53 protein-coding genes and 1 pseudogene (2 of these 54 running past the window's edge) are annotated in these 57,032 nt (G+C 68.0%); 22 read left to right on the top strand and 32 right to left on the bottom strand.

Translation table 11 applies throughout. From position 1 onward, the window contains the following. The 5 genes from C0J29_RS13745 to cydC all read left to right on the top strand — a co-directional run. Positions 1-524: the 3' portion of an HdeD family acid-resistance protein gene (locus tag C0J29_RS13745; protein WP_120792657.1), read on the top strand. 58 nt of this gene lie to the left of the window's left edge; 524 of the gene's 582 nt are visible here — the last part of the coding sequence; its start codon lies beyond the left edge, outside the window; its stop codon occupies positions 522-524. Positions 525-608: 84 nt separating this feature from the next. Beyond that, positions 609-2,078: a cytochrome ubiquinol oxidase subunit I gene (locus tag C0J29_RS13740; protein WP_120792656.1), complete on the top strand. Its 1,470-nt coding sequence runs from the start codon at positions 609-611 to the stop codon at positions 2,076-2,078. A 23-nt stretch (positions 2,079-2,101) separates the two neighbouring features. Beyond that, on the top strand, positions 2,102-3,142 hold the full coding sequence (cydB, locus tag C0J29_RS13735; protein WP_120792655.1) for a cytochrome d ubiquinol oxidase subunit II: 1,041 nt from the start codon (positions 2,102-2,104) through the stop codon (positions 3,140-3,142). A gap of 56 nt (positions 3,143-3,198) precedes the next feature. Then, a complete protein-coding gene (gene cydD, locus C0J29_RS13730; RefSeq protein ID WP_120792654.1) occupies positions 3,199-4,809 on the top strand; it encodes a thiol reductant ABC exporter subunit CydD in 1,611 nt (536 codons plus the stop codon). Continuing rightward, entirely contained in the window at positions 4,796-6,439 is a 1,644-nt protein-coding gene (cydC, locus tag C0J29_RS13725; protein ID WP_120792653.1) for a thiol reductant ABC exporter subunit CydC, read from the top strand. The genes cydD and cydC overlap by 14 nt, the downstream gene beginning before the upstream one ends. Here the strand turns inward: cydC and C0J29_RS13720 are convergent. After that, positions 6,414-7,808 carry a bifunctional lysylphosphatidylglycerol flippase/synthetase MprF gene (locus C0J29_RS13720; protein ID WP_120792652.1) on the bottom strand — a complete coding sequence of 465 codons (1,395 nt, stop codon included), beginning with the start codon at positions 7,806-7,808 and terminating at the stop codon, positions 6,414-6,416. The genes cydC and C0J29_RS13720 overlap by 26 nt on opposite strands. 73 nt (positions 7,809-7,881) lie before the next feature. Here C0J29_RS13720 and C0J29_RS13715 point away from each other — a divergent pair, with 73 nt between their 5' ends. Then, positions 7,882-8,373, top strand: a complete 492-nt coding sequence (locus tag C0J29_RS13715; protein ID WP_162951459.1) for an MTB12 family secreted protein — start codon at positions 7,882-7,884, stop codon at positions 8,371-8,373. Here the strand turns inward: C0J29_RS13715 and C0J29_RS13710 are convergent. From C0J29_RS13710 to pyk, 3 genes are read right to left on the bottom strand one after another with little or no spacing between them, the layout of a single operon-like run. Further along, positions 8,370-11,159 (bottom strand): TIR domain-containing protein, encoded by a 2,790-nt coding sequence (locus tag C0J29_RS13710; RefSeq protein WP_162951458.1) that lies wholly within the window; start codon positions 11,157-11,159, stop codon positions 8,370-8,372. The genes C0J29_RS13715 and C0J29_RS13710 overlap by 4 nt on opposite strands. A 2-nt stretch (positions 11,160-11,161) precedes the next feature. Then, entirely contained in the window at positions 11,162-12,028 is an 867-nt protein-coding gene (locus tag C0J29_RS13705) for an acyl-CoA thioesterase II (RefSeq protein ID WP_162951457.1), read from the bottom strand. A gap of 4 nt (positions 12,029-12,032) precedes the next feature. Continuing rightward, a complete protein-coding gene (gene pyk, locus C0J29_RS13700; protein WP_065042781.1) occupies positions 12,033-13,451 on the bottom strand; it encodes a pyruvate kinase in 1,419 nt (472 codons plus the stop codon). Positions 13,452-13,602: 151 nt separating this feature from the next. Between pyk and C0J29_RS13695 the strand changes: the two genes are divergently transcribed. Then, entirely contained in the window at positions 13,603-14,808 is a 1,206-nt protein-coding gene (locus C0J29_RS13695) for an IS30 family transposase (RefSeq protein ID WP_065048717.1), read from the top strand. Positions 14,809-14,890: 82 nt separating this feature from the next. Here the strand turns inward: C0J29_RS13695 and C0J29_RS13690 are convergent, their stop codons facing one another. The 8 genes from C0J29_RS13690 to C0J29_RS13655 all read right to left on the bottom strand — a co-directional run bounded on the left by C0J29_RS13690 (position 14,891) and on the right by C0J29_RS13655 (position 23,020). Then, positions 14,891-15,301 (bottom strand): DUF2752 domain-containing protein, encoded by a 411-nt coding sequence (locus C0J29_RS13690; protein WP_120792648.1) that lies wholly within the window; start codon positions 15,299-15,301, stop codon positions 14,891-14,893. Further along, positions 15,291-15,692 carry an NINE protein gene (locus tag C0J29_RS13685; protein ID WP_371872489.1) on the bottom strand — a complete coding sequence of 134 codons (402 nt, stop codon included), beginning with the start codon at positions 15,690-15,692 and terminating at the stop codon, positions 15,291-15,293. The genes C0J29_RS13690 and C0J29_RS13685 overlap by 11 nt, the downstream gene beginning before the upstream one ends. A 117-nt stretch (positions 15,693-15,809) precedes the next feature. After that, the gene (locus C0J29_RS13680) at positions 15,810-17,786 is read right to left on the bottom strand and encodes a prolipoprotein diacylglyceryl transferase (RefSeq protein WP_120792646.1); all 1,977 of its coding nucleotides are present in this window, start codon (positions 17,784-17,786) and stop codon (positions 15,810-15,812) included. Beyond that, positions 17,783-18,592 carry a tryptophan synthase subunit alpha gene (gene trpA, locus C0J29_RS13675; RefSeq protein WP_120792645.1) on the bottom strand — a complete coding sequence of 270 codons (810 nt, stop codon included), beginning with the start codon at positions 18,590-18,592 and terminating at the stop codon, positions 17,783-17,785. Before trpA ends, C0J29_RS13680 begins: the two co-directional genes overlap by 4 nt. After that, positions 18,589-19,845, bottom strand: coding sequence for a tryptophan synthase subunit beta (gene trpB, locus C0J29_RS13670; RefSeq protein ID WP_065042812.1), 1,257 nt, complete (start codon positions 19,843-19,845; stop codon positions 18,589-18,591). The genes trpA and trpB overlap by 4 nt, the downstream gene beginning before the upstream one ends. Before the next feature lie 35 nt (positions 19,846-19,880). Further along, positions 19,881-20,699 (bottom strand): indole-3-glycerol phosphate synthase TrpC, encoded by an 819-nt coding sequence (gene trpC, locus C0J29_RS13665; RefSeq protein WP_065042811.1) that lies wholly within the window; start codon positions 20,697-20,699, stop codon positions 19,881-19,883. 109 nt (positions 20,700-20,808) lie between these two features. Continuing rightward, positions 20,809-21,459: a TIGR02234 family membrane protein gene (locus C0J29_RS13660; RefSeq protein WP_120794716.1), complete on the bottom strand. Its 651-nt coding sequence runs from the start codon at positions 21,457-21,459 to the stop codon at positions 20,809-20,811. 22 nt (positions 21,460-21,481) lie between these two features. After that, the gene (locus C0J29_RS13655) at positions 21,482-23,020 is read right to left on the bottom strand and encodes an anthranilate synthase component I (RefSeq protein WP_120792644.1); all 1,539 of its coding nucleotides are present in this window, start codon (positions 23,018-23,020) and stop codon (positions 21,482-21,484) included. Between the two features lie 50 nt (positions 23,021-23,070). On the opposite strand from C0J29_RS13655, the gene C0J29_RS13650 reads away from it, so the two are divergent. Then, the gene (locus C0J29_RS13650; protein WP_120792643.1) at positions 23,071-23,526 is read left to right on the top strand and encodes a peroxiredoxin; all 456 of its coding nucleotides are present in this window, start codon (positions 23,071-23,073) and stop codon (positions 23,524-23,526) included. A 114-nt stretch (positions 23,527-23,640) separates the two neighbouring features. On the opposite strand, the gene C0J29_RS13645 is transcribed toward C0J29_RS13650, so the two are convergent. After that, positions 23,641-24,723, bottom strand: coding sequence for a calcium:cation antiporter (locus C0J29_RS13645; protein WP_120792642.1), 1,083 nt, complete (start codon positions 24,721-24,723; stop codon positions 23,641-23,643). A gap of 313 nt (positions 24,724-25,036) precedes the next feature. Between C0J29_RS13645 and C0J29_RS13640 the strand changes: the two genes are divergently transcribed. Continuing rightward, positions 25,037-26,536, top strand: a complete 1,500-nt coding sequence (locus C0J29_RS13640) for a serine/threonine-protein kinase (RefSeq protein ID WP_120792641.1) — start codon at positions 25,037-25,039, stop codon at positions 26,534-26,536. On the opposite strand, the gene hisI is transcribed toward C0J29_RS13640, so the two are convergent. From hisI to hisD, 8 genes are read right to left on the bottom strand one after another with little or no spacing between them, the layout of a single operon-like run. Further along, positions 26,533-26,880, bottom strand: coding sequence for a phosphoribosyl-AMP cyclohydrolase (gene hisI, locus C0J29_RS13635; protein WP_120792640.1), 348 nt, complete (start codon positions 26,878-26,880; stop codon positions 26,533-26,535). The genes C0J29_RS13640 and hisI overlap by 4 nt on opposite strands. Further along, positions 26,877-27,683 carry an imidazole glycerol phosphate synthase subunit HisF gene (gene hisF, locus C0J29_RS13630; RefSeq protein WP_065042715.1) on the bottom strand — a complete coding sequence of 269 codons (807 nt, stop codon included), beginning with the start codon at positions 27,681-27,683 and terminating at the stop codon, positions 26,877-26,879. The genes hisI and hisF overlap by 4 nt, the downstream gene beginning before the upstream one ends. A 1-nt stretch (position 27,684) precedes the next feature. Next, positions 27,685-28,485: an inositol monophosphatase family protein gene (locus C0J29_RS13625; RefSeq protein ID WP_065042714.1), complete on the bottom strand. Its 801-nt coding sequence runs from the start codon at positions 28,483-28,485 to the stop codon at positions 27,685-27,687. A 5-nt stretch (positions 28,486-28,490) separates the two neighbouring features. Continuing rightward, a complete protein-coding gene (gene priA / locus C0J29_RS13620; RefSeq protein WP_065042713.1) occupies positions 28,491-29,225 on the bottom strand; it encodes a bifunctional 1-(5-phosphoribosyl)-5-((5-phosphoribosylamino)methylideneamino)imidazole-4-carboxamide isomerase/phosphoribosylanthranilate isomerase PriA in 735 nt (244 codons plus the stop codon). Positions 29,226-29,227: 2 nt separating this feature from the next. After that, complete coding sequence (hisH, locus tag C0J29_RS13615; protein WP_120794715.1) at positions 29,228-29,848, bottom strand: imidazole glycerol phosphate synthase subunit HisH; 621 nt, start codon at positions 29,846-29,848, stop codon at positions 29,228-29,230. 8 nt (positions 29,849-29,856) lie between these two features. Further along, the gene (gene hisB / locus C0J29_RS13610) at positions 29,857-30,477 is read right to left on the bottom strand and encodes an imidazoleglycerol-phosphate dehydratase HisB (protein WP_065042711.1); all 621 of its coding nucleotides are present in this window, start codon (positions 30,475-30,477) and stop codon (positions 29,857-29,859) included. Then, positions 30,471-31,697, bottom strand: a complete 1,227-nt coding sequence (locus C0J29_RS13605) for a histidinol-phosphate transaminase (protein ID WP_065042710.1) — start codon at positions 31,695-31,697, stop codon at positions 30,471-30,473. Before C0J29_RS13605 ends, hisB begins: the two co-directional genes overlap by 7 nt. Next, positions 31,694-33,037, bottom strand: a complete 1,344-nt coding sequence (gene hisD, locus C0J29_RS13600; RefSeq protein WP_065042709.1) for a histidinol dehydrogenase — start codon at positions 33,035-33,037, stop codon at positions 31,694-31,696. The genes C0J29_RS13605 and hisD overlap by 4 nt, the downstream gene beginning before the upstream one ends. A 76-nt stretch (positions 33,038-33,113) precedes the next feature. Here hisD and C0J29_RS13595 point away from each other — a divergent pair, with 76 nt between their 5' ends. Continuing rightward, on the top strand, positions 33,114-33,536 hold the full coding sequence (locus C0J29_RS13595; RefSeq protein WP_065042708.1) for a nitroreductase family deazaflavin-dependent oxidoreductase: 423 nt from the start codon (positions 33,114-33,116) through the stop codon (positions 33,534-33,536). A gap of 82 nt (positions 33,537-33,618) precedes the next feature. Here the strand turns inward: C0J29_RS13595 and C0J29_RS13590 are convergent, their stop codons facing one another. Beyond that, positions 33,619-34,647, bottom strand: a complete 1,029-nt coding sequence (locus C0J29_RS13590; protein ID WP_065042707.1) for an alcohol dehydrogenase catalytic domain-containing protein — start codon at positions 34,645-34,647, stop codon at positions 33,619-33,621. Positions 34,648-34,687: 40 nt separating this feature from the next. On the opposite strand from C0J29_RS13590, the gene C0J29_RS13585 reads away from it, so the two are divergent. Together C0J29_RS13585 and C0J29_RS13580 are read left to right on the top strand one after the other, a co-directional pair. Then, entirely contained in the window at positions 34,688-35,254 is a 567-nt protein-coding gene (locus C0J29_RS13585) for a TetR/AcrR family transcriptional regulator (RefSeq protein ID WP_120792639.1), read from the top strand. A 9-nt stretch (positions 35,255-35,263) separates the two neighbouring features. Continuing rightward, a complete protein-coding gene (locus tag C0J29_RS13580) occupies positions 35,264-35,974 on the top strand; it encodes a trimeric intracellular cation channel family protein (protein ID WP_065042705.1) in 711 nt (236 codons plus the stop codon). Here the strand turns inward: C0J29_RS13580 and nadC are convergent, their stop codons facing one another. Genes nadC through nadA form a run of 3 tightly spaced genes read right to left on the bottom strand, consistent with a single transcriptional unit; the run spans position 35,975 to position 39,479 of the window. Then, positions 35,975-36,832 carry a carboxylating nicotinate-nucleotide diphosphorylase gene (gene nadC / locus C0J29_RS13575; RefSeq protein WP_065042704.1) on the bottom strand — a complete coding sequence of 286 codons (858 nt, stop codon included), beginning with the start codon at positions 36,830-36,832 and terminating at the stop codon, positions 35,975-35,977. Further along, positions 36,832-38,409: an L-aspartate oxidase gene (locus tag C0J29_RS13570; protein WP_065042703.1), complete on the bottom strand. Its 1,578-nt coding sequence runs from the start codon at positions 38,407-38,409 to the stop codon at positions 36,832-36,834. The genes nadC and C0J29_RS13570 overlap by 1 nt, the downstream gene beginning before the upstream one ends. Beyond that, positions 38,406-39,479 (bottom strand): quinolinate synthase NadA, encoded by a 1,074-nt coding sequence (nadA, locus tag C0J29_RS13565; RefSeq protein ID WP_065042702.1) that lies wholly within the window; start codon positions 39,477-39,479, stop codon positions 38,406-38,408. Before nadA ends, C0J29_RS13570 begins: the two co-directional genes overlap by 4 nt. Before the next feature lie 47 nt (positions 39,480-39,526). On the opposite strand from nadA, the gene C0J29_RS13560 reads away from it, so the two are divergent. Then, positions 39,527-40,231: an NUDIX hydrolase gene (locus C0J29_RS13560; protein WP_120792638.1), complete on the top strand. Its 705-nt coding sequence runs from the start codon at positions 39,527-39,529 to the stop codon at positions 40,229-40,231. A gap of 227 nt (positions 40,232-40,458) precedes the next feature. Further along, on the top strand, positions 40,459-41,799 hold the full coding sequence (locus C0J29_RS13555; RefSeq protein ID WP_065046452.1) for a lipase family protein: 1,341 nt from the start codon (positions 40,459-40,461) through the stop codon (positions 41,797-41,799). Between the two features lie 12 nt (positions 41,800-41,811). Here C0J29_RS13555 and C0J29_RS13550 read toward each other — a convergent pair whose 3' ends face one another. From C0J29_RS13550 to bioB, 3 genes are read right to left on the bottom strand one after another with little or no spacing between them, the layout of a single operon-like run. Next, positions 41,812-42,477, bottom strand: a complete 666-nt coding sequence (locus tag C0J29_RS13550) for a DUF2567 domain-containing protein (protein ID WP_065046454.1) — start codon at positions 42,475-42,477, stop codon at positions 41,812-41,814. An 18-nt stretch (positions 42,478-42,495) separates the two neighbouring features. Beyond that, positions 42,496-42,723 carry a biotin synthase auxiliary protein BsaP gene (gene bsaP, locus C0J29_RS13545; protein ID WP_065046456.1) on the bottom strand — a complete coding sequence of 76 codons (228 nt, stop codon included), beginning with the start codon at positions 42,721-42,723 and terminating at the stop codon, positions 42,496-42,498. Positions 42,724-42,733: 10 nt separating this feature from the next. After that, positions 42,734-43,780 (bottom strand): biotin synthase BioB, encoded by a 1,047-nt coding sequence (bioB, locus tag C0J29_RS13540; protein WP_065046458.1) that lies wholly within the window; start codon positions 43,778-43,780, stop codon positions 42,734-42,736. Positions 43,781-43,971: 191 nt separating this feature from the next. Between bioB and C0J29_RS32810 the strand changes: the two genes are divergently transcribed. The 4 genes from C0J29_RS32810 (at position 43,972) to C0J29_RS13525 (ending at position 47,781) form a co-directional block, all read left to right on the top strand. Next, positions 43,972-44,115, top strand: a complete 144-nt coding sequence (locus C0J29_RS32810; protein ID WP_162951350.1) for a hypothetical protein — start codon at positions 43,972-43,974, stop codon at positions 44,113-44,115. Positions 44,116-44,235: 120 nt separating this feature from the next. Next, a complete protein-coding gene (locus C0J29_RS13535; RefSeq protein WP_120794714.1) occupies positions 44,236-46,017 on the top strand; it encodes a hypothetical protein in 1,782 nt (593 codons plus the stop codon). Positions 46,018-46,021: 4 nt separating this feature from the next. Next, positions 46,022-46,423, top strand: coding sequence for a hypothetical protein (locus C0J29_RS13530; protein ID WP_120792637.1), 402 nt, complete (start codon positions 46,022-46,024; stop codon positions 46,421-46,423). Then, on the top strand, positions 46,420-47,781 hold the full coding sequence (locus C0J29_RS13525) for a hypothetical protein (protein WP_120792636.1): 1,362 nt from the start codon (positions 46,420-46,422) through the stop codon (positions 47,779-47,781). Before C0J29_RS13530 ends, C0J29_RS13525 begins: the two co-directional genes overlap by 4 nt. Here C0J29_RS13525 and C0J29_RS13520 read toward each other — a convergent pair. The 4 genes from C0J29_RS13520 to C0J29_RS13505 are packed head-to-tail and all read right to left on the bottom strand — an operon-like array spanning position 47,778 to position 51,432. Then, on the bottom strand, positions 47,778-48,296 hold the full coding sequence (locus C0J29_RS13520) for a 2'-5' RNA ligase family protein (RefSeq protein WP_120792635.1): 519 nt from the start codon (positions 48,294-48,296) through the stop codon (positions 47,778-47,780). The two genes, C0J29_RS13525 and C0J29_RS13520, sit on opposite strands and share 4 nt — an antisense overlap. Beyond that, complete coding sequence (bioD, locus tag C0J29_RS13515; RefSeq protein ID WP_162951456.1) at positions 48,296-48,970, bottom strand: dethiobiotin synthase; 675 nt, start codon at positions 48,968-48,970, stop codon at positions 48,296-48,298. Before bioD ends, C0J29_RS13520 begins: the two co-directional genes overlap by 1 nt. Next, positions 48,967-50,112 carry an 8-amino-7-oxononanoate synthase gene (locus C0J29_RS13510; RefSeq protein WP_120792633.1) on the bottom strand — a complete coding sequence of 382 codons (1,146 nt, stop codon included), beginning with the start codon at positions 50,110-50,112 and terminating at the stop codon, positions 48,967-48,969. Before C0J29_RS13510 ends, bioD begins: the two co-directional genes overlap by 4 nt. 6 nt (positions 50,113-50,118) lie before the next feature. Beyond that, positions 50,119-51,432 (bottom strand): adenosylmethionine--8-amino-7-oxononanoate transaminase, encoded by a 1,314-nt coding sequence (locus C0J29_RS13505; RefSeq protein ID WP_120792632.1) that lies wholly within the window; start codon positions 51,430-51,432, stop codon positions 50,119-50,121. A gap of 70 nt (positions 51,433-51,502) precedes the next feature. On the opposite strand from C0J29_RS13505, the gene C0J29_RS13500 reads away from it, so the two are divergent. The 4 genes and pseudogenes from C0J29_RS13500 to glgX all read left to right on the top strand — a co-directional run. Next, positions 51,503-51,910: a hypothetical protein gene (locus C0J29_RS13500; protein ID WP_176603629.1), complete on the top strand. Its 408-nt coding sequence runs from the start codon at positions 51,503-51,505 to the stop codon at positions 51,908-51,910. A gap of 324 nt (positions 51,911-52,234) precedes the next feature. Then, a pseudogene (gene ripD / locus C0J29_RS13495) lies at positions 52,235-52,912 on the top strand (NlpC/P60 family peptidoglycan-binding protein RipD); the annotation flags it as partial. Between the two features lie 282 nt (positions 52,913-53,194). Further along, positions 53,195-55,336 carry an acyltransferase family protein gene (locus tag C0J29_RS13490; RefSeq protein WP_120792630.1) on the top strand — a complete coding sequence of 714 codons (2,142 nt, stop codon included), beginning with the start codon at positions 53,195-53,197 and terminating at the stop codon, positions 55,334-55,336. A gap of 39 nt (positions 55,337-55,375) precedes the next feature. Further along, positions 55,376-57,032, top strand: the 5' portion of a protein-coding gene (gene glgX / locus C0J29_RS13485) for a glycogen debranching protein GlgX (RefSeq protein ID WP_120792629.1). The gene runs 539 nt beyond the window's last position; the window shows 1,657 of its 2,196 coding nt (coding positions 1-1,657); its start codon is at positions 55,376-55,378; its stop codon lies off the right edge, out of view.

The raw sequence follows: 57,032 nt of genomic DNA, 5'->3' as shown, positions 1-57,032 counted from the left end.
ATCTCTGGAAGACCACGCTGATTTCGGGCGTTTTGTCACTGGTCGTCGGTGTCGTGATCGTGGCGTGGCCCGGAATGTCCGTGCTGGTCGCCGCCGTTGCGTTCGGCGTCTACCTGCTGATCACCGGCGCCGCGCAGGTGGCGTTCGCGTTCGCGCTGCATGTATCTGCGGGCAGCCGCATCCTGCTTTTCATCAGCGGTGCCGCATCCCTGATTCTGGCCGTGCTGGCGTTCCGGCATTTCGGTAATGCCGTACTGCTGCTTGCCATTTGGATCGGAGTCGGCTTCATTTTCCGCGGCGTCGCGACGACGGTCTCAGCCATCAGCGATCCGGCGCTGCCCGGTCGTGGCTGGCAGATTTTCATCGGCGTGATCAGCCTGCTCGCCGGCATCGTGGTGATGGCTTCACCGTTCGAGTCGATCATCACGCTGGCTCTGGTCGTCGGCGTCTGGTGCATCGTCATCGGCGTTTTCGAGATCGTGTCCGCATTCGGTATCCGCAAGGCGTCCCAGAACCTCAGCTGACCAGTGCGCCCAAGGCACTGACGCTGGCGATGGCCAACCACAACTACTACACTCTGTCGTAGCTGCACCTTCGGGAGTAAACAGATGAACGTCGTCGACATATCGCGGTGGCAGTTCGGCATCACGACCGTCTACCACTTCATTTTCGTGCCGCTGACCATCGGCCTGGCCCCGCTGCTGGCGATCATGCAGACCGCGTGGGTGGCCACCGGCAACGTCGCCTGGTACCGGTTGACGAAGTTCTTCGGCAAGTTGTTCCTGATCAATTTCGCGATCGGGGTGGCGACCGGGATCGTGCAGGAATTCCAGTTCGGCATGAACTGGAGCGAGTATTCGCGGTTCGTCGGCGACGTCTTCGGCGCGCCGCTGGCCATGGAGGGCCTGCTCGCGTTCTTCTTCGAGTCGACCTTCCTGGGGCTGTGGATCTTCGGCTGGAGCCGGTTGCCGCGCCTGGTTCACCTGGCCTGCATCTGGATCGTCGCGATCTCGGTGAACGTGTCCGCATTCTTCATCATCTCCGCGAACTCGTTCATGCAGCATCCCGTTGGCGTGCACTACAACCCGCAGACCAGGCGGGCCGAGCTGAACAGCATCGTGGCGCTGCTCACCAACAACACCGGTCTGACGGCGTTCAGCCACACCGTCACCGGCGCGTTGCTGACCGCCGGTACATTCGTCGCCGCCGTCAGCGCGTGGTGGCTGGTCCGGTCACAGACCACCACCGTCGACCCGGGGACCCGGGCCATGTACCGGCCTGCCACCGCACTGGGCTGCTGGGTCGTCCTCTTGGCCACCGTCGGCCTGTTCTTCACCGGCGACCACCAGGGCAAGCTGATGTTCCAACAGCAGCCGATGAAGATGGCGTCCGCAGAGTCGTTGTGCGACAAGCAAACTGATCCGGACTTCTCGATCCTGACGGTCGGCCGGCAGAACAACTGCGACTCCCTGACCCGGGTCATCGAGGTGCCTTACGTTCTGCCCTTCCTCGCCGAGGGCAAGACCGAGGGCGTCACGCTCCGGGGCGTGCGCGACATCCAGCAGGACTATGTCCAGCGATTCGGGCCAAATGACTACCGGCCCAACCTCTTTGTCACCTACTGGTCGTTCCGCGCGATGATCGGGTTCCTGGCCATCCCGGTGTTGTTCGCCCTGATGGCGCTGTGGCTCACCCGGGGTGGACGGATCCCCAGCCAGCGTTGGTTCGCTTGGTTCGCGCTGCTCACCATCCCGACGCCGTTCCTGGCCAACATCTCCGGTTGGGTGTTCACCGAAATGGGCCGGCAGCCATGGATTGTGGCGCCGAACCCCACCGGAGACCAGAACGTGCACCTGACCGTCGCCGCCGGGGTCTCACACAACACCTTCGCCATGGTCGTCACCTCGCTGGCCACCTTCACGCTGGTCTACGCCGTGCTGGCGGTCATCTGGTTCTGGCTGCTCAAGCGCTACATCGTCGAAGGACCGCAGGAGCACGACGCCGAACCGGCCGCGCCGCCGCCGGAGGACCAGGACTCCGACCAAGAGCAAGTGAAAACCCTGTCCTTCGCCTACTGACTTAGCCCGAAAGGAGCTGACACATGAACCTGCAACAGTTGTGGTCCGGCCTCATCGCGGCGCTGTTCCTCGGCTTTTTCGTCCTCGAGGGCTTCGACTTCGGTGTGGGCATGCTGATGGAGCCCTTCGCGCGGGTAAGCAAGGGTGACCGGGAAGCACACCGGCGCGCGGCGCTGAACACCATCGGCCCGGTGTGGGACGGCAACGAGGTCTGGCTGATCACCGCCGGCGCAGCGATGTTCGCGGCGTTTCCGGGTTGGTACGCCACCGTGTTCTCGACGCTGTACCTGCCGCTGCTGGCGATTCTGTTCGGCATGATCCTGCGTGTCGTGTCGATCGAGTGGCGCGGCAAAGTCGACGACACGAAGTGGCGCGGCTGGGCCGACTTCGGTATAGCCATCGGATCATGGCTGCCCGCAATACTTTGGGGCACAGCCTTCGCGATTCTGGTGCGCGGCCTGCCGGTAGACGCCGACGGTCAGGTCAACCTGTCGATCACCGATGTGCTCAACCCCTACACGCTGCTCGGTGGCGTGGCCACCGCCTCGTTGTTCTTGTTCTACGGCGCGTTGTTCGTGGCGTTGAAGACAGCCGGCGACATCCGTGACGACGCGCACCGGTTCGCCCGCTGGTTCTCCCTGCCGGCGACCGCTTTGGTTGCGGGGTTCGGGGTTTGGACTCAGTTGAGCTATGGCAAGGACTGGACGTGGGCGGTGCTGGGCGTGGCGGTGGTCGCCCAGTTGGTCGCGGTGCTGCTGGCCTGGCGGCAGGCCTCCGACGGGTGGGCCTTCCTGTGCGCCCTGGTAGTGGTGGCGAGCGTGGTAGTGCTGCTGTTCGGTGCCCTGTTCCCCAACCTGGTGCCGTCAACTCTGGACAGCCAGTGGAACGTCACGATTTACAACGCCTCGTCGACGCCCTACACGCTCAAGATCATGACCTGGGTTGCCGCGATCATGACGCCGTTGACGGTGGTGTACCAGGGTTGGACGTATTGGGTTTTCCGGCAACGCATCTCGGCTGACGGCATACCGCCCTCGATCGGCCTGACCAGGCGCCCGTCCTGAGCGAGAAGAGCTCTCGGGCGCCGCTGGACCCACGACTGTGGCGGGCATCAGGCGCGCTGCGTCGCTTTCTGGCCGCGGAGGTGGCCTGCGGGGTGGTGATCAGCGGCTGCGCAATCGGTTCGGCGATCGTCCTGGGAGCCATGGTCGCGAGAGTGGCCACAGACCCTTCGGCACGCAACCTGCACAGCTGGCTCGGCCCGTTGTCGATCCTTTTCGCGCTGTGGGCTTTTCGTGCGGTCATCCATTGGCTGCAGGCACGGCTGGGGCAGCGGGGCGCCAGCGCGGTGATCGCCGACCTCAGTGGTCAGGTGTTGACCGCGGTGACCGCCCGTCAGCCCAGCGAACTGGCGGCACAGCGTGACGCCGCCGCGGTCGTGGTCACCCGCGGCCTGGACGGTCTGCGGCCCTACTTCACCGGGTATCTGCCCACGCTGCTGCTGGCTGCGATTCTGACGCCGGCCACCGTAGCCGTAATCGCGTGCTACGACCTGAAATCGACGCTGATCGTGGTGGTCACGCTGCCGCTGATACCGGTCTTCATGGTGCTCATCGGCTTGGCCACGGCGCAGCGATCCGCGTCCTCGCTGGCGGCCATGACCACCCTGCAATCCCGTCTGCTGGATCTGGTCGCCGGCATCCCCACCTTGCGTGCCCTGGGCCGCGCGTCGGGGCCCGAACATCGCATCGCCGAACTCAGTGCCGCCCACCGTCGATCGACGATGGCGACCCTGCGGATCGCGTTTCTGTCGGCGCTGGTGCTCGAACTGCTGGCCACCCTGGGCGTGGCACTGGTCGCGGTCGGCATCGGCCTGCGACTGGTGTTCGGCGAGATGAGCCTGACCGTCGGCCTGACCGTGCTGCTACTGGCACCGGACGTGTACTGGCCGCTGCGGCGCATCGGGGTGGAATACCATGCGGCGCAGGACGGTAGGGCTGCGGCCGATAAGGCCTTTGCGCTCATCGGTGAGCCGCCAACAGCAGCGGGGCAACGGTCGGTCACCGCGCGGGGTGCGCAGATCCGCATCGAAAACCTCAGTGTCGCCGGCCGGGACGGCTACGCCCCGCGAAATCTGACCGCGGTAATCGAACCGGGGCAGGTGACCGTTCTGACCGGACGCAACGGCGCCGGCAAGAGCACCACGCTGCAAGTGCTCGCCGGCCTGACCGTGCCGCACTCGGGCCGGGTCACCGTGGCCGGAGTCGACATCGGGGACCTGCAGCCCGCCCAATGGTGGCGCCAGGTCTCGTGGCTGGCCCAGCGACCGGTGCTGATACCGGGCACCGTCCGGGCCAACCTGGAGCTGTTCGGCGCGCTCAACGATCTTGATAACGCTTGCAGCGCCGCTGGATTCGATACAGTGCTGGCCGAGTTGCCGGCCGGCTTGGATACCGAACTGGGGCGTGGCGGTGTGGGGCTGTCGCTCGGGCAGCGCCAACGGCTGGGTCTGGCGCGGGCGCTGGGCTCGGCGGCGCTGGTGCTGTTGCTCGATGAGCCCACGGCGCACCTGGACTCCGAAACCGAGCAACGGGTGCTGGCGGCCGTGGTCGCGCGCGCCCGGGCGGGAGCGACGGTGGTGGTCGTCGGGCACCGAGAGCCGGTGGTAGCGATCGGCGACCGGGTCGTAGACGTGGTCGCCGGAAGTGAGGCGCGCTGTGCGCCGGTCTGATTCCCTCCTGAACATCGCAGACCTGTTGCGGCCCCGGATCCCCCGCCTTCTCGCCGCCATCGCGCTGGGCGTGCTGGCGCTGGGCAGCGCGCTCGCGCTGGCCGGAGTGTCGGCATGGCTGATCACCCGCGCCTCGCAGATGCCGCCGGTGCTGGACCTCTCCGTCGCGGTCGTCGCCGTGCGCGCCTTCGCGATTTCACGTGGCGTGCTGCGCTATTGCGAGCGACTCGTCACCCACGACGCGGCGCTACGGGCCGCCGGCACGGCGCGCGCGCAGATCTATCACCGATTGGCCACCGGACCGGTCGCTGGTGCTGTCCGGTTGCACAGCGGGGAGTTGGTCGCCCGAGTCGGCGCCGACGTCGACGCTCTGGCCGATGTGCTGGTGCGGGCCCTGGTACCGATCGGGGTTGCGATGGTGCTGTCGGTCGCGGCCGTCGTCGTCGTCGGCATCATCTCGCTGCCGGCCGCGGCGGTGCTGGCGACCTGCCTGCTGTTCGCGGGTGTGGTCGCGCCCTGGTTGGCCGGGCGAGCCGCGGCCACCCAGGAAGCGGTTGCCCGGCAGCATCATTCAGAGCGTGACACCGCAGCCATGCTGGCGCTCGAACATGCGCCCGAACTCCGCGTCGCGGGCGCATTGCCGAATCTGATCGCTGAATCGCAGCGCCAGCAACGGGATTGGGGCACCGCACTCGACTCCGCCGCCAGGCCGGCTGCCGTCGCCGAAGCCGTTCCGACCGCGGCGATCGGAGTGAGCGTCATCGGTGCGGTGGTGGCCGCTCTGGGGATGGCGCCCACCGCTGCCCCGACGACGCTGGCCGTGCTGATGTTGTTGCCGTTGTCGGCTTTTGAAGCGACGGGCGTGCTACCGGCCGCCGCCGTCCAACTGACCAGGTCGCGTATCGCGGCGCGTCGTCTGCTGGACTTGGCTCCACCCGTCACCGAAACCGGCGCGGAAAAGGTCTCGCCGCCGCGACTGCTGGGACGGCTGTATGCGCGGGTGACCACGGGCCATGAAGGCACCCGCACCCATGACGCCACGATCGACCTGCCGCCGGGTGCACGGGTGGCCGTGACCGGACCCAGCGGTTCGGGCAAGACGACGCTACTGATGACGCTGGCGGGGCTGCTGCCGCCGCGGCAGGGACAGGTGACGCTGGACGGTATCGACCTGCAACGGATCCGGGAAGACGAATTGCGGCGCGCAGTCAGCTTCTTCGCCGAAGACGCTCATATCTTCGCCACCACCGTCCGGGACAACCTGCTGGTGGCCCGCGGCGACTGCGACGACGACGAGCTCACCGCGGCCCTGAGACTAGTGGGTCTGGGTGACTGGTTGTCCGGACTGCCGGATGGTCTGTCCACCGTGTTGACCGCGGGTGCGCAGGCGGTTTCGGCCGGCCAGCGCAGACGGCTGTTGCTGGCCCGGGCGGTGCTCTCCCCCGCGGCCATCGTGCTGCTCGACGAACCCACCGAACACCTCGATGCGGCCGACTCCGACCGCATCCTGCATGAGCTGCTGTCAGGCGACAGCGACCTGATGCCGGCCAGCAGGACAGTCGTCGTGGCGACTCATCATCTCCCGGCTCACATCGACTGCACGGTCACAGCTGTCGCCGGCGCGGCATGAACTCCAGCGACAGCAGCACGAAGGCCAACGGCACCAGCTGCGTCAGCGACACCAGCGCATACCGCCGGGTGTCTTCCGCGTGGAACTTGCGCAGGTACCGCGCCAGCGATTCGAGAGCGATCAACGGGTCCAGCACGTGGATCAGCACATAACAGCACCGCCTGAGCCAGCCCTGACGATCCTCGTCGAACAACTCCGGGAATGCCGCAAAGGCCAACGATACCCGTTGCGCGCCTTGCTCTTTAGCAGCCGTGATCATGTCGACGCTGAGCCTTTCATCGATCCCGTTGGGCGCCCCGCGACGCCGCCACGGCACGTCCAGGGTGACGTCGCTGCCAGCGCCGGCGGTCGCGTACCGGTGGAATCCCTGCACGACTCCGCCGGCGTCTCGGGCGATGATCAGTTGCGTCCCGGGATAGCGCCCCTGTAGCACCCCGTCGAGATTCATGCAGAAGCCACGGTCGGTATGGGCGCCTTTCGCCGACGTCAGCAACACCTCCGTCAGCTCGGCACGACGGTGCGGATCGAGTTCCCGCTCAGCCACGATCTCGGTGGTGATACCGGCGTTATGCGTACGGTTCACCGCCTGCCGCAAGTTGCGGAACTTGCGTCCGACGAGCGCGAAAGCGGCGGCGTCGACGACGACGTCGCGGCCAATCGGTATGGGACGCAACGACTGACCGACCATCGCCGGGTTCCACAAGCCGAGTCGGTGCTCGCTGCAGGCCAACACCACCATCCGCCAGCCGCGGGAATGGCACAGGGTCGCGAAATCGGCGACCAGAGCCGGGAACCGAGTTTCATCGCCGATCGGATCCCCACTCACCACCGCAAACCCGAACCTGGTGCGGTACGCCAGCGCCGCGGTGCGGTCGTCGTTGAAGTGGTAGCACTTGCCGCTCTGCATCACGAAGGGAGCCAACGGGTCCTGCCGGGTGCCGTTGACCAGGGCCCACACCCGCGGCAGGTCCTCGGGCCGGGCACGCGCGGACATCGGCCACATCAACGCCAGGCCCGAACCCGCGATCAACAGCTGGCCGATCAGGTTCAGCGCCAGCACGTGGGCACCGAGCCCGACGACGAGCAGGGTGAAGGCAGCCGTGGCGTGCAATGCCGTCACCGGACGTCCGAGGAAGATGCCGCGCGCGATCAAGGCCACCGCGGCCAGAATGGTGAGCGACCAGACCAGCCGTCCGGCATCCTGCCAGTCCTCATGCCGGCGATCACGGGTCACCACCGCGATCAACCAGCAGGCCGCGACCAGCACCGCCAGCGCGCCGACGCACCGCGCCGCGAGGGAATCGACCTGGACCACAACACGTTCGTGCCGGTGGATGCGTGGCATCAGGCCGGTTGACGGTTGTTTCATTCGCACCTCCCGACTCTCGAGCTGCGCCTACTAAAAACGTTACGCCTGATCAGGTCGGGATTAATATCGGAGCGTGCCAGCAAAACGTTTCGCCGCAGGCGTCGTAGTGATCTCAGCGGCCGTTGCACTGACCTGCGAGTGGCCAGCGGACGTGGCCACTCCCCGGATTCAGCCCATCGCGTTCGGCGCGCCGCTGCCGCTGGACCCGGCAGCCGACTTACCCACTGCCGGACAATTATTCGACCTACTCAACGCTCTGCAGGATCCTAACGTGTCGTTCTCCGACAAGAGCCACCTCGTTGAGGGCGGCATCAGCCCCATGGAGGCGCACCTGGCCGACACGCGGCTGAAACAGGCTGTCGCACATGGCGAATTGCCACTCAAGGCCACGGTGACCAACATCGTGTCCACCGGCGCGAACACGGTGTCGGCCGACGTCACCATCTCCGGCCCCAAGCTGACACCGGTGACGCAGAACCTGACGTTCGTCGACCAGGGCGGTTGGAAGATCTCCCGCGCTTCCGCGGTGACGCTGTTGGAGGAAACCGGCGCCGCCAGAAGCTAATCCGATGCGACCGGGAGACCCGGGCAGACGGTGCGGTAGCCGATGTCCGGCGACACCCAGTCGCGCCAGTGACGGTCGCTCATATTGGCAGTGATCTTGTCGCACAACAACTCTGACCAAGCCGTAGGTCCCGGCCATACCCGCAGCGTCTGATCCTGACTGCCCGACGCGATCCGGCGCCCATCGGCACTGAACGCCACACTGGTGACCACCCCGGAGTGCCCGGTGAGCGGGGAGCCGACCGCGGCTCCGGTGCCCGCATCCCACAAGCGGACGGTGTGATCGGCGCTGCCCGAGACGATGTGACGCCCGTCGCGGCTGTAGGCCACCGCCCGCACCACCTCGGTGTGGCCGGTCAGCGGCGCACCGATCGGAGCGCCGTCGCTCGCGTTCCACAGTCGCAGCGTCTTGTCCCAACTGGCGCTCACGACGCGGGCGCCGTCGGGGCTGAACGCCACACCGCGCACGGGTGCGGTGTGTCCGGTCCACGGGCCCCCGATCGGTGTGCCGGTCTGGGCGTCCCACAGCCGGAGCGTCTTGTCCCAGCCCGCGGAGACGATGCGCCGCCCGTCCGGGCTGAACGCGACCGCCTCGACGAAGCCGGTGTGACCGGTCAGGGGTTTGCCGACCGAGGCACCGGTGGCCGCATCCCACAACCGCAGCATCTTGTCGGTGCTGCCGGAGGCGATGCGCGTGCCGTCCGGGCTGAACGCCACGCTGGTCACGGCGCTGGTGTGACCGGTCAGAGGTTTGCCGACCGAGGCACCGGTGGCCGCATCCCACAACCGCACCGTGTTGTCGTCGCCGCCGGAGGCGATGTGCGTGCCGTCCGGGCTGAACGCCACGCTGGTCACCTTGTTGGTGTGTCCGACAAGCGGGGCACCGATGGGGGCGCCGTTGCCGGCGTCCCACAAGCGCAGCGTCCCGTCGGTGCTCCCCGAGGCGATCCGCTGGCCGTCCGGGCTGAACGCCACGCTCTCGACACCGTTGCTGTGCCCGCTCAGTGCCAGGCCGAGTGGGGCGTCGGGGTTGGCGTCCCACCACCGCACGGTGTCGTCGTTGCTGCCCGAGACGATGCGCCGCCCGTCCGGGCTGAATTCGACGTCGAATACTTGATTGCTGTGCCCGGTGAGCGGCGCGCCGATCGCGGCTCCGGTGCCGGCATCCCATAATCGCACCGTGTCGTCGGCGCTACCGGAGGCGATGCGTCGCCCGTCCGGGCTGAACATCACACTCAGCACCTGATCGGTGTGCCCGACCAGCGGCGCACCCACCGCGGCTCCGGTGCCGGCGTCCCATAGCCGCACCGTGCCGTCCCAGCTCGCCGAAGCAAGGCGGCGGCCGTCGGCACCGAACGCCACGTCGACGACGTCGTCGGTGTGGCCGGTTAGCGGCGGTGTGGCAGGGGTGCCGGTGGCGACGTTCCACAGCCGCGCCGTGTTGTCCGCGCTACCGGAGGCGACCCGCTGCCCGTCCGGACTGAACGCCACCGAGGTGACCTGATCGGTGTGCCCGCGCATAGGCGCGCTGATCGAGGCTCCGGTGGCCGCGTCCCACAGCCGTACGGTCTTGTCCCAGCTGCCCGACACGATGCGGCGACCATCCGGGCTGACCGCGACTCCGGACACGGCGTCGGTGTGCCCGGTCAGTGGGCCTCCGACCGGGGCGCCGGTCGCGGCGTCCCAGATCCGTACCGTGTCGTCGCGTCCGCCCGAGACGATCCGGCTTCCATCGGGAGTGAAGGCCACACTCGACACGGCCTCGGTGTGTCCGACCAGGGGCGCGCCGACGGGCGAGCCGGTCGCGGCGTCCCACAACCGCAGCATGTTGTCGCTGGCCGACACGATGCGCCGGCCGTCCGGGCTGAGCGCCATCACCCCGGACGACGGTGCCAGCGGAAAGATCTTCAGGGTGCTGCGCCGCGTGACCAGGGTGTCCAGCAAGGCGCCGAGTTCGGTGGCCGGCGCGATCACCGGGGCGGCGAGGATCTGCTGGATCGCCCGCACGTCTCCGCCGGGCGCGATGCCGGCCAGCATCGTCTGCGCCTGCGAGGTCAACTTCAGCGCCACCGCCTGGTCGCGCTGCTGCAAGGCCTGTTGGCGCTGGTGCACCGCTTCGCGTTGCTGGACGACCGCGAACGCCGCCGCGACCACTGCCACCACCGTCAGCACCGCCATCGCGGCGATCGCGGCGGCCCGCAGGCGGCGAAACCGTTGCCGCTCACGCAGATCGTCGCTGGCCAACTGGTCCTTGGGTACGCCGTGGATCGGCGCGGCCAGGGCGGTGATCTTCTCCCGCAGCGTCGCCGCATGCGGATTCCAGGGAGCGTGGTCGCTGACGTCGATGAAGAACGGTTCGGACGGGAGCCCACCGGGTTCGGTCAGCACGGGCAGCGCGGCGTTCGACAACTCCGGATCGAACCGCTGATGCTCGGCATCCCAATGCAACCGGCCGCCGGCGAGGACCAACAGCAGCCGGTCGCGCCCGCCGCGCTCGAGCCAGTAGCTGACTTCCCGGTTGACCCAATAGGATTCGGCCGCCTGGGGCGACAACACCGCAACCAGGAAGCGGGACCGGTCCAGGGCGTCGGTGATCTTGCCCCACAGATCCGGGCTGACCGTCAGATCAGTGTCGTCCCGGAACACTCGCAGCGCCCGCAGCTGGCCCAGCCGGCGCCCGATGCGGTGCATCCCCTGCTGGATGCCGGCCGCGGCTCGGCGGTCGGCTCGCGTGTAGGACAGGAAGGCGTCGTAGTCACGGGTGCGCGCCGCCGCGGCCGGGGGCACGGTTATCTGCTCGGTGCGGGGAAGTACTTCAACACGCCCTCCTGCACGACGGTGGCGATGACCTGCCCGGAGCGATCGAAGAAATGCCCGGTGCCCAGACCGCGGGAGTCGGCGGCGACCGGGGACGATGTCGAGTACAGCACCCAGTCGTCGAAATCGACCTGCCGGTGAAACCACACCGAATGATTCGCCGACGCCGCGAAGATGCGGTCGTATCCCCAGGACAGGCCGTGTTTGGTGATCACCGAGTCCAGCACGGTGGTGTCCGAGGAGTACAGCATCGCCGCGGTGTGCAGCACCGGATCGTCAGGCATCGCGCCCAGGGCCGTCAGCCAAACCCGGTTGTAGGCAAGGCTTTCGCCCTTGTCCCGCATCACCCAGGACGGGTCGTTGGTGTAGCGCCAGTCGACCGGCTGCAGCGCGTTGACGAAGTGCGGGAGAGTCTTCTCATACCCGCGCAGGAGTTCGTTCAGGGGCGGCACCGATTCCGGTTCGCAGACCTCTGGTGGCTCGACGCCGTGCTCGAGGCCCCGCCCGCCGGCCATGTACGAAATCATCGCCGTGCACAGCAACGTCCCGTCCTGCACCGCATCGACGCGGCGGTTGGCGAAGCGCCGCTCGTCGCGCAAGGGCACAACGTGAAATTCGATGTCCTTGTGGATGTCGCCGCCGTTGATGAAGTGCACCGACAGCGCGCTCGGCGGCAGGCTCGCGCGGATCAGCGTGCGGGTGCTGGCCACGAACGACTGCGCCACCAACTGACCCCCGAACGTGCGCATCGGGTTCTTGCTGGGGTGAGATCCGACGAACCGGTCGTCGGCGACACGTTGGAGATCCAATATCGCCAGCAACTCGTCGAAGTCGGACACGCTGCTAGACGTCGTCCTCACCGATGCGGTGCACGTGGATCAGGTTCGTCGAGCCGACCGTGCCCGGAGGCGCGCCCGCGACGATGACCACCAGGTCACCGCGCTTGTAGCGGCCGAGTTCGAGTAGCGACTTGTCCACCTCGCGGATCATCCCGTCGGTGGTCTTCATGTGCGGGACGATGAACGTCTCGGTGCCCCACGTCATGGCCAGCTGACTGCGCACCTCCGGCAGGTCCGTGAACGCCAGCAACGGCAGCGGGGTGTGCAGGCGGGCCAGGCGCCGGACGGTGTCGCCGGACTGGGTGAACGCCACCAGGGCCTTGGCGTCCAGCCGCTCGCCGATGTCACGAGCGGCATAGGAGATCACGCCGCGTTTGGTGCGCGGCACGTGGGTCAGCGGCGGCGCGGCGGTCGAGTTCTCCTCGACCGCACACACGATGCGCGACATCGTCTTGACCGCCAGCAGCGGGTATTTGCCCACGGACGTCTCGCCGGACAGCATCAGGGCGTCGGCGCCGTCGAGCACGGCGTTGGCGACGTCGGATGCTTCGGCGCGAGTGGGCCGGGAGTTCTCGATCATCGAGTCGAGCATCTGGGTGGCGACGATGACCGGCTTGGCGTTCTCCCGGGCCATCTGGATGGCCCGCTTCTGCACCAGCGGCACTTCTTCCAGGGGCAGCTCGACTCCGAGGTCCCCGCGGGCCACCATCACCGCGTCGAACGCCAGCACGATGGCCTCGAGGTTGTCGATGGCTTCGGGCTTCTCCAGCTTGGCGATCACCGGGACCCGCCGCCCGACCCGGTCCATCACCTCATGGACCAGTTCGACGTCGGAGGGTGAGCGCACGAAGGACAGGGCCACCATGTCGACCCCGAGCTTGAGCGCGAACGTCAGATCCTGGATGTCCTTCTCGGACAAGGCCGGGGCCGACACGTTCATCCCGGGCAGCGAGATGCCCTTGTTGTTGCTGACGGGACCGCCCTCAAGGACCTTGCAGACCACGTCGTCGCCTTCGACGCGGTCGACGATGAGTCCGACCTTGCCGTCGTCGACGAGCACCCGGTCACCGGGCGTCGCATCTTGCGCCAACCGCTTGTAGGTGGTGGAAACGCGGTCGTGGCTGCCTTCACACTCAGCGACAGTGATGCGGACCGTTTCGCCGTCGGCCCAGTAGGTGGGCCCGTCGGCGAAGCGCCCGAGTCTGAGTTTGGGGCCCTGCAGGTCGCAGAGGACGCCGACGGCGCGGCCGGTGGCGTTGGACGCGCGGCGAACGCGGTTGTAAGCCGCTTCGTGATCCGCGTAATCGCCGTGGCTGAAGTTCATTCGGGCGACGTCCATTCCGGCTTCAACGAGCTCCTGGATCAACTCGTCGGTGGGGGTGGCCGGCCCGAGGGTGCAGACGATCTTTCCGCGTCTAGTCACGACGACAAAGCATAGTCGGGCTAGCTGGCATCGGAGTGACCGGAAGGCGCGGCGCGCGGCGCGGAGTTGCGCCGCGAGCGTGCGGCCAGCTTCACCTTCGGCGCGGTGGATTCATACGGTCAGTGCAACATCCGTGGATTTAGGGGTTGCGATGCCGAGTGGATATCCGCATTCGAAGTGGGTGCGTCGGGAGTTCTTTGATCGGGTGTGCGGCGGTGTGCCGGTGCACCGTGCCGCCAAGGCGATGGGCGTGTCGACAACGCGTGCGTGGATTTGGTGGCGTGATGCTGGGGCGATGCAGCTCGTCAATGGCGGTAGGAATGCTTGCGGTTTAGCAAACCCAGGTGATTGGTCAAGGCGGCCGGGAGGTCCGGGTCGCAGGATCTGCGGCGAGGAACGCATCGAGATCATGCGGTTGCGTGATGCAGGGCTCTGCGCTGCTCAGATCGGACAGCGTCTGGGGCGCCATCGCTCTACGATCGGTCGTGAGTTCGAGCGGAACAGCTTGCCTGATGGGGATTATCACGCGTTGATGGCGCATGCTCGAGCTGCTGAACGAGCGCGCCGGCCCAAGGGATTCAAACTGGTTGATCATCCACTGTGCGCGGCCATCGAGGCTTGGATGGAGCAAGGTTGGAGCCCCAAGCTCATCGCTGAGGTGTTGGCTCGTGATCATCCTGGTGACAAGCTGGCCAGGGTGAGCCACGAGACCATCTACCAATGCTTGTATGTGCAGACCCGTGGCAGTTTGCGCGCTGACCTCAACAAATGCCTGTCCACCAAACGAGCCAGCCGCAAACCGCGCGGTCGCAACACCAGCCGTGGGGTCTACAGCAGCGGTGAGGAATTCACCATCAGCGACCGCCCTGCCGAGGTCGCCGACCGTGCGGTGCCTGGTCATTGGGAAGGCGACCTGATTGTGGGGCCCAACAACAGCGCTATCGGAACCCTCGTCGAGCGCAGCACCCGATTCACTATCTTGCTGCACCTGCTTGGCGATCGCAGCGCCGAAACCGTCGCCACCGCAATGATCGAGGCGATGAAAGAATTGCCCGAGCATCTGCGGCGCTCGATCACCTGGGACCGAGGCAGCGAAATGGCCAACTGGCGCGACATTCAGCTACAGCTGGGGACCCCGGTCTATTTCTGTAACCCCCACTCACCCTGGCAGCGCGGCAGCAACGAAAACACCAACCGCCTCCTACGGTTTTGGTTCCAAAAAGGCAGCGACCTCAGCGGCTACACCAAAGCTGACCTCAAACACATCCAAGACACCCTCAATCGCCGACCCCGCCCCACCCTCAACCTCGACACCCCCGCCCAGCGCCTTTACGTCCTACTCCACCAAGCCGCCTAGGCCATGTTGCACTGACCACTTGACAATGAGCGCCGAGCGTGCGGCCGGCTTCACGTTCGGCGCGAAGGAGGCGGCGCGCTGATCAGCCGCTCAGGATGGTGGGCACCAACGGAAAGCCGGGCAGATTGCGCACCACCGTCCACGCGGTCCCGGCGATCACCAGCGTGATCGTCGTTGGTATCGGCAACCAGGATCGGCCGCTGTGGCGGCGCACTACGATCCAGCCCACCACCAAGGGGATCACGACGAGCGCGAAGACATTGTCGTAGACGGCGGCCATCAGGTGACCGTGCAGCAGATCGTGGGTCATCCGGAGTCCACCGCAGGCCGGACAATTCCAGCCGGTGAGAAATTTGAACGGACACTGCGGATAAACCGAATCCGGCCGGTGCGGATCGGCGACCCCGATGTACGCGAGCGCACCGGCCAGCAGGACAGCAGATCCTGCGGCGACGAGCTTCGGCGCGGCCGGGGCGGGCGAGTCAGGTGCCATCGCGCAACGGACGACCCTGCGGATCAGTGACTTTGTCGGTGAGCATCAGCACCGCATCGATGATGCCCCAGATCCAGGCACCGAGCCCGCAGGTCACCCAGCCGACCAGCAATTGCGCGATGCCCAGCCCCACGTACCCCGCGTAGATGCGACCGAAGCCGACGAGACCGAACAACCCCAGCAGTTGTAACAGGCCCGCGACGGTCTTCGACTTGTCTGAATACGGTTGGCCGGTGACGGGGTGCCGGCCCCACGGTGCTGACGGGTCGTAGCCGGCCCCGTATTGCGGGTACGGCTGATAGGGCGGCGGAAACGGCGGCGGCGGATATCCCGAGCCCTGCGGCGGGGGGCCCGGCTCGCTGGCGCCGGGCCACGGCTGGTCAGTCACGATCTCAGCATGCCAGATACCGCGTATCGGCGCCCCAAACGTCGCATCGGACCTCCGGCGCCGTGATCGGCTAGATCAAGATTGTTGCGGCGCAGCGGAACCCGAGGTTGCGGCGCAGCGCTACGAACGCCTTCGGAGCCGAAGTCGCCAACGCTGGCGGGCCGTTGCGGCGCTGTCGGTGCTCGGCGTCGGGGTGTCCTCGTCGCTGTCGGACGTGGCTTCCTCGGTTTCTTCGGTTGCCTCGGGTGGGGCGAGGTCGGGCTCGACGGCGTCGGTTTCGGCGTCGACGGTCTGCGGCTCGGTCGGCTCGGATTCGCTCGACTCGAGTGCGGGCTCGCTCGACTCGAGCTCGGCGGCAGGTTCTTCGGGCTCGTCGGCTTCTTCGGCTTCTGCGGCTTCTGTGGCCTCGTCGACTTCTTCCGCTTCGTCGGCTTCGTCGGCTTCAGCGGCCTCGCCGGCTTCGTCGGCTTCTGCGGCCTCGTCGGCTTCTTCGCGCTCCGGTTCGCCGGCCTCGTCCTCGGCTTCCTCGGCGTCCTCGGCCACCGCAGGGGCAGTACTGCCGCCAAGCAGGGGGTGGCCCGGGCTCTGCACGGCTGACGGTGCGTCCTCGCCGGCCGGTTCCGCGTCCATCTCTGGCGAAGCCGGTTCCTGCGCCTCTGATTCCGTCGCGTCGACGGGCTCAAGCTCGGCTTCGTCGACCACCGCTTCGACGGGATCGACGTCCTTAGGCTTGGCGACGGGCTCGTCAACCTCGGCCTCTTCCGGCTCGGCCTCGGCGACGTCTTCTGTCACCGCTTCGTCAGCTGCGGCCTCAGACTCTTCCGCCTCGGACGCTTCATCCGCCTCGGCGACTTCGGTGTCAGCGTCCACCGCATCGCCCTCGGCCTCTTCGGCTTCGGCATCCTCCGGCTCTGCGGCCTCGGCAACCGCTAAGAGCTCGGCTTCTTCCTCGGCCTCTTCCGCCTCGTCAGCCTCGCTCGCGGCCTCCACTATGTCGGCCTGGTCGGACTCGCTGACGTCCCCTTCGACCGCGTCGTCGGCCACCGCGGCCTGCGCCGCCTCAACCTCGGCTTCGGATTGCTCGTCAGCCTCGGCGTCCACGTCCTCCGGCTCGGCTTCGTCAGCACCGCCGGCTGCCGTCCCCACCGCTGCTGCCGTCGCGCCAGATGCGGCCCCGACGGCCGCCAATTCCTCGTCGGGCTCGGGCTCCAAGACTTCGTCGTCGCCCACGTGCCCACGCAACAACGCCGGATCCTCACGCCCCTTCGGCGCCAGAATGATGTACACGACCGCGGCGATGAAGACGAACGTCGACGTGAATGTGTTGATCCGGATGCCCGCGATGTGTGTCGCGGTGTCATCGCGCAGCAACTCCACGGCGAATCTTCCGACGCAGTACAGCGCGACATATGAGGCGAACAGACGCGCGTGTCCCAGCGAGAAACGCCGGTCCAGCAACAGCAGAATGCCGAAAACCAGCAGATTCCAGAGTAATTCGTAGAGGAACGTGGGCTGCACGACGAGCGCCACCTGCCCCGTCGAGACGCCGTCGAGCGAGTGGACGTCCACATATCCGGCAGGGTCGCGCCGGTAGAAGATCTCCAGACCCCACGGCATCGTTGTTTCGCGGCCGTAGAGCTCCTGGTTGAAATAGTTCCCCAGACGTCCGATGGCCTGCGCCAGCACCACTCCGGGCGCCACCGCGTCGAGGAAGGCGGGCAACGGAATTCCGCGTCGCCGGCAGCCGATCCAGGCACCGACTGCGCCGAGGGCCACCGCACCCCAGATGCCCAGGCCGCCGTCCCAGATCCGCAGTGCCGCAGCCATACCGGCACCGCCAGGACCCCAATATGTCTGCCAGTCCGTCGCCAGGTGGTAGAGGCGGCCTCCGATCAAGCCGAACGGCACCATCCACAGTGCGATGTCGTAGACCACGCCGCGTTGACCACCGCGGGCCGCCCAGCGCCGGTCCGCGATCAGCAGGGCGACCAGGATGCCGGTGATGATGAAGAACGCGTACGCACGAATCGGCAACGGCCCCAGGTGCCACACGCCGCGCGGCGGGCTGGGGATGTAGGCGAGGTAGGAGACTGTCATGCCGAATCCCTCTGGCGCACGCCGAGGGCGAGTTCCTCGGTCAGCGCCCGCAGGGCGGGCAGACCCTCCCCCAACGCCGACACCAGTGCCGACCCGACGATCACCCCGTCGGCATAGCTGCCGATCTGAGCGGCCTGCGCTCCCGACCGCACACCCAGTCCGACACCAACTGGTATGTCAGCCACCGCCTTCACCCTTCTCACCAGCTCAGGTGCGGCCGTCGAAACCGCATCCCGGGCGCCCGTCACACCCATTGTCGAAGCCGCGTAGACGAATCCGCGCGAAGCCTCGACAGTGGCTACCAACCGTTCGGGCGTCGACGACGGGGCCACCAGAAAGATGCGATCCAACCCGTGCTCCTCCGACGCCGCGATCCACTGCGCCGCCTCGTCGGGAATGAGGTCGGGAGTGATCAGTCCCTGACCGCCCGCCGCCGCCAGGTCTCGGGCGAACGCGTCAACTCCGTAATGCAACACCGGATTCCAGTAGGTCATCACTACGGCGTGGCCGCCCGCGGCACTGATCGACTCGACCGCGGTCAGCGTGTCGCGTACCCGCACTCCCCCACTGAGCGCCTGCTCAGTGGCCCGTTGGATCGTGGGACCGTCCATCCCGGGGTCAGAGTAGGGAACACCGACTTCGATGATGTCGCAACCGGATTCAACCAGTGCGGTCATCGCCTGCAGCGATGTCGGCACATCCGGGTAACCGGTGGGCAGATAACCGATCAACGCCGCCCGACCGCCGGCCCGGCACGAATCGAACAACGGGCCCAGTCTGCTGGCCGCCCCCTGTTGCACGGTCACGAGTTGTCCATCAGGCCGAACCACTTCGCGGCGGTCTCCACGTCCTTGTCTCCGCGGCCCGACAGGTTCACCACAATGACCGCGCCCCTTCCCAATTCGGCACCCAACTTCAGGGCGCCGGCCACCGCGTGCGCGGACTCGATAGCCGGGATGATGCCCTCCGAGCGGGACAGTAGACCGAACGCGTCCATGGCTTCGGTGTCGGTGATCGGCTCGTACTGAACGCGGCCCGCGTCTTTGAGCCAGGCGTGTTCCGGGCCGACCCCGGGGTAGTCCAAACCTGCTGAGATGGAATGGGATTCGATGGTCTGTCCATCCGCGTCCTGCAGCAGGTACGAGAAAGAACCTTGGAAAGCACCGGGTGACCCACCGGTGAAAGTCGCCGCGTGCCGGCCGGTCTCGACTCCGTCACCGGCGGCTTCATAGCCCACCAACCGCACATCGGGATCGTCGAGGAAGGCATGGAAGATACCGATTGCATTGGAACCGCCACCGACGCAGGCCACCACCGCGTCGGGCAACCTGCCCGCCTGCTGTTGGATCTGCACCCGCGCCTCCATGCCGATGATGCGCTGGAAGTCGCGCACCATGGTCGGGAAGGGATGCGGCCCCGCGGCGGTGCCGAAGCAGTAGTAAGTGTTGTCGGCGTTGGTGACCCAGTCCCGAAACGCTTCGTTGATCGCGTCTTTGAGGGTCCGAGACCCGGTCTCCACCGAGACGACCTGCGCACCCAGCAACCGCATCCGGGCCACGTTGAGCGCTTGGCGCGCGGTGTCGACGGCGCCCATGTAGATGATGCACTCCAAGCCCATCAGCGCGCAGGCGGTGGCCGTGGCGACGCCGTGCTGGCCGGCACCGGTCTCGGCGATGACCCGCGTCTTACCCATCCGGCGAGCCAGCAGCGCCTGACCCAGCACGTTGTTGATCTTGTGAGACCCCGTGTGGTTCAGGTCTTCTCGCTTGAGGAAGATCCGGGCCGAGCCGGCGTGCTCACCCAACCGGGTGGTCTCGTACAACGGTGACGGCCGGCCGGCGTAGTGCGTCTGCAGCTTGTCCAGAGTGTCCAGGAAATCCTGGTCGACACGTTCCTTTTCGTAAGCGACGGTGACTTCCTCGATCACGGCCATCAGCGCTTCGGGAACGTAGCGTCCGCCGTAAACACCGAAATGACCGCCCGCGTCCGGGTCGTAGTGGGTGCGTTCGACGATGGCGGCGCTGGTACGCGGAATATCCGGGTTCGACAGATCGGCCATCACAAAGACTCAGAACGTGCGCAGGACATCAATGGCTAGCGAGCCGGTTTCGGACAGGATGGGTGGGTTCCGGCGGTAACCAGGTCGGCGACCGCCGCTCGGGGGTCACCGCTTTTCACCAGGCCCTCACCGACGAGCACGGCGTCGGCGCCCGCGCCGGCATACGCCAGCAGGTCCCCGGTGTGGCGCACGCCGGATTCGGCGATTCGGATCACCTTGCTGGGCAGGCCGGGGGCGATCCGCGCGAAGCAATCCCGGTCGACCTCCAGCGTGGTGAGATCGCGGGCGTTGACCCCGATTACGTTGGCCCCGGCCTTCAATGCGCGGTCGGCTTCTTCCTCGGTGTGCACCTCGACAAGCGCCGTCATCCCGAGCGATTCGGTGCGGTCGAGCATCGACACCAGCGCGGACTGATCCAGCGCGGCGACGATGAGCAACAGCATGTCGGCACCGTGCGCACGGGCCTCGTGGATCTGGTAGGGCTGCACCACAAAGTCTTTGCGCAACACCGGAATCGACACCGCAGCGCGCACCGCGTCCAGGTCGTCGAGCGAACCGTTGAAACGCCGCTCCTCGGTCAGCACGCTGATGATCCGGGCGCCGCCGTCTTCGTAGGCGCGGGCCAGCTTTGCCGGGTCGGCGATGGTCGCCAGTGCGCCCTTCGACGGACTGGCGCGCTTGACCTCCGCGATCACGCCGATGCCGGGCTCGCGCAGCGCGGCCATCACGTCGCGCGGCGGCGGGGCGGCTGCGGCGGCGGCCTTGATTTCAGAAAGACTTACGCGGGCTTCACGCGCGGCAACATCGGCCCGGACTCCCTCAAGAATGGAGTCAAGCACGTTGGCCGGACTCATACCTGCGGTTCCTTCCTCCTGTAACCCACTGTGACTCTGGATCACCCCACGCTCGCCAACCGATTTCGACGGCGTGCAAGAAGGGTAGCGACCCTCACGAAGGGGTCCGTCACCGCCCCTCGGTGTCCGGGTCAGCGGGCCGATCGGTGGGGTCGCGGCCCTCGTCGAGAGCATCCCAAATCATGCGTTCGGAGAGCTGTTGCCGCCCTTCCGAAGCCTGCGATTGATCCCCGGTAGGTGTCCCGTCGATTTCCCGCGCCGCTGAGCGACGCGCCCCCGGGGCCAGGTACTTCGTGCTGCGCGACCCGGCGGAGCCGGCGACCGACGCCGAGCGCATCAGCAACGCGGCGGCGATCAGGGTGCACACCGCCGCCACCACCGTCGCGACTGCCCCGGAGTACTGGCGGGCACTGCCCACCAGCGTCGCGACCTGCACATGCGCGACATCGGCGCCGCGCGCCGCCACATCCGGGACGGCCCAGAGGCTGAAGCCGAGGTAGCCGATGGCGAAACTCGCGGCCGCAAGCAACGCCGCCAGGACACGCAACTGCCAGCCGCGCACCGCCAAGGCCGCGACGGCGGCAGCCAGGTTCACGATCGCCAGGGGCAGCAGCGCGCTCGACCAGGACGCTCCGGACAGCGTGATCTCCTTGGGCGGCCCCAGCCCGTCGAAAGAGCGGATGACCACCCAGGTGAACCGCGACGCCGCCCACAGCGCGCCGGCCGCGATCACCAGCAGAATCTGGGCGACGCCGATGATCAGCCGGCCGCGACGGGGCGTGTCAGCAGCCACCGGGCGTACCGGGCACGGTCAGCGTCTCGGCGGCGGCGATCGCGTTGAGTACCGCCCGCGCCTTGTTCCGCGACTCGTTGTACTCGTAGGGCCCGTTGGAGTCGGCCACCACGCCCCCGCCCGCCTGGACATAGGCGGTGCCGTCGCGCATCAGCGCGGTGCGAATGGCGATCGCGAAGTCGGCGTTGCCGGCGAAGTCGAGATAGCCCACCACACCGCCGTAAAGGCCCCGGCGGGTCTTCTCGACCTCCTCGATCAATTCCATCGCCCGGACCTTCGGCGCACCGGAGAGGGTCCCGGCCGGGAAACACGCCGTCACCGCGTCCAGGGCGGTCTTGCCTTCCGCCAGCAGGCCCGTCACGGTGGACACCAGGTGCATCACGTGGCTGTAGCGCTCGATGTGGCTGTAGTCCTCGACGCGGACGGTGCCCGGCGTGCAGACCCGGCCCAGGTCGTTGCGGCCCAGGTCCACCAGCATCAGGTGCTCGGCGAGTTCCTTCTGGTCGGACAGCAGCTCCTTTTCCAGTAGGACGTCTTCTTCCTCGGTCTCCCCCCGCCACCGCGTTCCGGCGATCGGGTGTGTCGTGGCCCGTCCGTCCTGCACGGTGACCAAAGCCTCGGGACTGGACCCGACGATCGAAAAGTCAACTGCGCCTTCACTATCGGGAATCTGCAGCAGGTACATGTACGGGCTGGGGTTACTCACCCGCAGCATCCGGTACACGTCGATCGGGTCGACGTCGGTGTCCATCTCGAAACGCTGGGACGGGACGACCTGGAAGGCTTCCCCGGCGGCGATCTGTTCCACCAGGTAGTCGACAATCGCGCCGTACTCCTCGACCGTGCGTTGGGCGCGGTGCACCGGTTCGGGCTTGCTGAACGTGGAGACGGTCGAGGGCAATGGCTGCCCCAGCGCGGCGGTCATCACGTCGAGCCGGGCGACCGCGTCGTCGTAGGCCCAGTCCACCCGCTCGTCGGTGCCGTTCCAGTTGACCGCGTTCGCGATCAGGGTGATGGTGCCCTCGTGGTGGTCCACCGCGGCCATATCGGTGGCCAGCAGCAACAACATGTCCGGCAGCTGCAGGTCGTCGACGGCAACCTCGGGCAAGCGCTCCAGCCGCCGCACCATGTCATAAGCGAAGTAGCCGACCATGCCTCCGGACAGTGGCGGCAACCCCGGCAGGCCGGCTGTCGCGAGTACCTCCAGGGTGGCGCGCAGCGCGTCCAGCGGGTCGCCGCCGGCCGGAGCGTCCTTGGGCACGGCGCCCAGCCATACCGCGTGGCCGTCCCGCACGCTTAACGCTGTCGGCGCCCCCGCCCCGATGAACGACCAGCGCGACCACGACCGGCCGTTTTCGGCCGATTCCAGCAGGAAGGTCCCGGGACGGCTGGCGGCCAGCTTGCGATAGGCCGATAGCGGAGTTTCGCTGTCGGCCAGGACCTTGCGAGTCACCGGGACCACCCGGTGCTCGGCCGCCAGCACGCGGAAATCCTCCCGCGTTGTCGTGGCTGCGAGGTTGGCGTGCACCGGACCATCCAATCAGATCTCGAGGTGGCCACCCGCGTAGCGTGGCGGCCATGAAAACTGGTGACACCGTGGCCGACTTCGAGCTTCCCGACCAGACGGGCTCGCCGCGCAAACTCAGCGACCTGCTTTCCAGCGGGCCGGTGGTGCTGTTTTTCTATCCGGCGGCCATGACGCCGGGTTGCACCAAAGAGGCCTGCCACTTCCGGGATCTAGCGGCCGAATTCGCCGCTGTGGGCGCCAATCGGGTCGGCATCAGTACCGATCCCGTGCAGAAGCAGGCGAAGTTCGCCGACACTCAGCACTTCGACTATCCGCTGCTGTCGGACAGCGACGGGACGGTCGCCACGCAGTTCGGCGTCAAGCGCGGCCTGCTCGGCAAGTTGATGCCGGTCAAGCGCACCACGTTCGTCATCGACACCGACCGCACGGTTCTCAACGTGATTTCCAGCGAGATCAGCATGGACACCCATGCGGACAAGGCGCTGGAGACGCTGCGCGGCCGCTGAGCCCGTCTGGTGTCCACCGTTCCCCGTCGAGCGTGAAGCCTGTCGCAGGCTGGGCGTCGAACGTGCGGCTGGCTGCACGCTCGGCCGCGGCGAACGCTCCTGATGCGACCCTGCCTAGGGGCTGATCGCCAGGAACAACCAGGCCGCTAACAGGACGAGATGCACCTCGCCCTCCAACCGGGTGGCCCGGCCGGGCACCACGGTCAGCACGCTGACCACCATGGTCAGCGCCAAAAGCACCAACTGGGTGGGGCCCAGCCCCAGCAGCAGCGGTCCACGGACCCATATCGACGCCAGCGCGATGGCCGGGATGGTGAGCCCGATGCTGGCCATCGCGGAGCCGTACGCCAGGTTGAGGCTGATCTGCATCCGCCCCTGTCGTGCGGCGCGCCCGGCCGCCAGAGTCTCCGGCAGCAACACCACCAGGGCGATCACCACGCCGACAAACGAGTGCGGGAAGCCCGCGGCCGCCACCATGCGCTCGATGATCGGCGACTCCACCTTGGCCAGCCCCACCACCGCCACCAGGGCGATGAGCAGCATCCCGACGCTCGACCACGCCGCCTTGGTGCTCGGCGGGTCCGCGTGGCTGTCGTCGTCGACCGCACCCTTCTGCACCACCGGGAGGAAGAAGTCGCGGTGCCGAACGGTCTGGGTAAAGACGAACATCAGGTACAGAGCCAGCGAGGCCACCGCAGCGAACGCGAGTTGGCCAGGAGAGAACTGCGGGCCGGGATGGGTGGTGGTGAAGGTCGGCAGCACCAGTCCCAACGTCGCCAGCGTGGCGACCGTGGCCAGCGCCGAGCCGCTGCCGTGGGCATTGAACTGCGTGACGCCGTACCGGCGCGAGCCGAGCAGCAGCGACAAACCGACGATGCCGTTGGTGGTGATCATCACCGCGGCGAACACCGTGTCACGCGCAAGGGTGGCCGCCTTGTCGCCGCCGGAGGTCATCAGTGTGACGATGAGCGCCACCTCGATGACGGTCACCGCGACGGCCAGCACCAGCGACCCGAACGGCTCACCCACCCGGTGCGCCACCACCTCGGCGTGGTGGACCGCCGCCAGGACGGCACCACCGAGCAACACCGCCTCCAGCGCCCCCACCACCGGGCCGATCTCGTGACCCCAGGTGAACACCAGCGCGACCAGAGCGATCAGCGGCGCCAGCACGTTCCACGACACGCGTTTAATCATCGATCGCTCCTTTCGTCCTCGCTGTCGCCAAACCGGTTACGGCACAGTTAAATTGCGGCCCGCGTCGCTTGGCGCCCGTTATGAGATGCAAGTCATCAATCAGGTTGGGCCGCAATGTCAATCCGCACATACCCGACCCGGCACCACCGAAACACGTTCACGCGCAACTGATTAGGAACACCAATAAATCAACTGCGGCCACCGCTGCAGCCGATCGCAACCGAGCCGGTCGGCACCGGGCGACGCAACTGACAGCGCCTCAATTGTACCAGCGCGTTAATTCCGGCTAACTGCACCTCAGTAGCATGCTCCCATGCCGACCAGCGCAGACCGCGATCCCGCGAAGGGCTTACAGGAGGGCGAACTCTTCGCCGGTTACACCATCGTGCGGCGGCTCGGTGCCGGTGGAATGGGCGAGGTGTACCTGGCACGGCACCCCCGCCTGCCCCGGCAGGACGCGCTGAAGATCCTTCCCGCCGAGTTCACCTCGAACCAGGAGTTCCGTGCGCGGTTCAACCGCGAGGCCGACCTGGCCGGCAGCCTGTACAACGAACACATCGTCGGCATTCACGACCGTGGCGAGTACGAGGGCCAGTTGTGGCTGTCGATGGACTACGTGGAAGGCACCGACGCCGCCCGCCTGCTGCGCGACCGGTATCCATCCGGAATGCCGCTGCCGGAGGTCGTCGACATCGTCACGGCCGTGGCCGAGGCGCTCGATTATGCGCATTCTCGCGGCTTGCTGCATCGGGACGTCAAACCGGCCAACATCCTGTTGGGCGAGGCCGCGCCGCGGCGGCGCATCCTGCTCGCCGATTTCGGCATCGCGCGTGAACTCGGCGAGATCAGCGGCCTCACCGCCACCAACATGATGATGGGCACCACCGCCTACTGCCCGCCGGAACAGCTGCAGGGCTCCGACCTCGACGGGCGCGCAGACCAGTACGCCTTGGGTTGCACCGCGTATCAACTTCTGACCGGCAGTGCCCCGTTCCAGAACTCCAACCCCGCGGTGGTGATCAGCCAGCACCTGTCGGCGCCGCCACCGCTGCTCAGCGAGCGCCGCCCCGAGCTGGCCTACCTCGATGCCGTCATCACGCGCGGGCTCGCGAAGGACCGGTCCGCGCGGTTCGCCTCCTGCTCTGATTTCGCCGCCGCGCTGGCCGCCCCGGCAGGCACGGCCGACGCCGCAGGCCCGACGGTCGCCGTCGAACGGCCGACCGAGGTGATCGCCACTGCCAAACCCGCCGGCGGCGGTCGCCGTCGTGGCGCGGTGATTGCGACGGTGGCGGCCGTTGTGTTGGTGGCGGTGGCCGCGGTCCTCGCGGTCGTGGTGATGAAGGGCAAGTCCGGCGGGCAGCAGTCCGCCGGTTCCTCGTCGTCAGCGAGCGCTGCCCCGACGAACGGCAGCGCGGGTCCGCCGGCCCTCAAACTTGCCGACCGGATCACGGACCAGGCCCACGTGCTGGGACCCGGCGAACGCCTCATCATCGAGCGCGCCATCAACAAGCTGTACGACGGGCAAGGAACTCGGCTCTGGGTGGTCTACGTCAACGACTTCGGTAGCGCCAAACCGGCAAAGTGGGCCGAAAACATCATCCGCACAAACGGATTCACCGACAACGACGTCCTGCTGGGGATCACCACCGACCGGCCGTTCTTCGTCTTCCACGTGCCGACAGCCGTCACCGCGGGTAGGGCTATCGATCTCGAGCAGATCCGGCGCGATCGCATCAAACCGGACGTGGAGCGTCGCGAATGGACCAAGGCCGCGCTGGCCGCGGCGATCGGACTCGACGTCCCCGCCCGCTAGGCCTCGGGCGCCAGCAACACCGCGGCGTCGAAGCAGCTGTGGTCACCGGTGTGGCAGGCTCCCCCGACCTGATCGACGGTCAGCAGCACGGTGTCGCCGTCACAGTCCAGGCGCACCGAGTGCACGTACTGCGTGTGGCCTGAGGTCGCTCCCTTGATCCACTGCTCGCCCCGGGATCGGGAAAAGTAGGTGGCCTCACGGGTTTGCAGGGTGCGGGCCAGCGCGTCGTCGTCCATCCACGCCACCATCAGCACATCACCACTGCCGCGCTCCTGCACCACCGCGGTGAACAGTCCGTCGGCATTGCGCTTCAACCGCGCGGCGATCGTGGGGTCGAGGGTCATGCGGTGGCGATCCGTACCGTGATGTCCTCGGCGGCCATGGCCGCCTTGACCTGTCCGATCGTCAGCTCGCGGAAGTGAAACACGCTGGCCGCCAACACCGCATCGGCCCCGGCGTCCACCGCGGGCGCGAAGTGTTCGGCGGCCCCGGCGCCGCCACTGGCGATCACCGGCACCGTCACCGCCGCCCGCACGGCGCGCAGCATGGCCAGGTCGAACCCGGCCTTGGTGCCGTCGGCGTCCATCGAGTTCAACAAGATCTCGCCCACGCCCAACTCCGCGCCGCGGGCGGCCCATTCGACGGCGTCGATCCCGGTGCCCTGCCGGCCGCCATGGGTGGTGACTTCCCAGCCCGACGGCGTCGGCGGCGAACCTTCGAGCACCGTCCGCGCGTCAACCGACAAAACGATGCACTGCGAGCCGAATTGCCTGGCCATTTCGGCCAGTAGGTCGGGGCGGGCGATGGCGGCGGTGTTGACCGACACCTTGTCCGCACCCGCGCGCAGCAAGGTGTCGACGTCGGCCACGGTGCGCACCCCGCCGCCGACGGTGAGCGGGATGAACACCTGCTCGGCGGTGCGGCGCACCACATCGAGCATGGTGGACCGCCCCGACGAGGACGCGGTCACGTCGAGAAACGTGAGTTCGTCGGCGCCCTCCGCGTCATATGCCGCCGCCAACTCAACGGGATCACCCGCGTCGCGCAGGTTTTCGAAGTTGACGCCCTTGACGACGCGGCCGTCGTCGACGTCCAGGCACGGGATCACCCGTACCGCGAGCCCGTCACCGCAGTGATGCTGCTGCATTTCAGTAATCCTCCGGTTGCCCTGTGCTGCGGAGGATCTCGAGGATCTCGCCGTGGACGCCGGGCGCGGCGGCCAGCGCGGACCGAGAGGCCGGGGTCCACTGTTCACCGGCCAGGTCGGTGACGACGCCACCCGCGGACCGCACCAGCGCGACCCCGGCGGCGTGGTCCCACACATGGCTGCCGAAACTGATTGCGCCTCCCAGAATTCCATCGGCCACGTAGGCCAGGTCGAGGCCGGTGGAACCGTGCATGCGCAACCGCGAAGACAGTCGGCTGAGGTTTTCCAGCACCGCCACCCGGTAGCGGCCCGGGAACCTGCCGCGAGAGTCGGCGCTGAACGAGCCGGCGCCGACCAGCGCGTCGGCCAACTCAGCGGGTGCCAATTTCGGTTGCGGCTCACCGTTTTTCAGCAGCGGACCGCCCGCCACGGCGGTATAGCGCTGGCCGGTGAAAGGCAGCCAGGTCAATCCGGCTACCGGTTCGCCGTCGCGCAACAGTCCCAGCAGAATGCCCGCCATCGGCGACCCGGCGGCATAGTTGAACGTGCCGTCGACGGGGTCCAGCACCCACACCCACGGCGACTCGACGTCGGCGCCGCCGAATTCTTCGCCGTGCACCTCGATTCCGGTCTCGGCGACCAGTGCATCGACGACCTGTCGTTCGATCGCCAGGTCGACCTCGGTGGCGAAGTCGTTGCCCTTCTTGCGGACCGCCGAGTCGGCACGGTGGCCGGCCAGGAACGGCTCGATCGCGTCGTCGAGGATCGCCGATGCCTGCCGAACCAATGCATCCAAATCCATGGCGCCTACTTCCGCACCGCGTCCAGCGCCTGCGGCAGCGTGAACCGGCCGGCGTAGAGCGCCTTGCCGACGATGGCGCCCTCGATGCCCCGGTCGGTCAGCGTCGCGATGGCGCGCAGGTCGTCCAGGCTGGACACACCGCCGGAGGCGATCACCGGCGCGTCGGTGCGCTCGGCGACCCGGGCCAACAGGTCGAGATTGGGCCCGGTCAGGGTGCCGTCCTTGGTGACGTCGGTGACGACGTAGCGCGAACACCCCTCGGCGTTCAACCGGTCCAGCACCTCCCACAGATCGCCGCCGTCGGTCTCCCAGCCGCGGCCGCGCAATCGGTGTGCACCATCAACGATTTGAACGTCCAGTCCGACGGCGACTTTGTCGCCGTGCTCGGCGATCGCCCGCGCACACCAATCGGGGTTCTCCAATGCGGCGGTGCCCACGTTGACCCGGGCGCACCCGGTGGCCAGCGCGGCGGCAAGCGAATCGTCGTCGCGGATGCCGCCGGAGAGTTCGACCTGAACGTCGAGTTTGCCCACCACCTCGGCGAGCAGTTCGCGGTTGGAACCGCGGCCGAAGGCGGCGTCCAGGTCGACCAGGTGGATCCAGTCGGTGCCGTCGCGCTGCCAGCCGAGCGCGGCGTCCAGCGCTGAGCCGTACTCGGTTTCACTGCCGGCCTTGCCCTGTACCAGGCGCACGGCGCGGCCCTCGACGACGTCGACGGCGGGCAACAGAATCAGCGACATGGCTACAGCCCCTCGACCCAGTTGTGCAGGATCGCGGCGCCGGCGTCGCCGCTCTTCTCCGGGTGGAACTGGGTGGCGGACAGCGGCCCGTCCTCCACCGCCGCCAGAAACGGCACCTGATGTGTCGCCCACGTCAACATCGCTTCGGGTGAACCTTCCCACCGCTGCGCGGCGTAGGAGTGTACGAAATAGAACCGGGTGTCGGCGCTCATGCCCCGGAAGAGCACGCTGTCCGGCGCGGCATTCACCACGTTCCACCCCATGTGCGGGATCACCGGCGCATCCAATCGGGTTACCGCGCCGGGCCATTGACCGCATCCGGTGGTCTCCACGCCGAACTCGACACCGCGCGCGAACAGGATCTGCATGCCCACGCAGACGCCCAGCACCGGATGCCCGGCAGCGACCCGTTCGGCGATGATCCGCTCCCCGCCGATCTTGCGCAGGCCGGTCATGCACGCTTCGAAGGCGCCGACGCCGGGCACCACGAGTCCGTCTGCGGCCAGGGCCTTTTCGGGCTCCGCGGTGACCTCGACGTCAGCACCTACCCGCTCCAGCGCGCGTTGCGCCGAGCGCAGATTACCGGAGCCGTAGTCCAGCACTACCACGGATTTCGGCCGGATAAGCGCTGTCACAGAACACCTTTGGTGGACGGTATCCCGGACACCCGCGGATCGGGCTCGACGGCCTGGCGCAGCGCGCGGGCCACGGCCTTGTACTGCGCCTCGGTGATGTGGTGCGGGTCGCGCCCGTAGAGCACCCGCACGTGCAACGCGATGCGGGCGTTGGCGGCCAGGGACTCGAACACGTGCCGATTGATGACGGTGTGATACGGAACCGAATTGCCGGCGATCGTGGTGTGCTGCAGGTGATCCGGTTCTCCGGTGTGCACGCAGTAGGGACGCCCGGACACGTCGACCGCCGCATGCGCCAGCGTCTCGTCCATCGGGATGAACGCGTCGCCGAAGCGCCGGATGCCCTTCTTGTCGCCGAGGGCCTGCCCCAGCGCGGTGCCGAGGGCGATCGCGGTGTCCTCGATCGTGTGATGCGCCTCGATCTCCACGTCACCCTTGGTGCGCACCATCAGGTCGAAGCTGGCGTGCGAGCCCAGTGCGGTCAGCATGTGGTCGTAGAACGGGACGCCCGTGTCGACGTCCACCTCGCCGGTGCCGTCGAGGTCGAGTTCGATGACGATGTCGGATTCTCGGGTGCGGCGTTCGATGCGCGCACGCCGGTTTTCGGTTGTCACGATGCTCCTAAGTTGATGTCACGACCCGCTTCGCCCGGCTTCGCCGCGCTCGCGGTCGCTCCGACTCCTAACGCATTGTCGCGCCGACCTGCTCCGGCGAGGCTGCGGCTGGCTAAGTCGCTGGTGGCGACCCGGGCGCTCACTTTCAAGAACGCGTCGTTCTCCTCGGCCATTCCGATGGTGGTGCGCAGATATCCGGGAATGCCGACATCGCGGATCAGGACGCCGGCTTCCAGGTAATGCTGCCAGGTGGCCGCCGCGTCGGCGAATTCTCCGAATAACACGAAGTTGGCGTCACTGGGGATGACCCGAAATCCCATGTTGGTCAATGCGGTTGACACCCGTTCCCGTTCGGCGATCAGCGTGGCGACGCTGCCCAGGGTGTCGTCGGCGTGCCTTAAGGCCGCCCGTGCCGCCGCCTGCGTGACCGACGACAGGTGGTACGGCAGCCGAACCAGCAGCATGGCGTCCACCAGGGCGGGAGTGGCGACGAGATAACCCAGTCGCCCGCCGGCGAAGGCGAACGCCTTGCTCATGGTGCGGGTGACGACGAGCTTGGTCGGGTATTCCTCGACCAGGGTGATCGCGCTGGGCTGCGCGGAGAACTCGCCGTAGGCTTCGTCGACGATCACGATGCCCGGGGCCACATCGAGCAGCCGGCGCAGGTCGGCCAACGAAATGCTCTGCCCCGACGGATTATTCGGGCTGGCAATGAACACCACGTCGGGTAGGCGGTCCACCACGGCAGCGACAGCCTCGTCGATGTTCAGGCTGAAGTCGTCCGCGCGGGCGGCTTCGAGCCATTCGGTCCGGGTGCCGTCGGAGATGATGGGGTGCATCGAATAGGACGGGACGAAGCCGATGGCGCTGCGGCCCGGCCCGCCGAAAGCCTGCAGCAACTGCTGCAGGATTTCATTGGAACCATTTGCGGCCCAGACGCTTCCGACGCCAACCGGTGTTCCGGTCTGGGCGCTGAGGTAGGCGGCCAGATCGGTGCGCAGGGCCACTGCGTCACGGTCGGGGTACCGGTGCAGATCGGCGGCCGCCTCGCGCACCGAGCGCACTACGTCGTCGATCAGCGCCTGAGTGGGCGGGTGCGGGTTCTCGTTGGTGTTCAGCCGCACCGGCACATCCAATTGCGGTGCGCCATAAGGAGACTTGCCGCGCAGGTCGTCGCGCAGCGGCAGGTCGTCCAGGGTGGGTCGTGGCCCGGCCGCCCTCACCGCTCGAACCTCCGGCGTACCGCCTCGCCGTGCGACGGCAGGTCTTCGGCCTTCGCCAGCGTGACGACGTGCCCGGACACGTCTTTGAGGGCCGCCTCGGTGTAGTCGACGACGTGGATTCCGCGCAGGAAGGTCTGCACCGACAGGCCGCTGGAGTGGCGGGCGCTGCCCGCGGTGGGCAGCACGTGGTTGGAGCCGGCGCAGTAGTCGCCGAGGCTCACCGGTGCGTACGGTCCGACGAAAATGGCTCCCGCCGAACGGATCCGGGCGGCGACGGACGCGGCGTCGGCGGTCTGGATCTCCAGGTGCTCGGCGGCATAGGCGTTGACCACTTTGACCGCGGCATCGAGGTCGTCGGTCAGGATGATCTTGGACTGGGGGCCCGAGAGCGCGGTGGTCACCCGCTCGCGGTGCACAGTGATCTGCAGCTGGGCTGCGAGTTCGGCGTCGGTGGCGTCGGCCAATTCGGGGCTGGGGGTGACCAGGACGCTGGCCGCCATCTCGTCGTGTTCGGCCTGACTGATCAGGTCGGCGGCCACATGTGCGGGGTCGGCGGTGTGGTCGGCGAGGATGGCGATCTCGGTCGGGCCGGCTTCGGCGTCGATGCCGACCTGGGAGCGGCACAGCCGCTTGGCGGCGGTCACGTAGATGTTGCCGGGTCCGGTGATCATGTCGACGGGAACGAGCTCGCCGCCGCCGGTGTCGGTGCCGCCGTAGGCCAGCAACGCGACCGCCTGAGCCCCGCCCACCGCCCAGACTTCGTCGACACCCAGCAGCTTGGCCGCGGCCAGGATGGTCGGGTGCGGCAGTCCCCCGTGGGCCGCCTGGGGCGGACTGGCCACCACCAGCGAGTCGACACCGGCGGCCTGGGCCGGCACCACATTCATCACCACGCTGGACGGGTAGACCGCGTTGCCGCCGGGCACATACAGGCCGACCCGCTCGACGGGGACCCAGCGCTCGGTGACGGTGGCGCCCGGGCCCAGCGTGGTCGTGGTGTCGGCACGGCGCTGATCGGCGTGCACGGCGCGAGTCCGGTCGATCATCACCTGCAGCGCTTCGCGCACGTCGTCGTCCAGGCCGACGACGGCGGCTTCGAGCGCACTCTCGGGCACCCGCACGGCCGCAGGCCGGACACCGTCGAACTCCTCGCCGTAGTTGAGCGCGGCCACCGCGCCGCGCTCGGCCACCGCCTCGACGATGGGCCGCACCTTGGGCAGCACCGCCTCCACGTCGACGCCGCCGCGCGGCAGCTCAGCTCGCAAACGGGCAGCCGTCAACTCCACGCCCCGCAAGTCGATACGGGACAGTGGCGAAGGCGATGTGGTCACGTGGACCATTGTCCCAGAGCAGCTCAAGTCGATATTCGACCGGTACAGTGCGCGGGTAAATGCGCGGGTAAAAAAGGAGCCAGCCATGTCTGCAAGGGATCAACACCCCAACAACGCCCCGGGCGTCCCGATGATCTTTCCGGTGTGGTTCGAGAACATCCAGGTCAAGTACGTCAACCCGCTCCTGAAACCGATCGCCCGGTTCCTGCCCGGCACCGCGACCATCGAGCACCGCGGCCGGAAGTCGGGCAAGGTCTACAAGACGATCGTGACCACCTACCGCAAGGGCAACGTCCTGGCGATCGCCCTGGGTCACGGCAAAACCGACTGGGTGAAGAATGTGGTGGCCGCCGGCGACGCTGACGTGCACTACGCCCGCCAGACCGTGCACATCACGAATGCGCGGATCCTGCCGGCGGGCACCGACGGCCCCGAGGCCGAAGGGCTGCCCAAGATGGCCCGGGCACAGCTGCGTCGCATGGCGGTATTCGTCGGCGACATCGCCTGACGCTTCGCGTGTGCGCTCACCGCTTCCGGTGTGCGTCTACCGAGGCATTCGGCCGGTTGGAGCGCGGTAGCCGCACGCGCGATCAGCTCCTGAGGAATACCGTCTTGCCCGTCATCTCCGGCCACCCCCTGGGCGCCTCCTCCCACGGCACCACGCGGTCGACCGCCGGAGACAGGTCGCAGCCGTCCGCCAGCACCGCCAGGACCTGCGGAATGGCGGCGCGAGCGTTGACCCGGCCGGTGACGAACCGCACGCCGCGGGTGTAGAGCGGCAACAGCGCCAGCTCGACGGTCGGCTGGTAGTAGATCCCGGTGTCGGTGCACACGCCGTCCGGCCACGTCGCACGCAGGGCGGCCGCCAGCAGCGCCGGGTCGGCCGACGTGTTCACCGTGACGGGATACGGCTCCCACTCCTTGGCGGGCTTGATGCGGTCGTGCACGGTCGCGCCCAGTTTCTCGGCAGCCGACAACCGATGCGAGTCGGTGTCGACGTAGTCGACGTGGGCGCCCAGAGCGGCCGCGAAGGCCGCCGCATACAGCCCGATCGATGCCCGACCGACCACCAGCACCCGGCGATCCACGGCATCAACCGCAGCCAACTCGTCCGCGAACGGCGCCACTGTGCGCCAGCCGTCGGGAATGTTGTCCGACAAGGACGCAATTGCCACGGAGTCGACCCCGTCCGGAACCGGGATCAGCATCGCGTTGGCGTAGGGAACCAACACCAGATCCGCCATGAAACCGCCGCCGTCGAGGCCGGCGATCGGGCCCATGCCATACATCGCCAGCAACGGCAGCGAGCCACAGGACCCGGTGACGCCGCGCCGACACTCGCGGCAGGTTCCGCAGCTGATCTGGAACGGCACGACGACCCGGTCGCCCACCCCAACGCCGGTGACGCCATCGCCGACCGCGACGACCTCGGCCAGCCCCTCGTGCCCCACGGCATACCCCGGCGGAAGCGGCAGCCGGCCGGCGCAGACGGCGACATCCAGGTCGCAGCACGCGACCGCCAACGGACGGACCAGGGCCTGTCCGGGCGCCGAAATTTCCGGGTCGGCGACGTCGCGCCACACGTAGTGACCGGCGTCGGCGTGCATTAGTTGCCTCATTGCGACATTGTTGAGTGATCACTCAAGTAAAGTCAAGAGCATGCCGAGACCCGACCGCAGCCGCGCCGCGCTCATCGACACCGCCGCCACCTTGTTCCGCCGCCAGGGCTACGCGGCGACCGGCCTGAACCAGATCCTCGACGAGGCGGGCGTCAAGCCCGGTTCGCTCTACCACCACTTCCCGCAAGGCAAACAGCAACTGGCCGCGGCGGCGGTCGACACCACCGGGTCCGCCATCGAACGGCTACTGCGCCAACTGCTGGCCACCGACCGATCGGTGGATGACATCGTCGATCGGTGGATCGACGTGCTGGCGGCGGGGCTGGCCGGTGACCCGCGCGACGGCTGTCCGGTCGAGCCGCTGGCCACCGAGGCCGTGCACGGCAGTCCGGCGGTGCGGGAGGCCGCGGCGCGGGCTTTCGCCGGTTGGTGCGCGGCGATCACCGACCGGCTTCGTCAGGACGGCTGGTCCCCGGCACGCGCCGAGCAGACGGGGCTGGCGGTGATCTCGCAGATCGAGGGCGCCCTGATCCTGTCGCGGACCAGCGGAGACACGGCAGCGCTCAAGGCGGCGAAGGCCGCCGCACGCCTGCTACTGACGGTTTAACGTATTGGCGTGACAGACACCGTTGGCGAATTCCTCCGGGTCATCGACCTGACCGGAGTCTTCGGCAACGCCATCCTCGGTGGGCTCGTGGCGCGCGAACTGCACCTGGATCCCATTGGCTTCGCCGCGTTGGCGACGTTGTCGGGCCTGGGCGGCGGCCTGATTCGCGACACCCTGTTGCAGCACGGCCCACCGGTCGCGCTCACCGACTACCTTTACGCGCTGGCTGTGATCGCCGGAGCGATCGTCGCCTTCCTGACCCCGGTGCACGACCGCGCGTGGGCGCTGATCTTCCCGGTGGTCGATGCCCTGGCCCTGGGTTGTTGGGCGGCGGCCGGCGCCCAGAAGACCCTGCACGTCGGCCTGGGCTGGCTGGCCGCGATCTTCCTGGGCACGATCACCGCGGTGGGCGGCGGCGCGCTGCGTGACCTCGCCGTACGACGGACGCCGCAGATCTTCGGGGGCAACACCCTCTACGCCACCTGCGCGGTGGCCGCCAGTGTCGTGGCGGTGGCATTCGACTATGTGGGGCGGGCGTCGGCGGGCATGGTGATCGCCACGTTGGTCGGCGCCGGGTTCGTGCTGCTGGCCCGCTGGCGCGGCTGGCAACTCTGGACGGGACTGGATTGGGATTACGACATCCAGCGGTCACCGGGCAGGCTGCTGCCGCGGATCGCGGTGCGGGTCAACCGCAGGTCCGCCCCGCCACCCGAGCTCTAGTCACATATCCAGGCCGACGTCGAGCACTCGCACCGAGTGGGTCAGCGCGCCCACGGCGAGGTAGTCCACTCCGGTCCCGGCATAGGTTTTCGCGGTTTCCAGACTGAGTCCGCCGGAGGATTCCAGCAGCACCTGCGGCGCCCGCGCATCGCGGCGTTGCACGGCGATCTGGGTCTGCCACACCGGGAAGTTGTCCAGCAGGATCAATTCCGGCTTCTCCGGCAGCACCTCGTCCAGCTGCTCGAGTGAGTCCACCTCGACTTCGCAGGACAGTTCGGGCGCGGCGGCGCGCACCGCACGCAGCGCCTCGACCACCGACCCCGCGGCCGCGACGTGGTTGTCCTTGATCAGCGCCGCGTCGCCCAGCCCCAGGCGGTGGTTGACGCCGCCGCCGACCCGCACCGCGTATTTCTGCAGCGCGCGCAGGCCCGGCAGGGTCTTGCGGGTGTCGCGGATCTGGGCCTTGGTGCCGTCCACTGCCTCCACCCATGCCGCCGTCGCCGTCGCGATGCCGGACAGGTGGCACACCAGGTTGAGCATGGTCCGCTCGGCCGTCAACAGGCCGCGCGTCTGGGCCCGCACGGTCAGCAGCGGCTCACCCGGCCCTACTCGCGCGCCGTCTTCCACGCGGTGCAACACCTGATAACCGTCGCTGCCGATCACCTCGTCGAGCGCCAACAGGGCCACGTCCACCCCGGCGATCACGCCCGGCGCGCGCGGCACCATCGACGCCGTGGCCATCGCACCCGCCGAGACCGTCGCCAAGGTGGTCGCATCCGGCCCGTAGCGCAGGTCCTCGTCCAGGCCTCGTCGAATGGTCGCTATCGCATCGGCCCGCTCGGCGGCATCCAGCTTCATCAGCCCACCGCCGCCAGGGTCTCCACGCGAACGGAGCTGCCGTCGGGGTCCAGCCGCACCAGAGCGCTACGCCCCTGCTCGGTATCGGCCGACGGGTACTCGGCGCGGTGGTGGCAGCCCCGGCTCTCGGTGCGGGCCAGCGCGGCGGCGGTCACCGTGCGCGCGGCCAGGGTCAGCGCGACATCCTCGGCGTCCTGCCGGCACGCCACGGAGCGGGCCGGGGCCGCGCTGAGCAGATCGGCCAAGCGGTGCAGCCCGTCGGCGTCACGCACCACCGAGGCGTCCCGGCTCATCGCGTGCTGCAGATCGCTGCGGCGCGGCGCGGCGCGCAGGAACGGCTCGGGCATCTTCGCGCGCCGGCATCCGGTGGCCACCGCGTGCGCGGCCGCTCCCTGTCCGGCGCGGCCACCGACCACCAGCCCTTCCAGCAGGCTGTTGGAGGCCAGCCGGTTGGCGCCGTGCATGCCGGTGCGGGCCACCTCGCCCGCCGCGTACAAGCCGGGCAGCTCCGTCTGGCCGTATACGTCGGTGACGACGCCGCCGCAGCTGTAGTGCGCGCCCGGGACGATCGGGATGGCCTGGCGGACCGGGTCGATGCCGGCCGCCCGGCAGGCGGCGGTGACGGTCGGGAAGCGCGCGGCGAATCCCTCGATGCCTCGCGCGTCGAGGTAGGCGCACGGGTCGCCGGTTGCCTTGAGCCGGGCGTCGATAGCGGCCGCGACCACGTCGCGCGGGGCCAGATCACCCATCGGGTGCACCCCGGCGGTGATCGAATTGCCTTGACTGTCAAGCAGTATCGCGCCCTCGCCGCGAATGGCCTCGGTGATCAACGGGCGGCGGCCCTGAGCGCCTGGGACGAAAAGCATCGTCGGGTGAAACTGGATGAACTCCAGGTCGCTGACCGCCAGGCCCGCCCACAACGCCAGCGCGATGCCGTCTCCGGTGGACCCGTTCGGGTTGGTGGTCGCGCTGCAGAGGTGCCCCAGGCCGCCCGTCGCCAGGATGACCGAGGGCGCGCTGATGATGCCGACACCATCGGGGCGGGCCACCAGCACTCCGGTCACGCCGGCCTCGTCGTGCAGGACCTGTAGCGCGACATGGCTGCTGCGGATGTCCAGCGTGCACGCGGCGCCGTCGAGGGTGCGCTGCACCTCGGCCCCGGTCGCGTCGCCTCCGGCGTGCACCACCCGTCGCCGGGAGTGGCCGCCTTCGCGGGTCACGTCCCAGGTGCCGGGTACGGCTTCGTCGAAACGTGCTCCGTTCCCGACCAATTCGGTGACCGCGCGATAGCCGTCGGCGACGATCGAGTACACCGCGTCCGGGTCGCACAGTCCCGCACCGGCCGTCAGCGTGTCGCTCACGTGGGCGTCGACGGAGTCGTCGTTGTCCGGCAACACCACCGCGATGCCGCCCTGCGCGTAGTGGGTCGCCGTGACCCCGCGCGTCTGGGCCGCCTTGTTCAGGACGACGACCGCGGCGCCGGCGCGGTGGGCGGCCAGCGCGGCGGCCAGACCGGCCACGCCCATGCCGATGACGACGACGTCGGCGCTGTCGCGCCACACCGGACGGGTGGTCATTCGCCACCGCCGGGCTGGCCGATGGCGATCATGCGCTGCACGCTGCGCCGGCCCGCCGCCGCGACGTCGGGATCGACGTGGACTTCGTCGGCGCCTTCCACCAGGCAGCGCAGCAGCGCGGCCGGGGTGATCATCTTCATGTACTTGCACGACGCGCGGTCATTGACCGCCTGGAAGTCGACTTCTGGTGCCGCCCTGCGCAATTGGTGAAGCATGCCGACCTCGGTGGCGACCAGCACCTTGCGCGCGCGGGTCTCGTGCGCGGCGTCGAGCATGCCGCCGGTGGACAAGATCTTGACCCGCTCGGCCGGAAAGGCGCCCTCGCCGGCCAGGTACAGAGCCGAAGTGGCACAACCACATTCGGGGTGCACGTACAACTCGGCGTCGGGGTTGGCGCGGGCCCGCTCGGCGAGCTCGTCGCCGTTGATGCCGGCGTGCACATGGCATTCGCCGGCCCAGATGTGCAGGTTCTTGCGGCCGGTCACCCGGCGCACGTGCGCGCCCAGGAACTGGTCGGGGCAGAACAGAACCTCGCGGTCGGGGTCGATGGAGGCGACGACGTCGACGGCGTTCGACGAGGTGCAGCAGATGTCGGTGAGCGCCTTGACCTCAGCCGTGGTGTTGACGTAGGAGACGACGACGGCGTCGGGGTGCTCGGCCTTCCACGCGCGCAGGTCGTCGGGAGTGATCGAGTCGGCCAGGGAGCAGCCGGCCCGCTGATCCGGGATCAGCACGGTCTTGTCCGGGCTCAGGATCTTGGCGGTCTCGGCCATGAAGTGCACGCCGCAGAACACGATGGTGTCCTCCGGCGCCTCGGCGGCGATCCGCGACAGCGCCAGCGAATCCCCTACGTGATCGGCGACGTCCTGGATCGCCGGCAGCTGGTAGTTGTGTGCCAGCACGGTGGCCCCGCGCAGGCGCGCCAATCGGCGGATCTCGGCTGCCCACTGCGCGTCGCCGTCGACTCCGGCATAGCCGGCAGGCGTGCTGATGATGCGGGCCGCGAGCTCATCGGAGATGGCGCCGACCCGCGACTCGGCGAGCGTGTCCATGCGATTCAAGATCGTCATGGCGGCTCCTTTCGCACTCAGGAGGTTTTCGACTTACAATCGAAAACATGCCTCATGGTAGCACCGCCCACGAAGTGCTCGCCGTCGTGTTCCAGGTTCGCATGGTTACCGACGGCCCTCGCAGCGGGAAACCCCAGCTGAACGTGCTGTTATGGCAGCGCGCACAGGATCCGCAGCGGGGCGCGTGGTCGCTGCCGGGCGGCCGGCTGCGCAACGACGAGGACATGATCACCTCGGTGCGCCGCCAGCTTGCCGAGAAGGTCGATCTGAAGGAGCTGTCCCACCTCGAACAGCTCGCGGTGTTCTCCGATCCGCGACGGGTCCCGGACGTGCGGATGATCGCCTCGACGTTCCTCGGACTGGTGCCCTCCCCCGCCACCCCCGAACTGCCCCCGGACACCCGGTGGCATCCGGTGAACGCGCTCCCGCCGATGGCCTTCGACCACGGGACGATGGTGGCCCACGCCCGCACCCGGCTGGTCGCCAAGATGTCCTACACGAACATCGGATTCGCCTTGGCACCAAGGGAATTCGCATTGTCCACGCTGCGCGACATCTATGGCGCGGCACTGGGTTATCAGGTCGACGCGACCAATCTGCAGCGCGTGCTGGCGCGGCGCAAGGTCATCACGGCGACCGGGACCATCGCCCAGTCGGGCCGCAGCGGCGGGCGCCCGGCCGCGCTGTACCGGTTCACCGACTCCCAGTTGCGGGTAACCGACGAATTTGCCGCACTGCGACCCCCTGGATAGGCCTGACAATAAATTGGGACCAACAGATTGTGACCAGCGGCACGCGCAGCGGTTTTAGGCATGTCGGCGGTTTGTACAGTAACTTGTATAAGAGTTGGATAAGGCGAAATAAGATTCTAGTAAGAGGCGCTGGCCGCCGAGAGCAGCCGGCGCCGCGTTGTGACTAGCCTGACCGCAGCCCCGATTCGGGACCACCGGGCGCGACGAGGGCCACGAAGGGAGCCTTAATGGTGGAGCTCGCGAAGCTGGGAGGCGAAACCGGGGCCGAGTGGATCGGCCGACCCCCGCACGAGGAATTGCAGCGCAAGGTCCGCCCGCTGCTCCCCGCGGACGACCCGTTCTACCAGCCGCCCGCCGGCTTCCAGCACGCCGCGCCCGGCACCGTGCTGCGTACCCGGGAGGTCGAACTGGCCTTCATGGGCCTGATTCCGCAGTCGATCACGGCGACTCAGTTGCTGTACCGGACAACCGACATGAACGGCAATCCCGAGGCCACGGTGACGACGGTGCTGCTTCCGAAGGAAGTCGCACCCGGCAAGACCATGCCGCTGCTGTCCTACCAATGCGCCATCGACGCCATCTCGTCCCGGTGCTTCCCCTCCTATGCGCTGCGACGCCGCGCCAAGGCCGTCGGCTCGCTGGCCCAGCTGGAGCTGCTGCTGATCAGCGCCGCCGTCGCCGAGGGGTGGGCGGTATCGGTACCTGACCACGAGGGCCTGCACGGGTTGTGGGGCACGCCGTACGAACCCGGTTACCGGGTCCTGGACGGCCTGCGGGCCGTGCTCAGTTCGGAGCGCCTCGGCGTCCCCGCTTCGGCACCGATTGGGCTGTGGGGCTACTCCGGTGGCGGCCTGGCCAGCGCGTGGGCGGCGGAGATGTGCGGCGACTACGCCCCCGAACTCGACATCGTCGGCGCGGTGCTGGGATCGCCGGTCGGCAACCTCGGGAACACCTTCAAGCGCCTCAACGGCAGCCTGCTCGCCGGCCTGCCCGCGATGGTCGTGGCCGCACTCACGCACGCCTACCCCGACCTCGACGCGGTCATCAAGGAGCACGCCAACGAAGACGGCCTGGCCATGCTCGAGAGCATGGAGCGGATGACGACGGCGGAAGCGGTCATCTCGATGGCCAAGAAGAACATGGCTGACTACCTGGACGAGCCGCTCGACGACATTCTGGCCACCCCGGCCGTCGCGCACGTCTTCGACAGCACCACCCTGGGCGTCGCCGTACCGACGCCGCCGGTGCTGATCGTGCAGGCTGTGCACGACTACCTCATCGGCGTCGACGACATCGATGCGCTGGCCGACGCCTATTCAGCGGGCGGCGCCGACGTCACCTACCACCGCGACGCCTTCAACGAGCACATGCTGCTGCACCCGCTGTCGTCGCCGATGGCGTTGCGCTGGCTCATCGACCGGTTTGCCGGCCGACCCATCACCGACCACCTGATCCGGACCACCTGGCCCACCATGTTCAACCCGATGACCTACGTCGGCATGGCCCGCCTGGTCAAGATCGCAGCCAAGGTCATCACCGGCCGGAAGATCCACCGTCGCCCGCTTTAAGGGGTTACCGGTCTAGGGCGTTACCGGACCGGCGGGAACGGGCGGCAGCACGGCCGGGCGCGGGTCGACGGGCGGATAGCCGCCCAGATCGTCGCGCACCGTCCCGGTAGCCGCGAGGGCGTAGATCAACGCCGCGGTGGCCGTCGGCGAGAGCAGCGTGGCGGCGATCTGCAGCGGCAGGTGACCGAAGAACACCGGTGGCGCCTGCCTGACGTAGGTCACGTTGTGATCGCCCGACGCCAGCGCGACCGTGTCGAAATTCAGTGCGCCGTAACGCAATAGGACCAGGAGCGCCCCGACGCCCGCGGCGGCCGCGGCGGCGCCGATCAGCCCGAGCGTGAGCGCGGCGACCATCTGCGGCCCCCGATGGTCGCGCCACTGCCACACCGCCACGGCGGCCACCACCGCCAGCACGCCCAGCAGCCCGAGCAGGATGAAGGGCGCCACGAAGAAGTTCTGCGATTCGCTGCCCAGGTAGTCGTGCACCCGCTCGCCCTTGCGGCTGACCGCCACCACGGCGTGAACCGGCGGGGCGATCCACGCCCAGAGGGCGCCGACCAGGACACCCGCGGCGCTCAGGACCAGCACCACGGTGAGCAACGCCCGCTTACGGGACGTGCGCGGACCCGCCGGTGGTTGCACCGGCCCGGGGACGTCCGTAACCGCTTCCTCCGTCATTTCTGGGTCATTTCTGGGTCATTTCTGGGCCTCCAGGTCGGCCGAGTCCACCTGTCCATGCCGTGAGCACCGCGCCCACCAGCCGTCGGGGCGAACCTGCACGATCATCCGGCGTCCGCATTCGGCGCAGAACCGGGGCGGCTCCAGACCCAGTTGAGCGGCCGTGGGTGTGGCCGTGCCCGCCGGCTCCCCGGTGTAGACGTTGTAGACGCCGGCTCCGACCGGAGCGCCCAGATTTCCCGCCACGCTCTTCTTTCTACAAGCTCGCGTTGAGCGCCTTGAGCGGCATCTGCAGGTCGTCGAGCAGTTCCAGGTCGGCCTCGGCGGGACGGCCGAGCGTGGTCAGGTAGTTACCGACGATCACGGCGTTGATCCCGCCCAGAATCCCCTGCTTGGCACCCAGGTCGCCGAGGGTGATCTCGCGGCCACCGGCGAACCGCAACATGGTTCGCGGCAGCGCCAGCCGGAACGCCCCGACCGCTTTGAGGGCTTCGCTGGCCGGCAACACCTCCAAGTCACCGAACGGCGTACCGGGGCGCGGGTTCAGGAAGTTCAGCGGCACCTCGTGCGGATCGAGTTCGGCCAGTTCGGCGGCGAATTCCGCGCGCTGCTCCAGCGTTTCGCCCATGCCCAGGATGCCGCCGCAGCACACCTCCATACCGGCCTCGCGCACCATCGACAGGGTTTGCCAGCGCTCTTCCCAGGTGTGCGTGGTGACGACGTTGGTGAAGAAGGAGCGAGCGGTTTCCAGGTTGTGGTTGTAGCGGTGCACGCCCATCGCCGCCAGCCGCTCGACCTGCTCGGCGCTCAACATCCCCAGCGAGCAGGCGATGTGGATCTCTACCTCGTTGCGGATCGCTTCGATGCCGGCCGCGACCTGCGCGAGCAGTCGCTCGTCGGGCCCGCGCACCGCGGCCACGATGCAGAACTCGGTCGCTCCGGACTTGGCCGTCTGCTTGGCGGCCTCGACCAGACTGGGGACGTCCAGCCAGGCGCTGCGCACCGGGGACTGAAACAGCCCGGACTGCGAGCAGAAGTGACAGTCCTCCGGGCAGCCGCCGGTTTTGAGGCTGATGATGCCCTCGACCTCGACCTCCGGCCCGCACCAGCGCATCCGCACCTCGTGGGCCAGCGCAAGCAGTTCCTCGAGCCGGCCATCGGGCAACTGCAGGACTTTCAGCACCTGATCCTTGGTCAAGCCCTCGCCGCGCTCCAGCACCTGCTCGCGGGCGATCGCCAGAATGTCGGAATCAGTGCCATCCTGGCCGGTGTCGCTGGTCGGTCGAGTTGGCGCTTGGGTCACCGGGTACTCCCCTATTTGTCGATCGCGTCCGAGCCTGGCCGGACCACATCTGCGTCTCACGGCCGCGTCGTTGTGGCAGCCGGAATGAAATGGTGTTCAGGTTAGGGTAGCGGGCGCCGCGTCGGCGAATGCCGCGCGGGCGCACCGGCGCGACGTAGCTGACTCCGGAAATAGGGGGTATGGACACCACCATGAGCGATCCGCCCGTCACCTATCTGGCCGACCACGGGATCTGGCTGGCCATACCGGCGTTTCTGCCCGCGCTGATCGTCGTCGGGGTGGTGTTGTACGTCGCAATGCGAAACCGTCGGAGCTCTGACAAAAAGCAGGATTGACCAGCCCCTCATTTGGGCATTACAGGTTCGTCCTAGTCGGCATCGGCGGTGCGCAAACGGGAGGCGATCGCGGTGATATTGACAGTTGTTGCGGAGGCACCGGCGGCTCGCGGAGCCGCCCTGAACCAGGTAATCGGGCTTTCGGTCGCCGCGTTGGTCATCACGCTGGGCATGCTGGCCATCGGCTGGGCGCACCGCACCCGCCGGATCATGTGGCTGGAGCGGTTCGCCGACTGGCTCGGGGTCAAGTTCAAGCGCCCGTCCTGGGTGGCGCTGCCGGTGCTGGTGTACACCTCATCGATCATCTGCGCGCTGTTCGGTTTCATCTGGGACGTCAGCTGGCACATCGGCGAAGGTCGCGACCCGGGCCCGCTCGCCAATCCGGCGCACTACTTCATCATCTTCGGGCTGTTCGGGATCTTCCTGGCCGGCATGATCGCCATCGTGCTGCCGTTCGATGAGCCCGGCCCGGCACCGGTGCGCATCACCGACCACTGGCATGCGCCCGTCGGCGGCATATTGATGGCGGGCTGCGGAATGTACGCGCTGTTCGGATTTCCGCTCGATGACATCTGGCATCGCATCTTCGGCCAGGACGTCACGCTGTGGGGACCGACGCACCTGATGATGATCGGCGGCGCGGGGCTCTCGCTGTTCTCGGTGCTGATGCTCGAGTACGAGGGCGGACGGGCGCTGCCGGACGCACCGCCCGAGAAGCCGTTCGTCCGCTTCCTGCGCTACCTGTCCTGCGGTGGTCTGCTGATCGGCCTGTCCGTCTACCAGATCGAATACGACTTTGGCGTGCAGCAGTTCCGCCTGGCATTTCATCCGATGATGATCGCCGGCGTCGCGGCGCTGGCGCTGGTTGTGGCCCGGATGACGCTGGGCAAGGGCGCCGCGATCATCGCGGCCCTGTTCGCCATCGCGCTGCGTGGGGCGGTGGCATTCACCGTCGGGCCCGTCCTGGGCGCTCCGATCAACTGGTTCCCGCTCTACCTCGGACCGGCACTGATCGTCGAGTTGGTTGCCCTCACTCCCCTGTTCAAGCGCCCCATCGCCTACGGCGCCGTCACCGGCCTGTTGGTGGGCACCGTCGGCCTCTGGCTGAGTTCGCTGTGGGTCGGTGCGGTCTACCACTACCCCTGGCCGACCAGCATGTGGGGCGAGGCCCTGGCCATGTCGGTGCCGGTCGCGGTGATGATGGGCCTGTGCGGGGCGATGACGGGGATGGTGCTGACCGGCCAGCGGCTGCCGGGCCGTGCGATCGGCATCGCGATCGTCGCGGCGACCGTCGTGGTGATCGGCGGCGCCGTGGCCAACGGGTTGCACATCAACATCCCGAGCAAGAACACCGCCACCATCAAGCTCACCGAGTTGCCCAGCGACCCCGGCAAGCAGATGGTGTCGGCGGACGTTCAGATCAACCCGCCGGACCTGATCAAGGACGACCCCGACTGGGTGTCGATCACGTCCTGGCAGGGAAAGATGGAGAACCAGCGCGGTCTGGTCGTCGATCGGCTGCAGCGGGTCGGCCCGGGGCATTACCGCAGCACCCAGCCGATCCCGGTCTGGGGCTCCTGGAAGACCCTGCTGCGCGTGCAGGACGGCTACACCATGACCGCCGTGCCGATCTACGCACCGGCCGACGAGGCGATTCCGGCTCCCGAGATCCCGGCCCAGCCGGTGATCACCCGGCCGTTCGTTCTGGAGAACACGATCCTGCAGCGCGAACGCGATCCGAGTGCGCCGGCGTGGCTGTTCACCACCGGTTCGATCCTGGTGCTGATCTTCACGCTGATGGTGATCGCGGCCCTGACCTGGGGCGCCGGCCGGATCAACGGCGAGACGACCAAGCCCCGGCGAGTGGAGGAGGAAGCCCATCCCCTCCCCAAGGCGGCCTGACTCGATGACGGCACGCATTCTCGCCGCCGTCTGGGCGGCCGCGCTGACCTGCGCACTGGTCGGCTGCGGTGGTAGCAAGCCGGGCACCCACTCCAGCAGCCCCGCGCCGGGGGCGACGACTACCAGCGGGCAGGCCGGCGGACTGACGATCGAGGTCGCCATCGCCAACGGCCAGGTGACACCCACCAACGCCACGCTGCAGGCCCGGGTGAAGGAGCAGATCACGCTGCGGGTCACCAGCGACGTCGCCGACGAGCTGCACGTGCACTCGGTGCCCGACCACAAGTTCGAGATCGCGGCGGCGCCCAACCAGACCTTCCAGTTCAGCGTCGACGTTCCCGGCACGGTCGACGTGGAGCTGCATCACCTCAAGCGCACAATCGCCACCATCCAAGTCCAGCCGTGACCGGTGCCGGGGCGGTCCTGGCGCATGGCCTCGGCGGGTCGAATGACCTTCCCGTCCCCTACACCTTCGCGCTGATCGGTGCGGCGTGGGCACTGACGTTCACGTTCGCTCTGGTCGCCCTGGCCTGGAAGCGGCCGCGGTTCGATCCGGACAAGCCGGGACACGCCCTGCCGGACGTCGTCACCCGGTTGGTCGATGCCCGTGCCACCCGGTGCGCGGTGGCGGTACTGGCGTTGCTGTTCGCGGCGTGGGTGCTGCTGGCGGGACTGTTCGGGTCGCAGACGCAGGCCAATGGCCTCCTCGGCGCGTTCTACGTGTTGCTGTGGGTCGGGCTGGTGGCGCTGTCGCTGATTTTCGGGCCGGTGTGGCGGGTCGTCTCCCCGGTGCGGACGGTGTACGTCGTGCTGCGCCGGCTCCTGCCGGAGCGGCTGGGACGGGCACGGTTCTCCTATCCCGAGAGCTGGGGCTACCGTCCGGCCGCTCTCGGTTTGTTCGCGTTCGTCTGGATGGAACTGGCCAGTCCCGACTCGGCCTCGGTGTTCGCGGTGAAGATCTGGCTGCTGGTCTACAGCGTCGTGCTGTTCGTTGGCGCGTGGCTGTGCGGGCAGCGCTGGTTCGCGCGGGTGGACCCGTTCGGTGTCTACAGCATGGCAGTGTCGCGGTTGTCGCCGTTCTGGCGCAATCGCGAGACCGGCAAGATCGTCGTCGGCAACCCGTTCGACCATCTGCCGTCGCTGCCGGTGCGGCCCGGTGTGGTGATGGTGCTGGCGGTGCTGCTTGGCTCGACGGCGTTCGACAGCTTCTCGGCGTCGCCGACGTGGCGCAATTTCGCCGACGGCGTCGCGCGCGGCGCGCACGGGGTGCCCGAAACGCTGACGTCATCGGCGCTGCGCACCGTCGGTCTGATCGTGTTCATTTCGATTGTGGCACTGACCTTTTCACTGGCGGCGCGGGCGACGGGCGGAGTTGAAGCCGAGCAGCGGCGGGCCCTACCCGGCCAGATGGCACATTCGCTGATTCCGATCGTGGTCGGCTACATCTTCGCGCACTACCTGACCTACCTGGTGGAGCGCGGCCAGCAGGCCGTCATTGCGCTCGCCGATCCGCTGGGCCGGGGTTGGGATCTGTTGGGACTATCGCACCAGCAGGTGGCGTACGTGTTGTCCATGCACCCGGCGGTGCTGTCCACCGTCAAGGTGGCCTGTGTTGTCACCGGGCACATCGTGGCGGTCATCGCCGCGCACGACAAAGCGCTGCGGCTGCTGCCGTCCGCTCATCAGCTCACCGGGCAGCTCACCATGATGCTGGTGATGGTCGGCTACACGTTCATGGGCCTGTATTTGCTGTTCGGCGGTTAACCCAGCGCGAACTCGACTCGTTGGTCGCCATCCCAGCGGCGTAAGCCGGCGAAGCGGCCCTCGAACTGCGTCGGCCGGCCCGCGATCGCCAGCGCCGCGGCCAGATGTGCGGCCTCCATCCGGCGAGCCAGCGTGACATGTGCCGTCCACTGGCCGGGCAGGCTGTTGGCCATCGGCTCCGGCAGCAGGTGCGGACCACACAGCCGATGTACCTCGGCATGCAGATCCAGCAGGTCGCGCGACGGCACGATCAACCGGGTGAGCACGATGTTGCTCCGGCCGAACAACACGGGTGCACCGATTACGCACCGCAGGGGCAGCCCGCGCGCCACGGGTATCAGCAGTTCGTCGACGTCGGGGTCGATGCGTTGGGCCACCGCCACCGTCACATGCGGACGGCCGGGCGGAACCCGGATCGGAAGACCCGCCTTTTTCAACGCGCCGAGGTCGTCCCACATGCGCTGCAGGAGGGCTTCGGTGTCGGGGTCGAAGAGCAACTCGATGGAATGGGCCATCAGGACACCAGGGACCTGACCCAGTCGCCGTCGAACGCGGCCGCGCTGATTGCCGCGAAGTCACCGCCGGCGCCGGCGCCCGCGGGCAGCGCCGCTCGCACCGGCGCCAGGCTTTCGAGCGCTGACCGGTTGGACGTCTCGACGATGCCGGGCCGCCGCGGCCAACTGCCGATCACCAGACCGGAACATGAAACATGTTGTGTCGCAAGTGCTTCCAGGGTCAGCGCGGTGTGGTTGAGGGTGCCCAGACCGGCTCTGGTCACTACCAGCACGGCTGCCTTCAGGTCGACGGCGAGGTCCCGCAGGGTGACACCCCCGGCGGCGAGTTCCACCAGCAGCCCGCCGGCGCCCTCCACCAACGTCAACCGTCCCGGCCGGTCCAGCCGACGGATCAGCTGCAGCACCTCATCGCCGCTGGGCAGCGACATGCCGGCCTGCCCGGCCGCGGCCACCGGCGACATGGGCAGCGGGTAGCGCGCCAGGCCGGCCAGTTCGGTGACCCCGGACAGCCGGCCCACCTCGGCGAGGTCGTCGTCGCCGCCGGCGGTGCCGGTCTGGGCGGGCTTGCACACCGCCACATGGATGCCGAGTCGGCGGGCGCAGGACGCCAGCGCCGCGGTCGCGATCGTCTTTCCGACCCCCGTATCGGTCCCGGTGACGACCAGTACCGTCAACGGCGGACGCTCGAGAGCACCTCGGCGAGCACGCGCCGCGCCAGGTCGAGTTCGTCGGCGCTCAGCGAGGCGCGCGCGGTCAGCCGCAGCCGGGATGTCCCCGCGGGTACCGTCGGCGGCCGGAAGCAGCCCACCTTGACGCCCGCGTCCAGGCAGTCGGTCGCCGCGGCCAGCGCGACCTCGGGATCACCCAGGATCACCGACACCACCGCCGACTGTGGAACCTCAGCGACGCCACACACCCGGGCCAGCTCGGCGGCGTGGCCGAGCACCGCCCCGGGTCGCCACGGCTCGGCCTCCAGGATGTACAGCGCGGCCAGCGCGGCGCCCACCGCGGCGGGTGCCAGGCCGGTGTCGAAGATGAACGGCCGCGCCGCGTCAATCAGATGGGCCCGCACCTCGGCCGGGCCCAGGACCACGCCGCCCTGGCTGCCCAACGCCTTGGACAGCGTCGTCGTAACCACCACATCCGGCGAACCGGCCAGCCCGACCTCGTGCAACAGGCCGCGACCGCCGCCGCGCACCCCGAGGCCGTGCGCCTCGTCGACGATCAGCAGCGCACGGTGCCGGCGGCACACGTCGTGCAATTCGCGCAGCGGCGCCAGCGCCCCGTCGGCGCTGAATACCGAGTCGGTGACGACGACGGCGCGCTCCTCGTCGCGCGCGGCCAATGCCGATTCCACGGCGCTGACGTCGCGATTGGGCGTCACGACCACCCGCGCGCGGGACAGCCGGCAGGCGTCGACCAGTGAGGCGTGCGAGTAGGCGTCGGACACCAGCAGTGAGCCGGGGCCGGAAAGGCTGACGACCGCACCGAGGTTGGCGGTGTAGCCGGAGGAGAACACCAGCCCCGCGGCGGCGCCGACGTACTCGGCGAGCTCGGTCTCAAAGTGGGCGTGCAATTCGGTGTCGCCGGTGACCAGACGCGAACCGGTGGCCCCGGCACCCCAGACCCGCAGTGCCTGCACCCCGCCGTCGATGACGTCGGGATGCTGGGACAGACCGAGGTAGTCGTTGGAGGCCAGGTCGAGTTCGGTGCTCACCGGGGGCCGTGGCCGCAGGGAACGTCGCAGTCCGGCCTCGCGGCGCTGCGCCTCCACCGCTTCCAGCCAGGCCAGCGGGGACGTCTCGGTTGACTTCATCGCTGATCAGACTACGAGCCGCGCAACGTTGACCATCGCCGAGGTGATCTGAGCGATCTCGTCGGACGTGCAGACATACGGCGGCATCGCGTACACGAGATTGCGGAACGGGCGCAGCCACACCCCGCAGTCCAGCGCCGCCGGCGTCGCCACCGCCAGATCCACCGCCCGGTCGCATTCGATGACGCCGATGCCCCCGCACACCCGCACGTCCGTCACGCCTGGCAGCGCGCGGGCCGGTTCCAGTCCGTCGGTCAGCCCGTCCGCGATCTCGGCGACACGGGATCGCCAGTCCTGGCCCAGCAACACCTCGACGCTGGCCACCGACACCGCGCACGCCAGTGGGTTGGCCATGAACGTCGGCCCGTGCATCAGGGCGCCGGCGGTGCCGCCGCTGATGGTGTGGGCGATGTCCGTGCTGCACAGGGTCGCGGCCAGGCTGAGATACCCGCCGGTGAGGGCCTTGCCGACGCACATGATGTCCGGGCTGACACCGGCGTGGTCGGCGGCGAACAGCTCACCGGTGCGACCGAAGCCGGTGGCGATCTCATCGAAGATGAGCAGCACCCGGTGACGACGGCAGATGTCGGCCAGGTCGCAGAGGTAACTCGGGTCGTGGAAGCGCATCCCGCCCGCCCCCTGCACCACGGGCTCGACGATGACGGCGGCCAGTTCGGCGGCGTGGTCGGCAAGTTGAGCCTCGAATGCCGCGCTGTAGGCGGGGTCGTAGTCGCGCGGCACCTGCGGGGCGAAGACCTGCGGAACCAGCACGTCGGCCCACAGCGAGTGCATACCTCCGTCGGGGTCACAGACGCTCATCGGCGTGAAGGTGTCGCCGTGGTAGCCGCCACGCCACGTCATCAGGCGATGCTTGGCCGGTTGGTCCAGGCTGCGCCAGTACTGCAGCGCCATCTTGACCGCGACCTCCACCGACACCGACCCGGAGTCGCTGAAGAACACGGTGTCCAGCCCGGCGGGGGTGATCTCCACCAGCAGTTGGGCCAGCCAGGCCGCCGGCTCGTGCGTCAGACCACCGAACATGACGTGGTTCATGGTGCCGAGCTGTGCGGTCATCGCCGCATCCAGCACCGGGTGTCCGTGGCCGTGAATGGCGGTCCACCACGAGCTCATCGCGTCCAGCACCTGGACCGGGTGGTCGTCGCGGATCAGCGTGAGCCAGGCGCCGCGCGCGGCGACAGCCACCACCGGCGGTATCGCTTCGCTGCCGATCGTGCTGTAGGGATGCCACAGGTGAGCGGCATCGATCGCGCTGATCTGCGCGGGCGTCAACCCGGGATCCGCTTGTCCGGCCACTGGCATAGAAGCCACGAAAGCCGACCTTAGTCGGTTGCGGTCGCAGAAAACCCGTTCATCGGGAAGCATGCAGGGCATGGCAGCACCGGATCAGTCCCAAGACGCGGATCAGGAGGTCGAGGGACCGCGAATCATCAGGCTGCGCTTGGTGCCCTGGGATGTCATCACAATGTTCGTGCTGCTGGCGTTGCTGATCGCCGCGGTCACGCTGACCAGCTGGCCGACGCGGCTGTTCTCTTTCACCGACAACGTCTGCCAGGGTGACGACTGCCCCATGGTGCCGTTCGGGTTGAACTTCTACATCTACCCGCTGATGTGGGGCGGTATCGGCGCGGCCGGGACCGCCGCGCTGCTCGGCCCGTTCGTGTCGCTGGTGAAGGGATGGTTCATGTCCTTCTGGCCGATCGTCGCGGTCGGCGTGCTCAGCCTGGCCTCGGTTGTGTGCCGGGCCCTGACGGATTTCAGCAACACGTTCGGCCGCTGACACGCTCGCGCAACATCACGCGCCAGCAACGTCTATGAGACCGAAATCACAACTGGCATCACGGGATTGAGCCTCTCAATCACCGTCCGGTCACGTTCCTACAAATAATGTTTCGCCCCTCTGGCGGTCACTTATCTCTGTTGTCAAAGTGTCTGTAGTGACTGGTGTGATTTCACTCGGGCTAACCCGAACGGCTCACGCCATCAAGTCCAGCGGCGCTCGGCCCCGAAGAGGCGGCCCTTCGCAACTGAACGGCGCGGATGCGCGCGGTCACCGCGCTGAGGCACAGAGGGGCCACCCGGCCCCAGGAAACGAGGGAACGAAATGAAACGCGCTTACGCCTTCGCGATCGGGCTGGTGATGTTCGTGGCGCCGATGGCGACTGTCGCGGTGACAGCCTCCGCTGATCCGTACACCCGCAGCAATGACTACCAACAGATGGCCGACACCGTGATCGCGCGCGGACTCTCGCAGCGCGGCGTCCCGTTCTCGTGGGCCGGCGGCGGTGTTACCGGCCCCACCCGCGGGACCGGTTCGGGCATCAACACCGTCGGTTTCGACGCCTCGGGCCTCATGCAGTACGCCTACGCCGGCGCCGGGCTGAAGCTGCCGCGTTCCTCGGGCCAGATGTACCGGGTCGGCGAGCGGGTGCTGCCCCAGCAGGCCCGCAAGGCCGACTTGATCTTCTACGGCCCCGAAGGCACCCAGAGCGTCGCGATGTACCTCGGAAACGGTCAGATGCTCGAGGTCGGTGACGTCGTGCAGGTCTCGCCCGTTCGGGCCAGCGGCATGTCGCCGTACCTGGTCCGCATCCTGGGGACCAACTCGTTGCAGACGGGGCCGGTGCAGCCGGCGCCGCAAGCCCCGGCCCAGACGGTGCCCGGCCAGCAGGCGCCGGCCCAGACCATCCCCGGCCAGCAAGCCCCGGCCCAGACCATTCCCGGCCAGCAAGCCCCGGCCCAAGCGGTCCCCGGCCAGCAAGCCCCGGCCCAGACGGTCCCCGGCCAACAGGCCCCGGCGCAGACAGTCCCCGGCCAACAGGCCCCGGTGCAGCAGGCACCATTGCAGCAGCAAGCGCTTCAGCCGCCGCTGCAGCAGGTGATCCCCCAGCCGGCGGCTCCCCTGGTTCCGACACCGCAGCCGCCGCTGCAGCTGATGCCGGCGCAACCGGCCCCCGCCGTCACCGCTCCGCGGTAAAAAGCCCGGAACGTTCGCGGGATCTCCCCAGCCGCCGCTTGCTCCCGAAAGGAGCAGGCGGCGGTTTTCGGTAAGTTAGCGGTGACCATGCCGACACCGTCACCGCCTCCGACCCCGGCTGCCACCAGGCAATCCGCCGGAATGGGCACGCGCGCGGCCGGTTTCTACCGGCACGATCTCGACGGTCTGCGCGGCATCGCGATCGCTCTGGTCGCCGTATTTCACATCTGGTTCGGCCGGGTGTCCGGCGGCGTTGACGTGTTCCTGGCGTTGTCCGGGTTCTTCTTCGGCGGCAAGGTGTTGCGCGCGGGGCTGGGGGGGAGGTTGTCCCCGGCGACCGAGGTGGTCCGGCTCATCCGCCGGCTGCTGCCCGCGCTGGTCGTGGTGCTGGCCGCGTGCGCACTACTCACCGTACTGATCCAGCCGCAGACCCGCTGGGAAGCGTTCGCCGACCAGAGCCTCGCCAGCCTCGGCTACTACCAGAACTGGGAACTGGCCAACTCGGCGGCGGACTACCTGCGCGCCGGCGAGTCGGTCAGCCCGTTGCAGCACATCTGGTCGATGTCGGTGCAGGGCCAGTTCTATGTGGCGTTCCTGGTGCTCGTCGCCGCCGTCGCCTACCTGGGCCGGCTTCTTGGCAAGCACGTGCGCACAGCGTTCGTGGTGCTGCTCAGTGCACTGACGGTCGCGTCGTTCGGGTACGCGATCATCGCCCACCACGCCTACCAGGCGACCGCGTACTACAACAGCTTCGCGCGAGCGTGGGAACTGCTGCTGGGCGCGCTGGTAGGCGCCGTGATCCCGTACATCCGCTGGCCGATGTGGCTGCGGACGGTGGTCGCCACGGTGGCGCTGGCGGCGATCCTGTCCTGCGGTGCCCTGATCAACGGCGTGCAGGAGTTCCCCGGCCCGTGGGCGCTGGTGCCGGTCGGCGCCGCGATGCTGATGATCATGGCCGGGGCCAACATGGCCGCCGACCCGGCCACACGCGGCCGGATGCCCCTGCCCAACCGTGTGTTGGCGGTCGGGCCGCTGGTGACGCTGGGCGCGATGGCCTATTCCCTGTACCTGTGGCACTGGCCGCTGTTGATCTTCTGGCTCTCCTACACCGGCCATCGCCAAGCCAACTTCTTCGAGGGTCTCGGCGTGCTGCTGGTGTCGGGCGTGCTGGCGTACCTGACCACCCGGCACGTCGAAGACCCGTTGCGCTACCGGGCAACTACGGCACCGGCCGCGCCGGTGCCCTGGCGACTGCGGTGGCGGCGGCCGACGATCGCGCTGGGATCGGTGGTGGCGCTGCTGGGTGTCACGCTGACCGCGACGTCGTTCACCTGGCGCGAACACCTGGTCGCCGAACGCGCCGGCGGCAAAGAACTCAGCGGACTCAGCGCCGCCGACTACCCGGGCGCGCGAGCCTTGGTGAACCACGTGCGGGTGCCGAAACTCCGGATGCGGCCAACCGTGCTGGAAGTCAAGGAAGATCTTCCCGCCTCCACCCGGGACGGGTGCATCAGCGACTTCGTCAACCCGACCGTGGTGAACTGCACCTACGGCGACAACGATGCGCCCCGGACCATCGCGCTGGCGGGCGGATCGCATGCCGAACATTGGCTTCCCGCACTGGACCTGCTCGGTCGGCTGCACCACTTCAAAGTGGTGACCTACCTCAAGATGGGCTGCGCGTTGTCCACCGAACAGGTGCCGCTGATCATGGGCAACAACGCGCCCTATCCCCAATGCCGGCAGTGGGTCGAGACGACGATGGCCAAGCTGGTCACCGATCGACCCGACTACGTGTTCACCACGTCGACCCGGCCCTGGAACATCAGGTCCGGGGACGTGATGCCAGCCACCTACATCGGGATCTGGCAAACGTTGTCCGACAACAACATTCCCATCCTCGGGGTCCGGGATACGCCGTGGCTGGTCAAGGACGGACAACCCTTCAATCCCGCGGACTGCCTGGCCAAGGCCGGCAATTCGGAGTCCTGCGGGGTCAAGCGGTCCGATCTGCTGTCCGACCACAACGGCACCCTGGACTTCGTCGCGCAGTTCCCGCTGCTGAAGCCCATCGACTTGTCGGACGCGATCTGCCGGCCCGACACCTGCCGGGCGGTTGAGGGAAACGTGTTGATCTACCGAGATCCTCACCACCTGACGCCGACCTACATGCGGACTCTGGCGCCCGAACTCGGGCGGCAGATCGCGGCGATCACCGGTTGGTGGTGACAAGCCTCCCAGGACAGCGGACACCGATAGGGTCGAGTGATGTCGTCGACGGAGCGTGGGAACGAGAGTTCATATGACGGCGCGGACGGCTCGCCCGAGCTGGTGACGGTGTGGCCCGGGGCCCCATTTCCGCTTGGCGCCACCTACGACGGTGCCGGGACCAACTTTTCGCTGTTCTCCGAAGTCGCCGACCGGGTCGAGTTGTGCCTGATCGACCGCGACGGCAGCGAAACCCGGATAAACCTCGACGAGGTCGACGGCTACATATGGCACTGCTACCTCCCGACCGTCACGCCCGGACAACGCTACGGGTTCCGGGTACACGGGCCGTTCGATCCGGCGGCCGGGCACCGGTGTGATCCGAGCAAGTTGTTGCTCGACCCCTACGGCAAATCCTTCGTCGGGGACTTCGATTTCAGCCAGGCGCTGTTCTCCTACGACCTCGCGGTGGCGGCGGAGGATCCGTCCGAAACCGGTACTCCCCCGATGGTCGATTCGCTGGGTCACACCATGACCAGCGTGGTGATCAACCCGTTCTTCGACTGGGCCTCCGACCGGGCGCCGGGCACGCCGTATCACGAAACCATCATCTACGAAGCGCACGTCAAGGGCATGACCCAAACCCATCCCGGCATCCCGCACGAGCTGCGCGGCACGTATGCCGGCCTGGCGCACCCGGTGATCATCGACCACCTGAAGTCCCTGAACGTCACCGCCATCGAGCTGATGCCGGTGCACCAGTTCATGCACGACCACCGGCTGGTAGACCTGGGACTGCGAAACTACTGGGGCTACAACACATTCGGCTTCCTTGCCCCGCACTATCAATACGCGGCCACTCGCAAACCGGGCGGGGCCGTCGCCGAATTCAAGGCCATGGTGCGCACCTTCCACGAGGCCAACATCGAGGTGATCCTCGACGTCGTCTACAACCACACCGCCGAAGGAAACCAACTCGGCCCGACGATCAACTTCCGCGGCATCGACAACGCCGCCTACTACCGCCTGGTCGACGGTGACCTTCGGCACTACAAAGATTTCACCGGCACCGGCAACAGCCTGAACGTGCGGCACCCGCACACCCTGCAGCTCATCATGGACTCGCTGCGCTACTGGGTGCTCGAGATGCACGTCGACGGTTTCCGGTTCGACCTGGCGGCCACCCTGGCCCGCGAGTTCTATGACGTCGACCGGCTGTCAGCGTTTTTCGACCTGGTCCAGCAGGATCCGGTGGTCAGCCAGGTGAAGTTGATCGCCGAACCGTGGGATGTCGGCGAAGGCGGTTACCAGGTCGGGAATTTCCCAGGTTTGTGGACCGAGTGGAACGGGAAATACCGCGACACTGTGCGCGACTACTGGCGGGGCGAGCCCGCAACCCTCGGCGAGTTCGCTTCCCGGCTGACCGGGTCGTCGGACCTGTATGAGGCGACCGGCCGGCGGCCCGGCGCCAGCATCAATTTCGTCACCGCCCACGACGGCTTCACCATGCATGACTTGGTGTCCTACAACGAAAAACACAACGCCGCCAACGGGGAAGACAACCGCGACGGGGAGAGCCACAACCGGTCCTGGAACTGCGGCGTGGAAGGCCCGACCGACGACCCGGACATCATGGCGCTGCGCTGCCAGCAGATGCGCAACTTCTGGGCGACGCTGATGGTCAGTCAGGGCACCCCGATGATCTCCCACGGCGATG

The organism is Mycobacterium paragordonae (assembly GCF_003614435.1).
Classification (GTDB): domain Bacteria; phylum Actinomycetota; class Actinomycetes; order Mycobacteriales; family Mycobacteriaceae; genus Mycobacterium; species Mycobacterium paragordonae.
The sequence above is the reverse complement of the archived record's forward strand: the minus strand, read 5'-3'. Positions and strand labels throughout refer to the sequence as shown.

What these genes read in the sequence shown, in the direction of transcription:
- C0J29_RS13740 (WP_120792656.1), top strand. Translation starts at nt 609, where the DNA reads ATGAACGTCGTCGACATATCGCGGTGGCAGTTCGGCATCACGACCGTC.
- cydB (WP_120792655.1), top strand. Translation starts at nt 2,102, where the DNA reads ATGAACCTGCAACAGTTGTGGTCCGGCCTCATCGCGGCGCTGTTCCTC.
- C0J29_RS13720 (WP_120792652.1), bottom strand. Translation starts at nt 7,808, where the DNA reads ATGAAACAACCGTCAACCGGCCTGATGCCACGCATCCACCGGCACGAA.
- C0J29_RS13695 (WP_065048717.1), top strand. Translation starts at nt 13,603, where the DNA reads ATGCCGAGTGGATATCCGCATTCGAAGTGGGTGCGTCGGGAGTTCTTT.
- C0J29_RS13690 (WP_120792648.1), bottom strand. Translation starts at nt 15,301, where the DNA reads ATGGCACCTGACTCGCCCGCCCCGGCCGCGCCGAAGCTCGTCGCCGCA.
- C0J29_RS13680 (WP_120792646.1), bottom strand. Translation starts at nt 17,786, where the DNA reads ATGACAGTCTCCTACCTCGCCTACATCCCCAGCCCGCCGCGCGGCGTG.
- trpB (WP_065042812.1), bottom strand. Translation starts at nt 19,845, where the DNA reads ATGGCCGATCTGTCGAACCCGGATATTCCGCGTACCAGCGCCGCCATC.
- trpC (WP_065042811.1), bottom strand. Translation starts at nt 20,699, where the DNA reads ATGAGTCCGGCCAACGTGCTTGACTCCATTCTTGAGGGAGTCCGGGCC.
- C0J29_RS13650 (WP_120792643.1), top strand. Translation starts at nt 23,071, where the DNA reads ATGAAAACTGGTGACACCGTGGCCGACTTCGAGCTTCCCGACCAGACG.
- C0J29_RS13645 (WP_120792642.1), bottom strand. Translation starts at nt 24,723, where the DNA reads ATGATTAAACGCGTGTCGTGGAACGTGCTGGCGCCGCTGATCGCTCTG.
- C0J29_RS13640 (WP_120792641.1), top strand. Translation starts at nt 25,037, where the DNA reads ATGCCGACCAGCGCAGACCGCGATCCCGCGAAGGGCTTACAGGAGGGC.
- hisI (WP_120792640.1), bottom strand. Translation starts at nt 26,880, where the DNA reads ATGACCCTCGACCCCACGATCGCCGCGCGGTTGAAGCGCAATGCCGAC.
- hisF (WP_065042715.1), bottom strand. Translation starts at nt 27,683, where the DNA reads ATGCAGCAGCATCACTGCGGTGACGGGCTCGCGGTACGGGTGATCCCG.
- C0J29_RS13625 (WP_065042714.1), bottom strand. Translation starts at nt 28,485, where the DNA reads ATGGATTTGGATGCATTGGTTCGGCAGGCATCGGCGATCCTCGACGAC.
- priA (WP_065042713.1), bottom strand. Translation starts at nt 29,225, where the DNA reads ATGTCGCTGATTCTGTTGCCCGCCGTCGACGTCGTCGAGGGCCGCGCC.
- hisD (WP_065042709.1), bottom strand. Translation starts at nt 33,037, where the DNA reads ATGGTCCACGTGACCACATCGCCTTCGCCACTGTCCCGTATCGACTTG.
- C0J29_RS13595 (WP_065042708.1), top strand. Translation starts at nt 33,114, where the DNA reads ATGTCTGCAAGGGATCAACACCCCAACAACGCCCCGGGCGTCCCGATG.
- C0J29_RS13590 (WP_065042707.1), bottom strand. Translation starts at nt 34,647, where the DNA reads ATGAGGCAACTAATGCACGCCGACGCCGGTCACTACGTGTGGCGCGAC.
- C0J29_RS13585 (WP_120792639.1), top strand. Translation starts at nt 34,688, where the DNA reads ATGCCGAGACCCGACCGCAGCCGCGCCGCGCTCATCGACACCGCCGCC.
- nadC (WP_065042704.1), bottom strand. Translation starts at nt 36,832, where the DNA reads ATGAAGCTGGATGCCGCCGAGCGGGCCGATGCGATAGCGACCATTCGA.
- C0J29_RS13570 (WP_065042703.1), bottom strand. Translation starts at nt 38,409, where the DNA reads ATGACCACCCGTCCGGTGTGGCGCGACAGCGCCGACGTCGTCGTCATC.
- nadA (WP_065042702.1), bottom strand. Translation starts at nt 39,479, where the DNA reads ATGACGATCTTGAATCGCATGGACACGCTCGCCGAGTCGCGGGTCGGC.
- C0J29_RS13560 (WP_120792638.1), top strand. Translation starts at nt 39,527, where the DNA reads ATGCCTCATGGTAGCACCGCCCACGAAGTGCTCGCCGTCGTGTTCCAG.
- C0J29_RS13555 (WP_065046452.1), top strand. Translation starts at nt 40,459, where the DNA reads ATGGTGGAGCTCGCGAAGCTGGGAGGCGAAACCGGGGCCGAGTGGATC.
- C0J29_RS13550 (WP_065046454.1), bottom strand. Translation starts at nt 42,477, where the DNA reads ATGACGGAGGAAGCGGTTACGGACGTCCCCGGGCCGGTGCAACCACCG.
- C0J29_RS32810 (WP_162951350.1), top strand. Translation starts at nt 43,972, where the DNA reads ATGAGCGATCCGCCCGTCACCTATCTGGCCGACCACGGGATCTGGCTG.
- C0J29_RS13530 (WP_120792637.1), top strand. Translation starts at nt 46,022, where the DNA reads ATGACGGCACGCATTCTCGCCGCCGTCTGGGCGGCCGCGCTGACCTGC.
- C0J29_RS13520 (WP_120792635.1), bottom strand. Translation starts at nt 48,296, where the DNA reads ATGGCCCATTCCATCGAGTTGCTCTTCGACCCCGACACCGAAGCCCTC.
- C0J29_RS13510 (WP_120792633.1), bottom strand. Translation starts at nt 50,112, where the DNA reads ATGAAGTCAACCGAGACGTCCCCGCTGGCCTGGCTGGAAGCGGTGGAG.
- C0J29_RS13505 (WP_120792632.1), bottom strand. Translation starts at nt 51,432, where the DNA reads ATGCCAGTGGCCGGACAAGCGGATCCCGGGTTGACGCCCGCGCAGATC.
- C0J29_RS13500 (WP_176603629.1), top strand. Translation starts at nt 51,503, where the DNA reads ATGGCAGCACCGGATCAGTCCCAAGACGCGGATCAGGAGGTCGAGGGA.
- C0J29_RS13490 (WP_120792630.1), top strand. Translation starts at nt 53,195, where the DNA reads ATGCCGACACCGTCACCGCCTCCGACCCCGGCTGCCACCAGGCAATCC.